Raw genomic sequence first — 57,671 nt, forward strand, 5'->3', positions numbered from 1 at the left:
CGATGTCTACTGGAGGTGCAGCGATGAAGGCGATTACGAAGCAAGCGGTAGCGGCTAGCAGGGTGGGGATCATTACTACGCCGAACCAACCGATATAAATACGGTTGTTGGTGCTGGTGATCCACTCGCAAAACCGATCCCATACGTTGGCGCTTTCGCGACGTTGTAAGGTTGTCGTCATTGTTTTATAAATGCGATTATTTGTGAATGAATTAGGTAGCTTTAACTACCTGTTATACATCTTAAAGAATTTATTGCGTTTTGTAAAGTACTTTGAGAAAGAATTTTCTCTTGGGATTTACGCACCCAAAGTGGAAAATCCTCACCTCACTGAAAAAAGGGAGGTTTTACATAATCAACAGTAGCGATGAGAGCGATATCTACGACGGGCTACCCTACGCAGTTTTCTCATCTAAGTGCGTTGCCCCCAAAATTCTCATACTTCCTCTTGGCATTGAACTTCGGTGATAAATAGAAGAAATCTATTACCGATTAGGTATCAACGATTCTTGACGAATAGTTGATGGTAGGGATGGGCGCAAGCAAAGATAAACAAGTGGGCCCAGTAGTGGGACAAAGGCTAGTATCCAAAACACCTGGGGATTATTCCAGTGGCGACGAGCGATATCATCGCCAAGGATTGTGGGGAATAAAAGACAGAAAAGGCAAAATGCCAAGCTCATGCCATTAATAAAGCGATCACCTTGGAACTGCTGCACAAAATCTCCCCAGTTACCTAAGACAAAGGCATAGGCGAGTAAGCCAACAGTGCTTAAACTCAAAACAATCCCAAAAAAACGAGAATCTAGCAGCTCTAAAAAAGCATCCTTTTGCCCAGAAAATTCTTGATTTGGTTCACGCAAAGCCAAATATGGTAACAGACCAAGCACTCCTGATGCTACTGATGCCAAGGCAAAAGGCCAAAAAGGAATCCGTTGCATTCTGGCATCAATGAACAACAAACCACTGTAAATTAGTAGCCAGATGCCCACTAAAGAAAACAAGGAAAGGATAATTGGATTTATCGTAAACCACTGAAGGGTAAATATATTTTTCAACAGGGTTAGGGTTTCTTGTAAATGCAGGGGCGGTGCTAACAGTAAAATATAAGCGATAAATCCAACCCATAGTAACCACAATGCAACTTTTCTATTCATCATCTGGTGTGCATTTAACATAATTACTAATTTATAATTCGGATTTTTTGCCTCTAAATCCCCCTTTTTGTAGAACGCTGCCCTGAGCTTGCTTAAAAATAGTAGTAAATCTATACGTGATTTTTGTTTCAGTTGAGGATTTAGACCCCAACTGAAACTGTCTTTGAAATTACGAATTAAAAATTGCTTTAATTTGCAGCTGGCTGCTGACTTGGTATTGCTTCTACACCCACTTCTGGTAGAGGTGGACGCACACACAAATAAATCAATGGCCCGAATAGAGGTATCAACGCTATTAACCAGAACATCTGTGGATTTTTCCAACCACGACGCGCCATATCATCCCTTAGCAAAGCTGGAAATAATAGGCAAAGTAGACAGAAGTCTAAACTCATGACATTGATGAAGCGGTTAGTTTGCCACTGTTGCACAAAATTACCCCAATCTCCTCCTGTTAAACCGTATGTAACTAGAAGAACCGTGGCTACCGTCAAGATAACCCCAGTCACACGAGAATCTAGCAGCTTGAGCAAGGCATTCTTTTTACCAACAAACTTATGATTTGGTTCTCTTAGGGCTAAATAGGGTAATAAAGCAAATGCCCCGACTCCAAAAGAGGCAGTAGCAAATAGCCAAGCAGGTATTTTTTGTCCTCTACCATCAATAAATACTACTGCACTGTAGATGAGAGGCCAGATGCCCATGAGGTTGAATAGTGCTACAACTAATGGGTTAACGCCTTGCCACTGGCCAGTAGAAAGATTTTTAATTAACTCGAATGTACCAGGTTGCTCAGGAGGAGCGAGGAAAAAAGCATAGGTAGTGAATCCCAGCCACAGCAAGCCAAAGGCAATTTTTCTAACCATGAAAGAGTTAAAAGGTATTAATTATTGATTTTGCCACTATAAATTCGGCTGATCTACCTGCTATGGTATTGTTCTTTTGTCTAAACCCGTAGCAGGTTGTCTCTATTAGGGATTGAAATAACTGAAAGCTTCTGAGAGGTAATCAGCAGCAGATGCTACTACTGCGATCGCACTTTCATAATCTAGACGCGTTGGCCCCAAAACTCCTACACTTCCTACTGGTATTGAACCTCGGCGATAGGTGGAAGAAATCAAGGTGCAGGTGCGTATCGGTTCTAAAAGATTTTCTGCGCCAATACGAACCGTTACTTTTGACTTACCCATATCCTCAAGCTCTGGTTCCTCAAATATTAATCGCCATAGTTGGTCTTGTTCTTCTTCCAGCAGGTGGATAATTGTTTGTACCTGCTGTAACTGGGAAAATTCTGGCTGACGCAAAACTTCTGACACACCCCGAACCATAATTTGGGTTGCAGTCGGTGCATGAGTGCGACGAGTCAATTCGGCAACTGAATGTTTCAAAAATTCCCCGTAGCGTTGGAATTCCTGATCTAGTTCGCTCCAGTTGAGGTTGGCTAATTCCAACAAGCTTCGCCCCCGCAGGTGGGTATTCAAAAAGTTAGAAACAATTTGTAACTCGCGATCAATTACCTCTGAATCCCGTTGTGTTTCCTCTGGTATTGGGGACAAATCCATCAACTTGGAATGTGTCTCATAACTATCGGTAACTACAATTAACATGATCCGCCCCGCTTCAACTTGCACTAATTGCAGATGTCGCAATAGTGCTGTGGTAGTTTGCGGCATAGTAATCAAGCTAATGCAACCACTCAAGGTTGCTAAAATTTGTGCGGCTCCTTGCAGTAGGGTTTCTAAACTCCAATCTTCCCACTGGAGGCGCTTTTGCAATGCCACCTCTACTTCTCGTCCTAAAGTTTCAGAAGGTGTAATTAGCTGGTCAACATAAATGCGATAGCCTGAATCTGAAGGCACTCGTCCAGCAGAGGCGTGTGGTTGGTAGAGTAATCCCGACTTTTCTAAAACGCCCATCACATTGCGAATTGTGGCTGAACTTACACCCAGGTCGTACTCCTCGACCAAAGCTTTTGAACCAACAGGCTCTGCCGTAGCAATGTAGTGACGTACCGTTGCCCAAAGTATATGCTGTTGTCGATTTGTTAAGTGGACTTCCATAGGGTGTGTAATGCTTGGCGGCAAATTTTAATCAAAGTCTGGAAAAATTTCTGGATTTGATTGAAAACTAAGAATATTAATAATTTATTAAGATAACAAATTATACAATTATATTTTGATCATTAATCTTAAGGTTTACGTACAACATTCTCTGAACGGATCTTTGCAGTAATAGTTGAGAGTTTCAATTTACAACATCCTTTTCTGGTCTATTTTTGCATAATTCTACACTTATAAAAGTATTATTGTATACGTATTTTTGCGGCGATCGCAGCTAAGATTGGGGTCGAAAAGTTTCGTAAATTAAATATTTAGCCACTGGAAAAAGTTGCCAGCTTTCCTGGCTAGCCCCTAAGTTTTTATGTACTGCTATTTTTAGCATAGCAAAAGCCAGATGGAAGAATAACTTCCATCTGAGTAATGCATCTAAACACAAGCTAATACTGGGGAATTGAATGGTCTACTAAGACGGAATAAGCATCAATACCACCGGAAATATTTTGCACATTTGTAAAACCTTGAGCAATTAACCACTGGCACATCTGGGCAGAACGGATGCCGTGGTGGCATAGTACAAGGGTTTCAGCTTGGGGATTGAAGAGGGTAGGGACTTGATCTCCCCATTCGGGAAATTGACTCAAGGGTAGGTTGATAAAGCCTTCAATGCTAGCAATTTCTAATTCTTGTGGTTCGCGTACATCTACTAGCTGAATACTTGCATCACCAGAAGAAAGACGTTGTGCCAGTTCTTGTACACTAATCTGGTTCATGGGTTAACTAAAAGAATTCCCTATAAACAGCCGTAATCCTATTTATGGTGACAGAAAATCTCTGTCTTTGCATGAGTATCCATTCTCAAGAAGGCTGATAGATTCTGGTAGGCTTTCTGCTTAAATGGCTGTAAACCGTCTTTTTAAAGGTTAAATGTGAATAGGCAACGCTCATTTATTGGTTTTATCGTAGCTGGTGCGATCGCACTGCTAGTAATTGCGATCGCTAGTTTTTACTGGTTTTTCGCCAAAAATCCGGCTAACGTCACTGCTTCTACCGGACAGCCTAATGCAGCCATATTCGTGTCGAAACTGTCCCCTGTAATGCTTTCATTGCTGACGAATCCTGATCGGTTGCAGGCGTTGGAGCGTGAAGGAGAACTATCTAAACTCAAAACGAGTTTATTCGCCAAAAGTGGCATAGATTACAAAGAAGACGTTCAACCCTGGTTAGGGGACGAAATTACCTTAGCTATCACCACCTTAGATATTGATCGCGATCGAGAAAACGGACAGCAGCCAGGGTATTTGTTGGCACTAGCAACCAAGCAACCGGAAAAAAGCCGCGAGTTTGTCGAGTTTTTGTTTTCCAAACGGGCGTTAGGTGGAGCAAACTTAGCTGTTGAACAATACAAAGGCGTGAAGCTGATTTATGACAATCAAGAAGTAAGTACAGAAAATAAAATCCAAAATCCAAAATCCAAAATCCAAAATTCTCTAGCTGGTGCTGTTGTTGGTGAAGGCTTTGTGTTGTTTGCCAACGATCCGAAGGTGTTGCGAGACGCCATCAATAATGTCCAAGCGCCCGATCTGAATTTGACTAGCTCCCCTGAATACCAAAAAGCGACAAAACAACTACCCAAAGGGGGTTTAGCTGTAGCTTTCTTAAATCTTCCAATCGTAGCAAAATGGCAAGGTTTAGAATTGGCAGAACAAACATATAACAGCGAAATTATTTCCCTGGTGTTGAACCCTAAAGGTTTGCTAGCAGAAACCAGTTTTTTAACTTCATCGGAAATTGTTTCCCCATCTTCACCACTATCTAAACCTGTAGGAGCATTGCAATATGTTCCAGCGTCGGCAGGTTTGGCAATTTCTGGCTCAAATTTAAGTAATTTGGGTAACAGTGATTTAGCCAAACTCTGGAGACAAGCCACAGCTACTATATATGGTTCTGAGGAAGATGTAGTTTCTCGGTTAGCAAAACCTTTGGCGGATGTTCAAAAACGCTGGGGTATAAACTTTCCAGAGGATATTTTTAGCTGGGTACAAGGAGAATATGCCATAGCATTGTTACCTGGGAAAGAGCAAACAACCCCTCATTGGATTTTTGCGGTGGAAAAATCCGAGAGTGTGGAAAAAGGTATTGCTCGATTAGATGCGATCGCTTCATCCAATGGACTCAGTATTAATCCCCTAACTCTGTCCAAGCAAAAAATCTCTGCTTGGACAGAGTTAACTACGGCTACAAAAAAAAGCGATGTTAAAGAGGGAACATCCTTCAGTATTGAAACAAAAGTACGAGGATTGCATACAACTTTAGGAAATTACGAAATTTTCACCTCTGACTTAGAAACGATGGATGAAATCCTCACAGCCAAGGATAATTCGTTAATTGACAATCCCAATTTCAAAGATAGTATTGCTGCAATTCCCTTACCAAATCAAGGCTATATATATCTTGACTGGACAAAAAGCCAGAATTTGTTAGAGGGTCAAGTACCGATTCTCAAACTAGTGGAAGTTTTAGGGAAACCGTTTTTTAATAGTCTGCGATCGCTTACAGTCAGTAGTTATGGAACTGACACAGGAGCGCTCAAAGGTGGCGTTTTCTTCCAACTCAATAACTCGTGAGATTTTCAGAAAAGCTCAAGTGCAGAAGGTTAAACATTCTTTGACCTTCTGCATTTTCTTGTCCCATGATATTTACGTAGATTTTCTGTAGCATTTGCTATTTGTATTTGTAATCTTTGGATAGGTACTGGCTGCTGGCTTAGAAATTTAGATTCGATGGAGCAGTGAGTATCAAATACATCACAAATAATTTACACAATACTCAGGTAGCGATCGGTAATGGGCAAGGCAATTGGCATTGATTTAGGGACGACTAATTCTGTCGCCGCTTTTAAGTTAGCAGAAGTGGAAGTGGTGACAGCTAACGATAATACGCCTCCAGACAGGAAACTGACGCGATCGCTCGTTGCTTGTGAGCAAAATAAATTTTTGGTAGGAGATCAAGCTTACAACCAACTCAGGGCTAATCCTGAAAATGTGGTTGTTTCCATCAAGCGCCTAATAGGGAGAGGTTTTGGCGATCCAGCCGTACAAAAACAAATGTCGGAATTTGGTTACAAAATTGCTGAACCGAGTCAGGGAACAGACAACGGTATTGCAGTTTGGCTAGGAGGTAAAGAATATCAGCCAGAGGATATTTCTGCTGAAATTCTCAAAAAAGTTGTGCAAAATGCCCAAACTTATCGCCAAGGAATTGGTAAAACAGGCGAAGTTATAGATCAAGCAGTTATTACCGTCCCCGCTTACTTCAACGATAAACAACGCCATGCTACCCGCACAGCTGCACTTAAAGCTGGAATTACTCCTTTAGAATTACTACCGGAACCCACAGCCGCGGCCATATCTTACGGTTTTTCTCCAACTGAGGAAGATTTTAAAACGATTTTAGTCTTTGATTTTGGTGGTGGTACTTTTGATGCTTCGGTGATTCAAGCAGCAGGAACTTCATTTATTGAACTGGGAAAAGCTGGAGATTTATGGTTGGGAGGAGATGACATTGACTCTCGGATCATCAAGTTTGTTAAACAACAATTTGCCCAGCAAGAAAGAATTGCTGATATTGATGGCTTGATTGCCAAAATGCCCCATTATCAACGGGTACGATTTAATGCCGATTTGAAGTTAGCAGTAGAACGCGCCAAAGTTGAACTAAGCACTGCTACAGTATCTTGCATTGCTCCTGCGACTCAATTATTAGATGAATTGGGTATTGCTATTCCCATTGAAGTAGAAATCAACCGCGAGCAATTTGAGGAAATAATTTTTGATTTGGTAGAGCGATCGATTCAAATTTGCCGCCAAGCACTACAAGATGCTGAATATCACTTAGAGATGGTAGATGTAGTGTTATTGGTTGGCGGTTCTTGCCAAATTCCTGTAGTCCAACGCAAAGTTAAAGAAGCTTTTGGAACTGATAAAGTAGTGGTGCATCCCCGTCCGATGTATGCGGTGGCTGAGGGTGCAGCAATTGTCGCAGCTGGACTAACAGAGAAAGTAACAACAGTTTCTCGTGATTATTTTATCAAGCTGGTGGATGGCAACTATCAAGTAATTCAGAGGGGTGATATCTTACCAGTGACTAAATCCCACACTTTTAAAATTGCTGCTGATGGACAACGGTTGATTCACTTTCAATTTTTCAGCCCTGATCAAGTAAGGCAAGATTTGGATGGGATATATGAAGATGACAGTATTGGAGACATTTGGTTGGGTTTAAACCAATCCTATCCATGCGGGACGGAAGTTTTAGTCAACTTGGAGTTAGATGAAAAAAATAATGGTCTAGGGATGACTGCCACATTAAAAAATGACCCTTCCGACAGGGTAAGTTGCACCTTTTCGCGGGGACGCTCAGACGAGAAAATATATAAGGAATTAGAGGAAACGATCGCAGAACTCAATGACCAAAACCTAACTCCTCTCGGTGTGGAAGAAGCGCTGAAGTTAGCGTTACCAGTAGTGCAATTAAGTAACGAAATTATTGATCCAAAGACCGGAGAGGAACGCAGCGATTTACGCGATCGCGCTAGTGCAAACTTGAAAAAATTCCAAGTATCCATGTCTAAGGAACGCCTAGAAGCTGAGTACCTAATCGATAAATGCGATCGCATAGTTAAACTTTGCGGCTCCATAATTCCCCAACCACAGCAGGAACGATTGCAAAAGCTCAGTCAAGAATTGGAAGATGCCATTAACACCAATAACTTCTCCAAGATGGAGTCTAAGAGTGAAGATGCAAGACGAGAACTTGACAATCTACCTGATGAAGTCCATGTTATTCAAGCTTGTTTTTTAGCAATCCGTCAAGCCCACGCGGTTGCACCGACTCAAGCAAATGCCATGTCTGACAAACTTTCTCGGATGCTTGCCGCTATGAAAAGTGATGATGGACAGGAAGCCAATCGCTTGTGGAGTGAATTGCAACCAGATATCCAGCGTTGGCTAAATCAGGAGTTACCCAAGAACAGCATTGTCACAGGACTAACGCGATGAAGATTAAGCTGAACTGTCCTGTGTGTGATTACCAAGAAATTGAAGGTGACACTTGTCCTAACTGTGATACCGACCTTTCTGTAATTCGGATGCTCAAAGAATTACCGCAGGTGGAAAACCCTCTGCGACAATTAAAAATTACCAAATGGCAACTAGGAGTTGCTTTACTCCTGCTCGTTATCGGGATTGGGTTGGGTGTAATAGGTAGTTTTATCTTCCTGCAACCACAGTTACACACATTAACTGTTTCTTCCTCCAATCCAGTTAGTAGCGATCGCCTAAAACTACCAGTTCATGCCCCTGTGACAGCTAAGGAACCGCCAAAACCAATTACCTATACTGTCAAATCGGGAGATCGCCTCAGCGCGATCGCCCAAAAATTTTGTGGTGAGGGAACCTCTTGGCAAGTAATGGTTAAAGCCAATCCCAAACTCAAAGGACGGAAAGACTATATAGATGTAGGGGAAGTGTTAAAAATCCCCAACTGCAAGGAGGGCACTTGACGAGCATCTTTGATAGCTTGAACACCTTAAGTAAAACTTTGCTGGGAGTGGGTATTGTTGATGCTTGGAAGCAAGCACCACAGACTAAAAAAGCCAGCGAAAAAGCAGCACAATTAGCCCAAAACAAACAGCTGCGAGAAGCAGTAATTATTGCAGAAAAAGCTCTCGCTGTCTGGTCTAAAAAACCGGGTTCTTGGGAGCGTTTGATTTGTCAATTGCTGCTGGGTAAGCTGTTAGACAATCTTACTCAGCAACTAAAGCAGTGGCGCTATCAAGTGGCGGAAGTGGATAAACTAGCTGCTAATGCCAAAACCTTTCTCAAGCAAGATAGGGGCGATCCTTTAGAAACGCAAGCACTTGCAAGTGCGATCACCATTTATCAGCGCTGTACCAAAATTATTCACGATGATCGCATATCGCGGGTAATCAAACAGTGCCAAAAAGAATTGCAACGGCGACAGCAGTTTTTGAATTTAGTGACAAAGGCACAGTCTCAGGCAGAAAATCGGTTTTATAAAAATGCGATCGCAGTTTACCGAGAGGCTGAAAAGCTTTATTCTACGGAGTCTCTACGACAGGCGATCGCAGCAAGTGTTGTTCAAGTCCAACAAGAAGAAATTTATGAAGCTGCTTTTGAAAAGGTGCAACAAGCTGAAAGTGAAGGAAGATTACAGGGAGCGATCGCACTTTTAAAAAATGCCCTGGCTAAATTTTCTCGCTCTGACGGACTTGATTTACTCCAAAAGCTACAAAAAACATTTAAAGGAAGAGAACAGTTTCGCCAAGGACTAGCAGCAGAAAAAGCGGGTGATTTTAAAGCGGCTGCATCTCTTTATAAAAATGCTAAATTGCTCTTGCCTAACTCTACAGACTCCCAAATTCGGTTAGCACTTGTGGCAATTAAAACTCAAGAATGGGCAACTGCACTAACTCACCTAGAAGCTATACCTGGAGAACAAGCTGCTTACTTGCGGGGATTTACCTACGCCCAACAAGAAGATTTACAAGTAGCTTATAAAGAATGGCTTGGGTTATCTACTCCTAATATTGCCAAGCAAAGAGAGATTCTCAAAAATCTTTCCCAACGTCAACGCTTGCTAAGGCTACAGAATATTGAGCATTTGGTAGCGGCTGAAAATTGGGAGAAGGCTAAAACAGAAAGTACACAATTTCTCCAAAAATTTGGTTCCGATCCGTTAGTCGAACAAAATCTCAACGAACATATCCAGCCACGTTTAGAAGCAGAACTATGGAAAGGTAAAGACTGGAGAATTATTGCCGATAAAGTTGAAGAAGCTTGGATTTCACAGCCTAATATTACTACATTACATAATTTGGCAGTAGCAAATTATTATCTTGCTCAAATTTACCCGATAAAGCTGGCGAATTTGATATTTTCATTATCAACAGCTTTGGCAAATTTAACTGAAGATCCTAGCCTTCAAGATGTGCCTTGGCTAGAAAATAAACCTGTAGAATTTGCCTCAGTATCTTTAGAATTAAAACGTCGAATAGCAACAGCAATAGATGCTCTAAAAGATACAAATATTCTTGAGTATTTGAATTTGCGCGATCGCTATCGATTAGAAGTAGTATGTCTAAACCTCATGGGTGAGCCGTCAAAGTCGGGAATGAAAATAAAAGATGTATTTATTACACCTGGTTATTATCAGCATTACCTTCCTCAATGGCAAAGGATTTTCGACAATAGGATAGATGCTAACCAAAAAATCTTAAATTCCCTTTATACAAATTGGGGATTGGCTATGGCTGCTTGTTTAGAAGGAGATTATCAAAGAGCAATTCAACTTAAACCTTCAACCACAGATAAGTCTGATATCGCAGCATTTGCTCAGAAATTTGTCGCTTATCATGAAGGTTACTATCAGCTACAGCAACAAAAATGGCGAGAGGCAATTATTCCTCTAAAGCAAGCAAAGCCAGAAATTCAAGCTAGTCAGGATTGGCAACAAGAAATAGACAGACTTTGTGGATTGCAACGTCAAGCAATATCAGAATTTCAAGAGCATTTACAGTTTGCCCAGTTTTGGTATGACCTTTTAAAAAGCCGAGATGCTAGAAGTTATCTAGCTGAGTATAAGGCAGAACAAATACGCGAACAAATTGCTAATGAACAAATTTCATTAGCAATAGCGTTGAGAGAACTACAAAAAATTAAACAAATTGATAATCAAAATCCTATTGTAATCGACTTAATTCAAAGAATTGAATTTAACCAAGAAGTAGAATTAATTGATAATTTATTAAAAAATAGTAAATTTCAAGAAGCTGTCCAATGTGCTAAAGAATCTCAGCATCAACGTATACGTAATATTGTGTCAGACATTTGCATAAAAATATTAGTCAAGGGTTTCCAAAATCGGGATTTAGGATTTGAAGATATTTATCAATTAGGCTATTGGGCTTATGAACTCTGTCCAGATGATCCAAATGTCCAAGAAGTTTACGAATTTAGTCAAGAACTAAAGGATATTAAAAATCTGATGAAGTGCGATAGCTTTGATGAAGCCGTTCATCGTGCCAAATACTCACAACATGACTCTATTCGTTACTATGTCGCTGACTTTTTTATTAAAACCTTGCTTAAAGGTATCCAAAACCGCGATTTATCTTTTGATTTAATTCAGCAATTAGGTCGTTGGGCTTATCAACTTTGTCCAGACGAACCTGCTTTTCAAGAAATTTACCACAGCCTGAAAATTCGTTAATTAAAAAAGTATCTAATGGAATATAATCCTTATAACATTCTGGGTATATCCCCATCAGCATCCAAAGCTGAAATTGCAAAATCTGTAGCAGTGGCAATGAAGCACAAAAAACATCCTGTGGACATCATTGCTAAAGCTCAAAAAAGTTTACTAAAACCAGAAGAACGCATCATAGCCGATTATTTGCGTCCGATACTGCCTACGATTAAGGGCTTCAAATATAGTGATTTATCGCCTTTGCTTCAACAAACACCTAAACTGATATTATTACCAGAATTTGATGGATTAGAGCAAGCGATCGCTAAATCTACTCAAGAAGAACGCCTAGAGCGATCGCCTTTACGTATAACCCTATCAGAGTTATTCACTGAGGGCATTATAGCTTGTAAAGAGGAACGTTACCCCAAAGCGGTAAAATACCTCGAAGGCTACTGCCAAGGCTGTAAAGACCGGAATAGTAAAGATTACATTCAAGCCCAAATGTGCCTGATTAAAGTCTATAAAATAGTTGGACAGTTAGAAAGAGCGATCGCGCTTTGTCAGCTTTTGAGTAACCATACCCACCCGCAAGTACAAACTTGGGCAAATAAAACTTTACCAATGTTATCAAAAGAGGTTTCTCATGTTTAATTTTATTCTCAGTAAAGAGAAGCGCGACTTAACCATACAAAAATTTGGCAACCTCCAAAAGGAAAATGTTTTACTACAACAGTCTTTGCGAGAACAGCAAAGCCAAGCCGCAGCAGATACAGAAGATTTATTCTTAGAAGTGCTAGAAATTGGTGATGCACTAGAAGCCTTGCTAGATTATCTAGAACAGAATCCCGACCCCAGCCCAGAATTTATCCAGCGTTTACCCCAATCTGTAGGAGCGGTTAATCGTAAGTTTCTGAGTGTACTAAAAAAGCGCCAAATTTTACCTATAGAGCTGCAAAGTACACAGCCAGATTTTAATTTATGCCGTGTTGTTGATCGTGAAGTCAGAAATGATATGCCAGACCAAACAATTACTAAAATCGTCCGTCGAGGGTTTTCTTTAGGAGAAAAGACCCTGCGTCCAACAGAAGTAATTACCTCTAAAACATCAGTCGGGGAATAGTAGCTGCTGTTTATATCATGAGATAGCCTAGCAATTATCTGCTTGCTTGAAAAACATTCGATTGTGGCACATTTTAATGTGGCACAACCAACTGAAATTTTACTGGAATTTTTTCAGTAGAATATGTATATATCATTACTAATCTAACAGCCTGTTGGAGGGCTACTATGAAATACTGTCGCCCCCGACTTAACTTTAGCGGCGGTTGGTTGTTGGCTATACTTGCCGCCATCACATCTACCCCTGTAATAGCAGAGACAGCAAATTTTGGTACTTTCACCTTGTCAACAAACTCTAATCCAGCACCAGGAACAGTGCAGGGGTTTACAGGTGGTTCTTACTCATTGTCTGCTATAAGTAACCGCGATCGCGATCAAAAAGCCTGTATCGGTTTTGCCGATCCCAATCCAGATCATATTATGGTTTTGGAAAAGGACTTTCCCCAGATGACAATACAAGTTGATAGCAAAGGCAATGACACCACTTTGCTGATCCAAGGGCCAGACCAAACTACGATTCGTTGCGGCGATGACACTGGTAAAAGTAAAGATGCTAGCGTTAGCGATCGCAATTGGAAAAGTGGCACGTATCGGATTTGGGTGGGTACATTTAATCCTGAGGCCAAGCGCGATTACACTCTAAAAGTGGAACAGGAGTGAAGTGGGGAGTGGGGGATGAAGGGGATGAGGGGGATGAGGGAGCAGGGGAGGCAGGGGGAGAAATAAGCAATGCCCAATTCCCAAGTCCCCATTCCCAATTTTGAGGTATAACGTCTGAGAGGATAATATGGGAGAGTAGCTTGTTGTGCTTTCCGAGGGTGCTATCTCGTGCTATCTATACTGCGTGCTGACTTTCGTATCATATTTGAACGTGACCCAGCTGCTCGTAACTGGTTGGAAGTTTTGTTTTGTTACCCTGGTTTGCAAGCCCTGCTATTCCATAGGCTGGCTCACTGGTTGTACACTGTTGGTCTTCCCTTTTTTCCCCGCCTGATTTCTCACTTGGCTCGGTTTTTGACTGGAATTGAAATCCACCCTGGTGCAGCAATTGGAAAAAGTGTGTTTATTGACCACGGGATGGGTGTAGTAATTGGTGAAACTGCGATCGTGGGAGACTATGCTCTAATTTATCAAGGTGTCACCCTTGGAGGTACTGGTAAAGAATGTGGTAAGCGCCATCCAACTGTGGGTGAAAATGTCGTAGTTGGGGCTGGAGCTAAGGTACTGGGCAATATCCAAATTGGTAATAATGTCCGTATTGGCGCTGGGTCTGTTGTTCTAAGGGATGTCCCTTCAGACTGTACTGTGGTAGGCGTGCCTGGGCGCATTATGTATCGTTCTGGAGTTCGGGTTGCACCTCTTGAACACAATAACTTACCAGATTCAGAAGCCCAAGCAATTCGTGCTTTAGTTGACAGGATTGAGGCGTTGGAAGAACAAATACAAACTCTTCAGCGCAGCAATTCTTCAGAAAAAACTCCTGTTTTAGTGGGTTGTTTAGCCACCAAAGAGGATGAGCTAACCCACGATACTCGCTGGTGCAATCTCAAAGATAAGACTATCCACCAATTTCTAGATGGTGCTGGCATTTAGTTAAACGTCAAGGGTTAAGGGTCAATCTTTTGACTCTTGACCAAATCACGGATTAATCGCTTCGTTAGACCACTCTTGGTGGTCATTACGGCAATAAAGCCATCGATTTTGTGGTTCGCCGCGTAATTCTAAATGGTCTAATTGCATCGGATCGAGTAGCAGTAGACAAAAATTAGGTACTGGCTCAATAGGATCGGGTGCTGGTGGCTCAAAAGCTCCTAATTCTTGGATTCTGGGTTTACCAGGATGGGGCCAAGCAAACTGTAAACGCGCCGCATGACTTAATTCTTGCCACATTGCTATCCGCGCTAGCTGTAAATTCTGGTCAGAATCATCACCGCTTACCAGGGTCAAACAGCCAGTGATTCGGAATTGTTCGCGTGTATTGGGGAAGTACCAGCAAACTTCTGCCCAAGGTTGTTGCTGTATTTGGTCGGCTTTAGCGCTACGAGTATCAGTAATAAATTTTAGCTGGTTTGTATCTTCTAGAAAGCCACGAAAGACTAGGGTACGATTAGCGGGGCGACCGTTCGGCTGCACGGTTGCTAGTTGGAGGTAACGGGCATAAACAAGGCTGCGGTTGCGCTGGAGTGCATGAGCGATCGCGCTTCGCCAAGGAGCAAGAGTCATTATAAAGTTTCGTACCTTAAGTATTAAGTATACTACTGTTAACTAAACAAAAACACAAACTTTCTAATTATATATAAATGGTTACAATTCCAATAATAGATTTAACTGCCTTTAGCAATGGCGACACAATAACTCGACAAAATATTATCAAACAAATCTATCAAGCTTGCCATGAAATTGGCTTCATGTACTTGCAGAATTCAGGAATATCAAAAGACTTAATAAAGCAAGTATTCAGTTACAGTAAATCTTTCTTTAATTTACCCTTAGAAGTTAAGCAAAGGCAAGCTTGGAGCGATGAGTTTAATAATACAGGATACGTCGGTCTTGAGAGAGAACGTCTTGACCCCAACAAACCAGGCGACTTGAAAGAGGCGTTGAATTTAGGCAAGCAAGAGGCTGTCAACATAGATGCTTCTATTTTCGCCTTTTATGATAGTTGCACAAAACTTGCTAACACAGTTTTACAAGCTTATGCTTTGGCGTTGGAATTGCCTGAAGATTTTTTTATCACAAGACACAATCAACAAAATCATACCTTACGATCGCTCCACTATCCCCCATTGCAGACATCACCAAAACCTGGACAGGTGCGTGCTGGTGAGCATTCCGATTATGGCAGTATTACCTTACTTTTCCAAGATGAGGTTGGCGGATTGGAAGTACAGACAGCTTCTGGAAATTGGATTGCTGCACCTGCGATTCCTGATACTGTGGTAGTTAATACTGGCGATTTAATGCAACGGTGGACAAATGATATGTTTTGCTCAACCAAGCATCGAGTAATGATTCCCAGTAATAACAAGGTGAACCAGTCGCGTTATTCTATGGCTTTTTTCTGTCATCCTAATGATGATACAGAAATAGCTTGTCTGGAAAGTTGCCAGAAAGAACAATCGCCTATCTATCCGCCTATGCTGGCGGGAGAATATCTTTTAAGTCGTTTACAAGCAACTTATGGTAATTCGTAATTAAGAAAGACATTTAATATGAAAACCTACGGCTGGATTGTGCTTGGTGGTGGAATTGCGGGTGCTGCACTGGCATACGAATTAGTAAAAACAGGTTTTGCTGTTCTTTTGTTGGAGCAATATGAAACACTACAGAATGCAACTCGTTATAGTTATGGTGGACTTGCTTATTGGTCAGGTAATACACCACTAACTCGTCTATTGTGCGAAGAAGCGATAGCGCGTTACCATATCCTATCTCAAGAGTTGGACGCTGATATCCAATTTCGAGAATTAGATTTATTACTTACTATTTCAGCCGCTACTGAGCCAGAAGCAACGGCTGCATCATATAATCATTTTGCCATCCCACCTCGTTTGCTGAGTGTACAAGAAGCTTGTGAGTTGGAACCGCAGCTAAATCGAGAGGCCATATCTGGTGCTTTAACTGTTAAACACGGTCATATTCACCCAGAAAAAACAGCACAAGCATACATCCAAGCCTTTTTGCGGGCTGGGGGGGAAATGCAGATTACCCAAGTAGTGCAAGTATTGCAAGATGGTGTAAAAACAACTACTGGAACTTTCCACAGTGCGAACGTTGCTATTTGTGCGGGTGGACTCAGCCGCCAGTTACTAAAATCTGCTGGTATTCCCGTCAAACTGTATTTTACCCACGCAGAAATCATTAAAACCCCACCTGTGGATATGCAGTTACGCACCTTAGTTATGCCAGCTAATCTGCAACGATTTCAACTAGAAGCTGAATCTACTCGAGTTGATGAATTGTGGAATCAACCAGGTAATGAGCCAGTACCGCCAATTTTAGATGCGGGTGCGATTCAGTTTCAAGATGGTAGCCTTCGCATCGGTCAAATTAGCCGTGTTCTCACAGATCCTTATGCCAAGGTAAACTCAGAGGCGAGTGAAAAATGGTTGCGAAAAAGTGTCGGTGAGCTTTTACCAGCTTTGGAGAATTTACCAGGAACTTGGCATGATTGCTTAGTGGGATTTACTAGCGATCGCCTATCCTTGATTGGTACTATCCCAAGATTTGATAGCGTTCATCTATTCTCTGGTTTTAGCAATCCTTTGGTGATTATACCACCTTTGGCAAAGCGCTTTGCTAATTTTGCATCTGGCAAGAAAGATGAGATTATTATCCAGCTATCTCTTCATCGCTTACAATAATTTCACAATACTAGCCTTAACAAAGATTAATATTATAAAGTTATTTTTTTATTACAAAAATCATACATTTTGTATAAGAAGTAACTTTTTACTAGTAAACTATCACACTATCATCACACTTTGAAGTTTAATATTGTCAGCTTTCTATTAAGTTGGCTGATAGGTGAAGAGGAAAATTCATAAAAACATGACAAGACAATTTAACAGACGCAAGTTTTTAATCTACGGTTCTTTAACTTTTGGAAGCAGCTTTTTTCTGAAAGCTTGCGCGAATAATTCTCCAACTGCTACAGAGAGTCCAGTTGCACCTCCTGCTGCATCTCCAGCTGCTGCTACTGCTGGTGGCACAATCAAAGTAGGTATTTTGCACTCCCTTAGTGGCACAATGGCTATTAGTGAGAAAAGCGTTGTCGATGCTGAAAAATTAGCAATCAAAGAAATTAACGCTGCTGGTGGTATCTTAGGTAAACAAATTGAAGCAGTTACCGAAGATGGTGCTTCTAACTGGGATACTTTTAGAGAAAAGGCAACTAAGCTAATTGATCAAGATAAAGTCGCTGTAGTTTTTGGTTGTTGGACATCTGCTAGCCGCAAGAATGTTAAGCCAGTATTCGAGAGCAAAAATCACATGCTCTGGTATCCTGTGCAGTATGAAGGTCAAGAGTGTTCTAAAAATATTTTTTACACTGGTGCTGCTCCAAATCAACAAATCGAACCATCTGTTGATTGGCTGTTAAAAAATAAAGGAAAAGAATTCTTTTTAGTTGGCTCTGACTACGTTTTCCCCCGCACTGCTAACACAATTATTAAAGCTCAATTAGAAGCTTTGGGCGGAAAAACAGTTGGTGAAGATTATTTACCTCTTGGCAATACAGAAGTTACACCAATTATCACTAAAATTAAGCAAGCTTTGCCTAATGGAGGTGTCATTTACAATACTCTGAATGGTGATAGCAACGTTGCTTTCTTCAAACAATTGAAAGGTGCTGGATTGACACCAGAAAAATATCCTTCCATGTCTGTCAGTATTGCCGAAGAAGAAGTTAAAGCAATTGGTGTAGAGTATCTCAAAGGTCATTATGCAGCTTGGAATTACTTTCAAACAGTAGACACACCTGCTAACAAAAAATTTGTAGCCGATTTCAAGAAAGAGTATGGTGAAAATCGGGTAACAAATGACCCAATGGAAGCAGCATACATCGCCGTTTATCTGTGGAAGCAAGCAGTAGAAAAAGCTGGTACTACAGACATAGCGAAAGTGAGTGCTGCGGCGTATGGTCAAACTCTAGATGCGCCTGAAGGTAAAGTGACAATGGATGCCAATCATCACATATCCAAAGTTGTGCGGATTGGTCAAGTTAGACAAGATGGTTTATTTGATATTGTCTATGCTACTCCAACAGCAGTTGAGCCAGTTCCTTGGAATCAATTTGTGAAAGAAACTAAGGGATTTGCTTGTGATTGGAATGACCCGGCTAAGGGTGGTAAGTACAAGAAAGTTTAAAGTATTCGTAATTTGTAATTAACGATTACAAACTATCAGAAATAAGTAGGGTGTGTTATGGCTTTAGCCTAACGCACCATCTTAGATAGCGGTGTGTTAAGTTTTCATGTCATGTATATCATTACAAAATGTGTGACTTACACACCTTACGGTAATTCTAATAACAAGAAGCTGATATGTAGGGGAAAAAGTGTTAGCAGGATTTTTAGAAGCTGTATTTAATGGTATTAGTATTGGCGCTGTATTATTAATTGCTGCCTTGGGATTGGCGATTATATTTGGATTGATGGGCGTTATCAATATGGCGCATGGTGAATTGATGATGTTCGGCGCTTATACAACATTTGTTGTGCAAAATGTCTGTAAACAATTAGGTGGAGTATGGTTTGAAGTCTATATATTTTTGGCTTTGATTATCGCTTTTATTTTCACGGGTACTGTGGGATTAATTCTAGAGAAAGGCGTGATTCGTTATCTTTATGGAAGACCATTAGAAACTCTATTGGCAACTTGGGGAGTAAGTTTAATTTTTCAACAGTTTGTTCGCAGTGTAAATTGGGTATTGATAATTGGCATAAGCTTATTTTCTCTGTTGTTTTTTGGAGGTTTATGGATTTTAAATTCTCGCACTGATTTGGGAAGAGTTCGTAACTGGATTGTAGCGGTGATATTTTTACTATCGCTGGGGGTGACAATAGCAACAGGCAATTTATTGAGTCAAACTTATCAGTTAGCAGTGACTCAACCTTGGTTTGGCGCTCAAAATGTGGATGTAACTGCACCTACTTGGTTGCAAGGGGGCATGTCTTTAGGTGGTGTCCAATTACCCTTTGCTAGGTTATTTATTATTGGTTTAACAATAATCTGTGTGGCGGGAATTTATCTATTCTTACAACGTTCTAGCTGGGGTTTAAGAATTCGGGCTGTGACGCAAAACCGCAGTATGAGTGCTTGTCTGGGTATACCAACTGAAAAGGTTGATGCAATTACTTTTGCACTGGGTTCTGGTTTAGCTGGTGTGGCTGGATGTGCCATTAGTTTACTCGGTTCTGTAGGGCCAAATACGGGACAAAACTATATTATTGATACTTTTATGGTGGTTGTGGTTGGGGGTGTGGGTAATTTAGCCGGGACGATTGTGGCGGCGTTGGGTATTGGTACGGCTAATTTTTTAATTGGTTCTGGGACTTTGGCTTTGTTGTTGACTCCTGTTAAGCCTTTGGCTGATTTGTTTACTTTTTTTGCGACGACGAGTATGGCTAAGGTAATGGTGTTTGCGCTAATTATTGTGTTTTTACAGTGGAAGCCTGGGGGGATTTTTCCGCAGAAGGGACGTACTGTTGATGTTTAAAACGAACCGCGAAGACGCAAAGGACGCGAACAAAGAATGAAGAAGAGGGGAGGAAGGTTATTAATTGAGGTGGGGGTGGTGGTTGCGATCGCACTTTTCCTCATTATCATTATGCCATTGTTGCTTACGGAGTTTCGTCTAAATTTGTTGGGGCGATTTTTATCGCTGGCAATTGTGGCTTTGGGTATTGATTTGATTTGGGGGTATACTGGTTTACTAAGTTTGGGGCATGGTATTTTCTTTGGTTTGGGTGGATATGCGATCGCAATGTACCTGAAACTGCAAGTCCCTACTGGAGAATTACCTGATTTCATGGGACTTTATGGGGTTACGGAACTTCCCGCGTTTTGGCAACCTTTTTATTCTTTTCCTTTGACAATAGCTTTTGTGGTACTAATTCCAGGGTTATTGGCAGGATTATTGGGATATTTGGTTTTCCGAAATCGCCTTAAGGGAGTTTATTTTTCTATCTTGACTCAAGCCGGAACTATTGTATTTTTCAACTTTTTTAACGGTCAACAACAGCTTTTCAACGGTACAAATGGACTGATAGATTTTACAACTTTGTTTGGGGCAACGGTCAGTGATGCGAAAACGCAATTTGTTTTCTACACGCTGACGGTAGTGTTTCTTGCAGCCACTTACGGAATTTGTCGGTGGTTGACAACTGGACGCTTTGGCAGATTGTTGATAGCTATTCGTGATGATGAAAGTCGGGTAAGATTTTCTGGCTATGACCCTACAGATTTTAAGGTGCTGGTGTTTGCAGTTTCAGGTGCGATCGCAGGTATAGCAGGAGCATTTTACACCATTCAGAGTGGTTCTGTCTCACCCAGAGCAATGGATATTGCCTTTTCGATTGAAATGGTTATTTGGGTAGCTGTAGGAGGACGCGCTACTTTAATTGGCGCGATTGTCGGAACTTTGTTAGTAAATTATGCCCGCACTTTTTTAAGTGAACAATTTGCTGAAATCTGGCTATTTTTCCAAGGCGCACTATTTTTGATAGTCGTTACAGTGCTTCCTGACGGCATAGTGGGATGGTTGCGTAGTCAGAATATTTCTCTTTTCCACCGTCGTCAACAAATTGCTACATATCCCACCTTGGAAGAAGACCCCGAAGTGCAACATGAACGCGAAAATATTGGAAACTGAAAACGTAACTGTTAGTTTTGACGGTTTTAAGGCGCTAAATCAGCTTACCTTTAGCATGGATGTGGGTGAATTACGAGTAGTAATTGGCCCCAATGGCGCTGGAAAGACAACGTTTCTGGATGTGATTACGGGGAAAGTTCAGCCAACCGTTGGGCGAGTTTTATTCAAAGGAAGAAACCTGCGTTCTTTACCTGAATATAAAATTGCACGATTAGGAATTGGGCGCAAGTTTCAAACACCCCGAATTTACTTAAATTTAACGCCTCGTGAAAATCTAGAAATTACTAGCAACCGCAATAAAAACGTCTTTTCTACTTTGTTTGAACGTTCTCATGCTGCTGAAAAGAATAATATTAAAGGATTATTAGAAACTATCGGTTTAACTGCTAAAGCTGACATTAGAGCAGGTTTACTTTCCCACGGTGAAAAGCAGCGTTTAGAAATTGGGATGTTAGTAGCACAGTCACCTGACTTATTACTCGTTGATGAACCCGTTGCTGGTTTAACAGATGAAGAAACCTACAATATTGGCGAACTACTTTTAGCACTAGCACAAAGTCATTCAATTTTAGTAATTGAACACGATATGGAATTTGTGCGTCAAATTGCCAAGAAAGTAACAGTCTTACATGAAGGTTCGGTGTTGTGTGAAGGAAATTTTGAAGAAGTGCAAAATGACTCTCGTGTAATTGAAGTATATTTGGGAAAACAGGAAGACTAAATTTTTAGCTCTACAAGGCTTAGATATACTATAGTCACAAGCTTAATGTATGAGGAAATATGAAGTTCAATGTAACGGTTGATCGTGATGAAGATGGTGCATGGATTGTAGAGTCCCCCAGTATTCCGGGTTGTGTTAGTCAAGGTCAGACTAAAGAAGAAGCACTAGAGAATATCAAAGATGCGATAGCTGGCTGCCTACAAGTTCGTGCCGAGCGCGGTTTGCCACTTACCATAGAAACTCACCAAGTAGAGGTTGTGGCTTAGTTATGGCGTCTACTCTTCCTGTTCTTAACGGACGTGAAGTTGTTCGTGTATTTGAGTCATTTGGTTGGGAAGTTGCACGTCAAAGTGGAAGCCATATCATCCTGGTTAAGGAAGGAGAGTTAGCCACACTGTCTGTTCCTGAGCATCGTGAAGTAGCAAAAGGAAGTTGCGAAGTTTGATTCGCACTGCTGGGCTTACAGTCAACGAGTTTGTTTCTGCAATTTGATGCGGAGTGCATCCCAGTTTTTATTTTTCAATAAGATTCTATTTGCTTGGTAATTCTGGTCAGTTTGCGCTGTTAAACACCTGCTCTACTGTTAGCACCCAATCAGCAATTACCACTGATTCCATGCAAGTCGCACCTGTAAATACCTTATCCTCATACTGTCCTTCAACCCACTGGCAAATCGTAATTTGTTGCATCTGTGGGTCAACAATCCAATACTCCAATATTTCCCTAGCGGCATACTCCGTCCGCTTGTAGCGATAATCACGAACACGGTTTGCTGTTCCCGGAGAAACAATTTCAATCACTAGCGCAGGCGGCGGCATATCACGGGTGAGGGTGGCACGAGTAGCACCGATAAGGGCAGCATAAGATTCTTCTGTATGAACCATTAAGTCAGGTAAACGACATCTCGCCCGTCGCCCCGCCACTTCAATTTCTGTATCCTTGTGAGCAACTAAATAAAAAGGGAAATGTTTTAGTAGTTCAACGAATAGAAATCTTGCTAGATTGCTATTTTCCTGACTTTCTGGTGGCATCTCGACTAGTTCTCCATCCACCAACTCATAGCGCGTGTCTGTACCATCATCATAGGTAAGATACTCCTCAAAGGTCAGCAGTTTTTGGGGTTTCGTCTGAGTCATTTGCTTTGCTTTCTTACCCTACACAGACTATCATTGTTCAAACGAGTATTACTAAATTAATGTATTTTTTTTAACTATATTTTTCAAGCATTATCAAGTATTACCACTGTTTTTTTCTCTTATTAGAAAAATTATAGTGTTTTTTTAATCTTGGTAAGAAAAAATGGTCAAACGCATAACAGCAACAGTATTACTAATTATAGCAGTCACTTTCTTCGCTCCTCGAGCATTCGCTTTGATACAGCAAACCGGCCCCAACTCGGTTACAATTCAGGGAAAAGATATTGTTGGTAGTACTTTGCCACTAATTGTCGAGCAAAAAGCTCAATTTCCAGAAAATACCTGGGGAAGAGTAATACGGTTAGTTGATTCAAAAGGACAATTTTTTGACCTTGGAATTGATGAACAAGGAAACTTTTTCATTAACACACCTAAAGACACAAAAACTTCACATTCTTTAACAATTTCTCCAAGTGGTCTTGTTACATTCTAAGAAAGAATAACTCTACATACGTTTGATGTTTAACTAGCAAGGTGACAAAAAGCTTTAAACCCTAATTATACAAGCATTTTCACTGAAGACGACATGAAAATAAACACCTCAATTTGAGAGTTTTATTGAGAATGACATTTTAAACTTCTTAGCCATCCCATCTAACTAATTGTAACCATAGATAAACAATGGTATTCATCAGTGTTTATTTATGGTTTAATTTATAATACCCTTTTTAACGAGTATTTGTAGATATTTAAATGTATGTAAAGACGTTGCAATATGGCCTTAACTATTTCCTATTGACCATAAACTAATGCTAAAAATCTCTAACCTTAACGTTTATTACGGCGAAAGCCACATTCTCCGCAATGTAGATTTAAGCGTACCATCTGGGCAAATGATATGCCTGATTGGACGCAATGGCGTAGGTAAATCTACATTACTAAAAACAATAATGGGTTTACTCAAACCCCGCAGTGGTACTATTAACTTAGCTAAAGAATTAATCAACTCGAAATCTCCAGACCAAAGGGCAAAGTTAGGAATTGGTTATGTTCCCCAAGGACGAGAAATTATCCCCCGTTTAACAGTTAAAGAAAATCTGCTGCTGGGGTTGGAAGCCAGACGCAAACCAGTAAAAAAAGCAGAAATTCCAGAGGAAGTTTTTAGCTTATTCCCAGTTTTAAAAACCATGCTTTCGCGGATGGGTGGTGATTTGAGTGGTGGACAGCAGCAACAATTAGCGATCGCGCGTGCTTTAATGGGAGAACCTCAATTACTCGTCTTAGATGAACCCACTGAAGGTATTCAACCCTCCATCATCCTAGAAATTGAAGCCGCAGTCCGTCGGATTGTCGAAACCACAGGCATTTCTGTTTTATTGGTAGAGCAACATTTACACTTTGTTCGTCAGGCTGATTACTATTACGCTATGCAAAAAGGTGGTATTGTCGCCTCCGGTTCCACAGCCGAACTCAGCCAAGATGTGATTCAACGCTTTCTAGCTGTTTAATTTTTGATACTTCTATATCAATAGTGTCGGAAGCAATCAAGTCTGCTGCTTCTTGTAAAAGCTGATTTTGTTCCTTTTGAATTGCTTCTAAACGATAAGATATTTCTGCTAATCGTTGTTGCTTACTTGGTTGAAAATTTTCAGGTGGCAAAGCTGGCAGGTTATCAATTGTCTCAGTAGCTGTCATTCTTTGAACAGCCAAACTGCCAACTTTAGTTAAGGATAAAAAGCTAACTTTAATCAAAGCCTGAAGCAATTTTAACGGGACTTGCAGTATTGACCAACTAGCAGTTTCAATCAAGCGGACGATTGCTTTAATGACACTCCAGATGAGAGCGATCGCAAACAGCAAAGTTACTATACTAATAATTGGGTGATTAGTCGCCCAACCTAGTATTTGAACTAACCTAAATAATATTGGGTGTTGTGTTAGCCAATCACTTACAGAAGATACCATCGCATCTTTAACTGCGCCTGATGTTGTACTTTTAAATTTATCAGCAGTTTGCCAAGTTTGTTCTAAGCTTGTCGTAACTGTATCAATTGCTTTATCAGTCGTTGTAGTTGCTGTTGCCTTCAAAGACTCCCCAACTTGCTGTGCTGAATTACTTAGAGAGTTAACATTTTCACCGACAAAATCTTTCACATTTTGTAAGCGTTGCAAAACTCCGTTAGATAAATGTATGTCTATTTGGGATGCCATAAAATATTTCACCGAGGTTGAAATCTAACCCGCAACCCATCTTTAGGGCGATTAGTGGGAACCACAATTACCTATAAACGTTGGTTGGGTAATATCTCCCAATGATAACTACGTAGAAGATGAGTAGCAACAATCTTTATAACCTAACCTAAAATGTAGAGTGTGTTAGGCGAAGCCGTAACGCACCAATTCGCTTGGTGCGCTACACTTCTCCCTCTCGTTGAACCACGAGATGGTTAACCCAACGCAGACTTTAACTCACTTTCGGCTTGTTGCAACGCTTCTGGTAATTTACTCGCATCCCGTCCGCCTGCTTGGGCTAAGTTCGGTCTTCCACCGCCACCGCCACCGCAGATTTTAGCGATCGCACCTACAAATTTACCAGCTTGCAAACCTTTTTTGTTCACTTCTGAACTAAAAGCTGCAACTATACTAACTTTCCCCTCTTCAGGAACAGAACCCAGGACTACTGCACCGTTACCGATTTTTTGCAGTAAGCGTTCGGCTGCGGTTTTCAATGATTCTGGATCAACGTCTTCTAATTGGGCGACAATAATTTTAGAATCGCCTACCGTTTCGGCTGTTTGCAGTAAGCTGTCAGATTTTGCGATCGCTAACTGTACTTTCAAGGTTTCCAATTCCTTTTGGGTATTTCTCAGTTCGCTTTGCAGACTTGTGATTCTGTCTGGTACTTCTTCGGGTTTGACTTTAAAGCGATCACTTAAATCTTTAACTACTTTATCCCGAAGGTTAAGATAATCCAGTATTGCTGGACCCGAAACAGCTTCAATACGCCGCACCCCAGAAGCCACACCAGCTTCAGAAATAATTTTAAATACGCCAATTTCAGCCGTGTTACTTACATGAGTTCCACCGCATAGTTCCATTGATACGCTAGGGAAGTCAATCACGCGCACTTCCTCGCCGTATTTTTCGCCGAACATCGCAACAGCACCTCTAGCTTTCGCCTCTGCTAAAGGTAATACTTCCACTTTTGCAGCATGTGCTTCAGCAATCCAAGTGTTCACCTGTTCTTCAATTTGTTGCACTTCTTCTGCTGTCAACGCGCGGGGACAGTTGAAGTCAAAGCGCAACCTGTCAAAGGACACTAAGGAACCAGCTTGAGAAATGCTATCATCAACAATTTTTTTCAACGCCGCTTGCAATAGGTGCGTTGCGGTATGGTTAGCTTGGGCGCGACGGCGACAAGCCGGATCAATTTGAGCGGTTACATTATCGCCTACGCGCAGTGTACCGCGTTCGATGCGTCCAAAGTGAACAAAGAAATCAGATTCTTTCTTCACATCTTCTACCCGAACTACGATTCCATCACCAGAGATATAACCGCGATCGCCAATTTGCCCCCCAGATTCACCATAAAATGGCGTTTTGTCAAGGACAATTTGCACCTGTGTCCCTGCTTCTGCTTCCTCTTGGGAAACACCTTCTACCAAAATCGCTTCGACTTTTGCCGTCGCCGCCGATTGGGTATAGCCTAAAAATTCGGTGACTTGGATGTGTTCTGCTAATTTATCGAGGGAACCTTGCACAGTTAAATCGATGGTTTCGTGTGCTGCTTTGGCACGTTCCACCTGCTTTTGCATTTCGGCATCAAATCCCGCTTCATCAACTGTGAGATGATTTTCTTCGGCAACTTCTTGAGTAAGTTCAAGGGGGAATCCGTAGGTGTCATAAAGAGTAAATGCACTTTCACCGCTAATTTGAGTTTCCCCTCGCTGTTTCACCTCTTGGATGATTTCTTCTAGCAGTTTTTCACCTCTATCCAAAGTTCTGAGGAAATTCGATTCTTCCCGTTGCAATTCAGCTTTAATTGCTGCTTCCCGTTGGCGCACATTGGGGTAAGCTGATTCAGAAAGAGCGATTGCAGTTTCGGCAACTTGGGTAGTAAATTCGCCAGAAATCCCAATTAATCGCCCATGACGCACCACGCGCCGAATTAACCGCCGCAGCACATAACCCCGTCCCACGTTGGAAGCGCGAATTTCATCAGCGATCATGTGGACAACAGAACGAACGTGATCGCCAATAACTTTTAGAGAGACTTTGGTTTTTTCATCGCTGCTGTGGTAATCAATGCCAGCAATTTGCGCTGCTGTTTGGATAATTGGAAAAATTAGGTCAGTTTCGTAGTTATTGGGTACTTTTTGGAGGATTTGCGCTATTCTCTCCAAACCCATACCGGTGTCGATGTTCTTGTTTTGCAGTGGCGTTAAATTACCGGAAGCATCCCGGTTATATTGCATGAAGACGAGGTTGTAAAACTCGATGAACCGGGAATCGTCTTCTAAATCTATATTTTCGTCACCGCGTTCTGGGTGGAAGTCGTAATAAATTTCTGAACAAGGGCCACAAGGCCCAGTCGGCCCAGATACCCAAAAGTTATCGTCTTCGCCCAAGCGTTTAATTCTCGCTATCGGCACACCGATTTGATCGCGCCAAATCTCAAAGGCTTCATCATCATCTTTAAAAACGCTGACGACAAGATTTTGCGGGGAAATGCCAAAGACTTGTGTGGAGATTTCCCAACCCCAAGCGATCGCTTGTTCTTTAAAATAATCACCAAAGCTGAAATTGCCCAGCATCTCAAAAAACGTCTGATGCCGTTTGGTACGTCCGACATTTTCGATATCGTTGGTACGGATACACTTTTGTGAAGTAGTAGCCCGCTTAAATTCTGGTGTACGCTGCCCCAAGAATATCGGCTTAAATGGTAGCATCCCCGCGATCGTCAGCAGCACGGTTGGATCTTCTGGCACGAGGGAGGCACTTGGGAGAATTTGGTGATTCCGTTGGGCAAAGAAGTCGAGAAATATGTTGCGAATTTCGTTACCGCTTAAGTACTGGGGATTTGAAGACATAGGTATTTTTAACTTTAGACTTTAGACTTGGGCGTAGCGGCAGTAGATAGGTGTATTTTCATAAATAGCTTTATATATTCTTGCATTTTGTTTCATATTACTGCCAGCGAATTGTGCCAGTCGATGACATACATACAGCTAATGCAATGCTTTTAGACCACTACCTTACCTTAGCAAGATGTGCGACGCTCTAAGCGTACCCCTACGGGGAAGCAAACTACGCGTAGCGTCTCGTAAAGAAGCGTCATAGCCTGTCGTCTCAATCGGGTAGTCTGCGACGAACCATTTTCACTCAGCAATAAACTGATAATTAATATCACCATTAGTCTGGGCACAGCCTGTCTGCAAGCTGAGGATGATCAGCAAGGAGAAAGTCTGTTACATCGTGCCGATCTATGCTACAACTTACGCAAAAAACCTCTCAAACTCTTATTTCTCCGTGTCCTCTGTGGTACCCTTCGGGAAGCCACTTCTCTACGAGACGCTCCGCGAACGTGTCTACGATTTTCCGTTGCTTGTGCGTAAGTCTTGTATGCTTGCTACAGGCAAAAACTGCTGGGCGTAATCGAGTTATTGCCTCGAACTATTTATCATCATGTCCCACATCTAAAAGCTGTTTCTTCTTAAAAGTGGGCATTGGGAAGGATGATGCAGAAGTTTTTTAATTTTTAATTTTTAATTTTTAATTGATTTCTCCCCACTTACTACTCCTAACTCAGCATGGCAATCTTCTACCGAAGTGCGTTGTCGCATGGCATTAACTAAAGTCTCGTAGTTAGACCAATTTTCTTGCAGTAGGGTTTTTGCTTGCAGGGTATGAAACCGCAGTTTCTGCTGATAAACTGATTCAGGAAATCCCAAAATTGTCAAGACTCCTATTAGCTTACTTTTATCATCGCCTCCACCCTCAGCATTATTAAAAACTAGGGTTTCAGCAGCAATACCCGCCATCCAAACAGTGCAGTAGCGGTCTAGCATTTGGGCACTGATTTTACCCACTTCTAGTTGAGATGCTAATTCGCCATCATCAAAGCTAACGCCGCCTTGTCCAGGTTGCCCCTGTTTCCAAGCTTCCCAAGCGCTGAGGGTGTAGCCAGTAACGGGAATACCTAACACGTAAGCAATCAAGAAATGCCCTGCTTCGTGGTGGACGATGCGATCGCGGTGTTCACTTGAAAAACCAGCAATCCAATCTAAAAAGATAGTACCACCCTTGCCTTGCAAGCTAAAACTATCTAACGTAGCTATGCCTAAGATGCTGAAGGTAGCAAGCGCTGGGACTGCGGGCGACAAGTGAATGAATGGCCCCAGTAGGCTGGACATGGTGATTAGAAAGATGGATATTGCAACTAAATTTAGGCTAGTCTTGCTCATTGAGAGTTTTTTGAATGCAGCTTTATCTCTCTTCATTATCAGGCGATCGCACAGGTTTTGTATCAAGGTGGTGGAGCGATCGCCTAATTTTTTCATCTTACACCTAATTAAATTACTAACTTAATAACGGATGTTTTCTCTATCACTAGAATGATGGCTGCTTTTTCAGTCGCAGACATAATGTGACGTTAGTAGGTATAAAACATCCAACAGGAGATGAATGTGGCTGAACAATTCAAAAAGGGCGATCGGGTTGAATGGAACACTTCACAAGGCAAGACGACTGGCAAAGTAGTAAAGAAACTCACTTCACCTACAGATATTAAAGAACACCATATCGCTGCAAGTGAAGATAACCCTGAGTACTTAGTTGAAAGTGATAAGACAGGAAAACAAGCTGCTCACAAGCCTGATGCTTTGAAGAAATTAGAGGAATAATGTTAGGAAAAATTATAGTGGAGAAAGTAAGAAAGGTGGGAAAAGTAGGATGTTTTTTATTCCCTCTTGATTATCAAGTTATTACACGCTATTTTGATAGTTAAGTACAGTTATTGAAAGGAAGTTTTAGGGTATGTAAAAAAGCTGCTGAAATTTTTAGATGAAAAACCTAAAGGTAAATAGGGAACTGGAGTTAAAAAAATATACTTTTTTAACTCCTTTTATAGCGATATTTAAATTTAAATTAAACTCACCTTTAGGGGCATTTTCAACAGTAATCTGCTTTATAAATTTCAATAACATGTGTGTGATATGTAACTTTTAACTGTCAATATTTTGTCAAAACCCTTAATGGTTATGACGAAAATAGCGGAAAACAACAGTTTGCTGATTTTATTGGGTAATGTTAACTCCACGATTGTGCAATCGGTAGCAGATAGCCTTGTCAAATAAAACCCGCTTGAATGATTCATCTAGGCTGATAGTCGTTTCACCACTACCCAAAAACAAATAGCCATCTGGACTTAATTGCTGCTTGATCTTTTTTAGTAAGGCTTTCTTGGTAACAACATCAAAGTAGATTAAAACATTCCGTAAAAAGATAACGTCGAATTGTGGCAGAGATGACCAAGATTGTAAAAGATTCAACTCACGAAAATCAACTATCTGGCGGATTTGTTCCTTTATTTGCCAGTGAGTTTCTAGCTTTTGAAAGTAATGATCGCGAATATTTTTAGGGAGTCCACGATTAATTTCAAGTTGGTTATAATGCCCTTCGCGGGCCCGCGCTAAAACCTTAGTAGAAAAATCAGTTGCAATTAATTTTACAGGCCAATTGAGAAGTGTGGGAAAATGTTCATGAATTAGTATGGCGATGCTATAAGGTTCTTGCCCATTAGAGCAGGCAGCACACCAAATGTTGAGCGATCGCTCACTTTCTCGTTGTTTAATTAACTCTGGTAGCACGTATTTTTTCAGTGCGTCAAAAGGGTGGCTATCACGGAAGAATGAGGTTTCATTAGTGACTAGCGCCTCGATTGTCTGGACGTGAAGACTATTAAATGGGTGAGTTCGCAAGTAAGTAACCAAATCAGGGATAGAAGCGAATCCTGCCGATTCGATAATTGGCTGCAAATGTAACTCTGCTAAATAGGTTTTATCACCAAACAATACAACGGCTGAATGATGATGAACTAACTCCCGAAGATACTCAAAATCAGTAGTACTTACACCCATAATCTGTGTCATTACAGGTCTGAAGGAGGAACTTGATTTAAACGAATTCTGTGCATAATTTCATCTGCGATTTGGTTAAGTGGAAGAATTTTATTAGCAAGTCCGGCATTAACAACAAAACTAGGCATTCCCCAAACCACGCTAGTAGCTTTATCTTGTGCAAGTACCTGTCCACCCGCCTCGCGTATGCACTGACAGCCATGCAACCCATCTTGCCCCATACCCGTAAGGATAACTGCGATCGCTCCAGCACCATAAACTTGTGCCACCGATCGCAACAGCACATCGACTGAAGGACGACAGGAATTTTCGGGGACTGCTTGATGGGTGACAAGTCGAACCTCAGTTTTGTCGCGTTGCACAATTAGATGAAAATCCCCTGGTGCAATCCAGGCATGTCCCGGTTTTAGTATCTGTCCAGAAACCGCTTCATCTACTGGGATTTGACACTTGGAAGCTAATTGTTTAGCTAGGAGTTTCGTAAACATTGGTGGCATGTGTTGCACAATCAAAATCGGCACTGATAAATCTGCTGGAAACTCCCTAAGCACTACACCTAGAGCATTCGGGCCTCCGGTAGAAACCCCAATTGCCACAACCTCCACCTGCCGTATATCGCTACGAACGGGAAAAATAACTGGATGGGTAATTGCGCTGGGTGTGAAAAATGCACCAAATACCTTAATTTTAGGAATTAAATTATCCCGAATATGTTGGTTTGTTGCCTCTACACTTCCTAAATTACTAGGTTTTGTGGCATAGTCTGAAGCACCTAAAGAAAGAGCTTCCAGCGTTGCGATCGCTCCACTGTGTGTGAAGGTACTATACATAATCACTGGTAAGCGTGGATATATTTGTCGGATAGCGGCCAGGGTTTGCAAACCATCCATCTCCGGCATCTCAATATCCAAAATGATCACATCGGGATTAACATGGGAAATCTTGGCAAGGGCAATACGACCGTTAGCCGCGACTCCTACCACCTCCAGTTCTGGATCGCTAGACAAAATTTTACTTACTCGACTCCGCACTACTACGGAGTCATCGACAATTAGTACCCGGATTTTGGGCATTGGGCATTGGGGATTGGGGATTGGGGAGCAGGTGGCAGGTGGCAGGGGGCAGGCAGGGGGACAAGGGGAGTTTTTATGCTTGTTTACGAGTATCAAAGGCTCATTAATGGAGTTCAGAGGCTCATTAACGGAGTTCAAAGGTTCATTAACGGAGTTCAAAGGTTCATTAACGGAGTTCAAAGGTTCATTAACGGAGTTCAAAGGTTCATTAACGGAGTTCAAAGGTTCATTAACGGAGTTCAAAGGTTCATTAACGGAGTTCAAAGGCTCATTAACGGAGTTCAAAGGTTCATTAACGGAGTTCAAAGGCTCATTAATGGAGTTCAAAGGCTCATTAATGAAGTTCAAAGGCTCATTAATGGAGTTCAAAAATATATCTCCCCTTGTCCTCCCTTAATACTTGAACTGGGTAACGACTTTCTGCAAATCTACTGCCATTCGGGATAGTTCTGTTGCTGCCTCTAAAGTATTACTGGTTCCAGTAGTCGTACTTTGAGTATTGAGTGCCACAATTCCAATACTTTTGGCAATATCTGATGTTCCTTTGGCTGCCTCAGCCATATTTCGACCAATTTCATTTGTAGTTGCTGTTTGTTCCTCAATAGCACTGGCGATCGTGCTTTGGAAGTCGTTGATTTGATTGATAATACTAGTAATCTGAGTGATGGCTTGAACGGCGCTTTTTGTATCTGTCTGAATTGCTTCAATTCGCAAGCTAATATCTTCAGTCGCACTTGCCGTTTGTTTGGCTAATTCTTTCACCTCATTTGCGACTACGGCAAATCCTCTACCTGCATCCCCGGCTCTAGCCGCCTCAATCGTAGCATTGAGTGCTAGCAGGTTTGTTTGCCCTGCGATCGCGGTAATGACTTTAATAACTTTGCCAATTTCGATGCTGCTTTGACCGAGTTTGTTAATTGTCTGGTTCGTGCGTTCAGCTGTTTTAACTGCCTCAGTCGTCACCTTTGCTCCTTCAGTAACGGTCTTGGCAATTTCTCGAATGCTAGCATTCATCTCTTCGACGGCAGTCACAACTGTATTAGTATTCTGACTTACCTCTTCAGCAGAGGCAGAGGCAGAAGTGGCCTGTTCGGCTGTTTGTTCAGCGTTCTCACTCATTTCTTTACTGACTGCGGTCAGTTGTTCTGCGGAGGACGCAACTGCTGTTGCCACCTCTGTCATCTGTCTGATTGAGGACTTTAGGCTGCTAATCATCTGATTTGCATTATCCGTGAGCTGTTTAAACTCTCCTGCATTGCTTGCTTCGATTTGCTTGGACAAATTTCCTTGAGCGACGGCAAGGCTAACCTCATTAATACCTTTTATTTGCTCTTTTAAATTTGTAGACATCTGATTCAAGTTGCCCTCCGATTCTTTCCAACTCCCACTTGCTCCTTTGACAACGGCTTGAGAACCAAGTTTTCCTTCGATACCAATCTCGGATGCCAAGCGATTAACTTCGTTAGCAAAGTTTTGATTTAAACTCACCAATTCATTAAAAACTGAGGTGATTTCACCCAGTTCATTATTCTCATCAGCTAAACGGACGGTAAAATCACCGTTTTTTGCCGCCTTAAGTGCTATTAGTAACGCTTGCAATTGCACTTTTATTACACTGTCATCGGTCGGTTGCGAATCTGCACTATCTACCGAGGGAGATTTTGAGTTGGCTGTTTTTCCAGCCCTATTTGTAGTCATTGCAAAGCGCTCCTGAATTATTCGATAATCTGATTTCTTAAATTAACATCTAGAATTTTCTCGGCGTCTAGAACTAACAGAAATCCCTCTGGAAGCGGGTAAGCTCCTGCTAGCATCTGACGCATTCTACCTTTTAACGTTGCGGGTGGGGGTTGAAAGGTGTTTTGTTCAAACTCTAAAACATCTCCCACATAATCGACCTTTAGACTGACTACTTCATGCTCAGAACACACAATGATATTAAATCCCTGCGGTTCATCTACAAAACTTGTAGTTGATTGTGTCTGCGGTTCGCTCATTTCTAATCGACGCTGCAAATCGATGACAGTAATAATTTGTCCACGTAAATTAATCAACCCATAGATATCTGGTGGTGCTAAAGGTACACGAGTCGTTGCTTGTGGACTAATCACTTCTTGAACGTGTTGCACGTCAATACCAAAGTAAGCTCCTTTGAGGAAAAATGTGCAAATTTGTTGTTCAGCCATGAGTCGCTAATTGCAGCAAATGAGGGTTAGCAATCCGAATTACAGTCTCAATGTCAAGAATTTCTGTGATTTGTCCTTGAATTACAGCACAGAAAAGCACTCCAGGTCTACTAGGAATACCTTTAATGGTTAGTGGTTCTTCCACAATATCAAGAATGCGATCGACCACTAGCCCAACGCTGAGTTCTGAGTATGGAGAGACAATAATTATCTGGAGCGTTTCTGCAACTGTCGCCAAAGTCTCATCATTAAGGCGATCGCGATCGCAAAATATCTTGTGAAGATCAATCAGTGGCAGAATTTGACCGTAAGACTGGAAAACATCTTGATTACCCACTTTCTCGACAGCACAAGCAAGAATATCTTCGAGCCGAAACGCGATCGCCAGTGGAATGCCCATGCGTGCGCCTTGGGGGCCCTCAAATAGTAAAATTGTTTGGCGATCGCCTGCTTGCTCTTGGCTATTTACAGCATTTTCGCTCAATAACTGCTTTTGTTTGGCGATTATACCAGTGTGCTTTGCTAGAGCAACAACATCAATAATTAATCCTACTGTGCCATCTCCTAAAACGGTGGCTCCTGCAAATAGGGATAGGGCCTTTAACTGTCTTCCCAAAGGTTTAACTACAATGTCTTGAATGTCTTCGATTGTGTCTACGACTAGCCCAAAGTGATAGTTATCAACTTGCACAATTACCAAACTGAGTGTTTCTAAGTTGCTGACACAATCCTGTTGCAACACTTCGTTGAGATAAATCAAGGGTATAAGATTACCCCGCAAGCGATACACAGGCACATCGTATAATATCTCAATACTATTGAGTGCTTCTAGGCGTACTAGTTCTAGTAAACTCGTTTGGGGAATGGCATAGCGATTGCTCCCACTGCTGATAATCAATGCTGGAATAATTGCCAATGTCAACGGAATCTTGATTTTGAAAGTCGTTCCTTGTCCCTGTTGGCTGTAAATTTCAACCGTTCCGTTAATCTTCTCAATATTACTCTTGACAATATCCATCCCAACCCCTCGCCCGGAAAGGTAAGTCACCTGTTCAGCAGTGGAGAAGCCGGATAAAAAAATTAAGTTTATCGCTTCTGACTCGCTCATGGTTGCAGCCTGCACAGCGTTTACTAAACCAAGTTGCTGCGCTCGCCCTTTGAGCCGTTCTAAATCCAGACCGCGACCATCATCGCCAATTTCAATATTGACTTTGCCGCTTTCGTGAAAGGCTCTAAGAAATAGCCGTCCTAAGCTTGGTTTTCCACAAGCAACGCGCTCGGCTGGTAATTCAATCCCATGATCGATGCAGTTGCGTAGTAAGTGCGTCAAGGGGTCTTTAATTGTTTCAATAATACTTTTGTCTAGTTCAGTCTCTGCTCCCTCCATCTCCACTTCAACTTCTTTACCGGAAGCGATCGCCAAATCACGGGTAACGCGAGGGAACTTTTGCCAGATGGAACTAATTGGTTGCAGCCGAGTTTTCATCACCTCTTCCTGCAACTGGGCTGTAAGTAGGCTCAGGTGCTGGCACGTAGCAGCAAAACCATTATCCTTAAATTTTGTACTAAATCTGATTATCTGGTTACGGGCTAAAACGAGTTCACCTACTAGGTTCATCATCTGATCTAGCAGATTAACATTGACTCGGATATAAGCAGATTCTGATGTTGTCGTTGATATTTCTGTGAGTTCGTTATTGAGAGCTTCTACAGACTCACTAGCTGCTGTATCTTTTTGTGGCGTTTGTATATTAACAGGCAATTGAGAGGGTTTTGGAGTCTGTTTAGTTTCTGACAATCGGGTTAATGACCCGATCAGTGCGGAATAATCGCGTAGGCGCAGCCCGTCGTAGACATCGCAATCATGCTTTGTAGCTTGAATTTGAGACAGGATTTGCCGAATGGCGTCAACTGTTTGTAGTAAAGTACTAATAATGTCAGGGGTGATTGCTAGCTGGCGATCGCGCAAACACGAGAGCAAATTCTCTCCAGCATGAGCAAGTGATTCTAAATTAGGAAACGGTAAAAAGCCGCAATTTCCTTTAAGCGTATGGAGTGAGCGATAAATCCGAATTAATGCTTCTCCATTCGCAGATGTTTTTTCTAGCTCAATAATATCGCCTTCAATTTGATTCAAGTTCTCATAGCTTTCAACAAGAAATGCTTCTATATCATCGTCAATTTCATTTAACTCCATTGGTTAATAAAGTAAAGTTTTACATATCCTACTTTAATACTAATTTAATATTCAACCTCAGCAATCTCTATCTAAAGAAAGATGTTTGTCTTGTCTCAGGCTGAAGACATTATATTTGCCTTAATGATATAGTTAAAATATAGGCAATCTTATCGTTGCTATTCAACTCAAAGTTTCAAGAAGGGTTGTCGTCAAGACAGACAATCTTACAAGTGAAAATAATGCAATGTGCGTTCCGCCCCGCTTCTCTACGAGACACTGCGCGAATGCTAACGTCAGTTTATCGAATCCTAACAACCTTGGTGCTACTCAAACGATATCAAGCAGCTATACCTCAAAATGTATCTTAATGGCATCAACCTGAGAGAAATCCACCGTCTAACTTATATTCACCATACAACAATTTTGCATTGGCAAGGGATAGCAAAGCTGGAATTAGATCGGATTTCAAATACTTAACAAATTTTTAAAATTTTCCATTATTAAAAATTTTAGCTCCACAACATAACATTATAGTTTCAGCGAGTTTGATAATTTTTCCAAAACTATCATTCTTGATAATTGTAAAATTATATTTATTTATTATTTAATCTATTTATTTTAATTAATAATGTAGGCTAACTAGCTTAAATGAAGAATTGTTAAGCTAAAGCACAAAAGGGCAAAACTGATGGCAATGGTTTTGATTATCGATGATGCAGCTTTTTCTCGCAGAATGATCCGTAAGTTTCTGCAAATCGATGGTTATGAAATTATCGAAGCAACTAATGGGCGTGAGGGATTAGAAATGGTTTATAACCATAACCCAAATTGTGTATTAGTGGATCTTCTAATGCCAGATATGAATGGCTTTGAATTTCTGAAAGCTATGCAAGATAAAGAATTAAAAATTCCCACCATTATCATTTCTGCGGATATCCAAGATGGGGCACGCAATCAAAGTTATGACTTGGGCGCAGTTAACTTTATTAATAAACCGCCAAAAGAAGATGAATTGCGAAAGGCAGTCCAGGAAGTTCTTAATACCAAGGAATAAGTTTTCATGAATGTGACAGTAGAAGAACTGGATGCCCTGCAAGAGTTAATTAATATTGGCGTTGGTCGAGCAGCAAGTCTACTTAATGAAATGGTAGACTCTCACATTCGTCTGAAAATTCCGGTTGTTAAAGTGTTAACTGCTAATGAAGCATATCAAGAATTAACAAAACGATTTCATGATGAGGCTTTGGCATCTGTAAAACTAGGCTTTACAGGCTCTTTCTATGGCACTGCTAGCTTAATTTTTCCAACTGACAGCGCCTCAACATTGGTTGCAGTGCTTATAGGTGAAGAGCCAGGGTCGCCTGACTTAGATGCGGTTAAAATTGGTACCCTAAGCGAAATTGGTAACATTGTCATAAATGGGGTAATGGGTTCACTCACTAATGTGCTAAAGCGGCATGTGAACTACACATTGCCTGTTTATTTAGAAGATACGCTGGAAAATTTATTGTTATCTGCATATGAGAGCGAGTCAAAAATCTTACTAGCACAAGCCAGTTTCACAATTGAACGCTTAGAAATTATCGGAGATATTATTTTAATTTTTCTGGTGGGCACTTTTGATGCGCTCATCACTGCAATGAAGGACGAAATGGGAATAATCCAATAATATAATATTAGCAAAAATAGGTAAAAAAAGTCTTAAAAAACTTTGAGAATACAATGAATATAATTGAACAAGCTCAGGAAAAATTTAGCCTTTTAGATAAAATTCCTTTAGGAGCTTTTGTTCTACAGTCAGATTATATTGTTATCTTCTGGAACTCCTGCTTAGAGGAATGGACAAAAATTCCGAGAAGTAAGATGTTGGGAAACTCTATTCATAAATATTTTCCTCATCTAAATCAACCTCGTTACGCTAACCGTTTGTACGAAATTTTTCAAGGCGGGCCTCCGACAATTTTTTCTTCTCAACTCCATAAATATATCATTCCAATACCTATATCCAAAGATAAATACCGCATCCAACACACAACTGTTACTGCTGTATCTGCATTGGATGGAGATAGATTTTATGCTCTGTTTTCAATTGAAGATTTAACGGATTTAACATTCCGAGTTCAGGAATATAAAAATTTACGCGATCAGGCTCTAGCAATAGCAGAAGAACGGCAACAGGCGAAAGAAGCTGCTGAGACAGCAAACCGCATCAAAGATGAATTTTTAGCAATTGTCTCTCATGAACTTCGTTCCCCTCTTAATCCAATTTTGGGCTGGGCAAAGCTACTGAAAAATCGCTCATTAAACGAAGCTACTACTGTGCGTGCCCTTGAGACAATCGAACGAAATGCTGAATTACAAGCTCAGTTGATTGAAGATTTGTTGGATATTTCTCGCATTCTCCAGGGCAAGCTAGCACTTAATTTAGAAACGGTTAATCTTATTTTTACTATTGAAGCTGCCTTAGAGACAGTGCAATTGGCAGCAGAAGCAAAGTCTATTAAAATTAATCTTCATTTGGATAGAGAAATTGGACAGGTGAAGGGTGATAGCAATCGTATTCAACAAATTATTTGGAATCTGTTCTCTAACGCTGTTAAATTCACACCATCTGGTGGACAAGTCGAAGTCTACTTAGAACAGATTAATTCTGAGGTACAACTGAGAGTTAGTGACACGGGTAAAGGTATTAGTCGTGACTTTCTGCCATACGTATTTGAGTATTTCCGTCAGGCAGATACTACTACAACCCGAAGTTTTGGTGGATTAGGACTTGGTTTGGCAATTGTGCGCCAACTTGTCGAGTTACATGGCGGTACAGTTAGAGCAGAGAGCTTAGGAGAAGGACTTGGTGCGACGTTTACAGTTTGCCTACCCGTGTTTCAACATCTGGAATTAGCAAGGGAAGATCACAATCTATCAAACGGCTCCTATCCATCGTGTATGCTTTATGCTCCACTAGAAGGGATATGTTTATTAGTTGTAGATGATAATGCTGATACCCGTGAGTTTCTGGCCTTTCTATTAGAACAGCAGGGAGCAATCGTGACGCTCGCCGCATCTGCCACTGAAGCACTGGCTGCAATTATGGAGTCAAAGCCAGATTTGCTGTTAAGCGATTTAGGTATGCCAGATGTTGACGGTTACACTTTGATCAGAAAGTTACGAGCAATGCCCGCCAATTTAGGCGGACAAATTCCCGCGATCGCTCTAAGTGCTTACGCCGCAGAAACGACGCAAAAACAGATTTTTACAGCCGGATTTCAACTCCATATCGCTAAACCAGCTGATCCCGCCAAACTGGTAGCTGCGATCGCAGCCCTTGTTAAAAATTGAAGCCTGTAAGGAAGGCGATTAAACAATAGTGCATTTATTAAGAATTACTTTCAGCCCATTCTGTACTTGCTCAAGTTCTTGGCGCTTTTGGTAAATCCATATCTTTTCAGCCTCACGTTGTTCTAGAGTTTCGTTGTGAGCCTTTTCCTGCTGTTCTAGGAGATTTTCGTAAAGTGCGATCGCTTGTGCGATTACTCGACTGGCTGATTCAACTCGTTTTTCAAAGACTGAGCCAACAATTTCATCTAACTTATCCGATAATTTATCCATTGATTCATCAAATTTCTGAAATCCTAGTTCAAAAACTTTCCCTTTTATTTGGTCTTTTAGTCCATCAAAATCTAGCATTCCAAAACCAAACGAACCAGCAATTGTAGCAGCTACACTTGCAACAATTACGGCAATAAATCCAAGTCCTGTAAATACTATTAATCCAGCCGCTAAAGCGCCACCTATTCCAATACCACCACCAATTCCTCCCATCCCCATAAAGTCATCATTTATACCGTCTATAGACAGTTTAAGCTGTTCGCTAAAATTTGTTTGGATATTCTGGTCTAGGCTATTAAACTCGCCTTGAATGGCATCTAGTTCATAAGCAATACTAGTGTCTAAGTACTTAATATTTTCTTGTAAAATTACCTCCTTAAGTTTCTTATTTCCCCATTCATCTATTTCTTTTGACAAGTCTCTGATAAATTGATTTGTATAATCTCTAATCAGTTTGTCTTGGCTAAAAACAGGACTGTGTTCAGAATTCCAATATTGACTCTTTTGAGCTATGCGATCGCCTAATCCTTCACGCCACTCATCCCAAGATTCAGCAATTTGCTCAAATACTAGGTCTATCAGTTGATCTGACAATAGATGGATTCTGACATCGCGCCCACTGGCTTCTCCTATTTTTTCTAAAACTTTCTGCTTTTCTGATTCAGAAATTTGAATTTTTCCATCTAAAGTATCCTCTGATTGATGTAGCCCATCTAAACCTTTTTCGATAACTCTATTTATTTGACTAATAGAGTGCTTAATTTTTACTATTCCACTATCAAAGGCCAAAAACTTCTCAATAGACTGGGTAAAATTTTGGAAGGCTTTCAAATAGTCATCTTCAGTTCCCTGCAAAATTGCATCCAGTGCAGCTTGAGCAGAAATAAAATGAACGCGGTTTTCACCTGCAACTATAGGCTTTTGACCTTGTACAATTCTTTCGATCCTCTGTTGCACTTGCTCACGTCCCTTTTCGCTACGCACTAAATCTATAAAATTTCCTACTACAAAAAGATTGTTAGCAGGTTCATTTTTATTACCATGATTTAGTTGAGTTCTCACATCCTGGAGTAAGTCGCATTCTACCTGAGTTAGAGGACGTAAGGCATTAGTTAGGAATATCACTGCATCCGTATCCTTCAGCAGTTTTTGAGTAATGGCGGTGCGTTCAGGGTGTTCGTTTAATCCTGGAGAATCTACAATTTCTACACCACTACTACATAACTCTAAATCAGGATGCTCAAAAACAATTTCATCAATTTCATTATGTGCTAGTTCATCACTCAGACATCCAAGTGCTGCATCTTCTGAAATTGTTGCCTTTATTTGATATTGCTCAAAAGGAATTTCTTCTTCTCGTCCATCTTTATAACGACAGACTACCCGCTTTTCGATTCCATATTTTAAAACTGTTACCATACCACTACAAGGAATCTCTCTCACAGGTTGAATTTCTTCACCTAATAAGGCATTAAGTAAGGTTGATTTTCCTTGACTAAACTCGCCTAAAACTGCTAACCTAAATCGCTGGGATTTTACTTTTTGAGATATTTCCTCTATCTCCTCTATCAAAGTGTGAGGCAAGAAGCCACGATTAGTACAGTCTTGAATTATCTGAAATAATTGATAACAACAATTGTCTAATTGTTTGCGATATTCTTGGAACTTTTTCAATTCTCCATAAGATATATTTCTATGCGGCTTAGTTATTTTGTGTTCTGGTTTAGCAGGTAGAGCGGCTAACATATCACTTGCAGCCTTAACAAATATAATATCCAGTTCTTGAAAGCGAGCAGGGTTGAGTAAAAAATGTACTTCATCTAAAGCAATAGGCTCCACATTTGTTTGATGAGTAAAACCAGCCTCTAAAACTACTAAATGTTGTGGTTTAATGCCTAAGTGCTTGGCGACTATCTCCAGATACTTTTTCTCGCAGGTGTCAATTTCGCTATCTGCTGCTGACATTTCATAGCCAAAGCTAATCAACAAAAGCTTTTCTGACTCTGAAAGTGGAGCCGCCAAGGATAGTAAGTTATTAATTTGCTTATAAACTTGATTTTCTTTGACTCCCTTAATCATCAAATGTGTCAACTTACGCACATCACTTTCTGGATTACTAAATCGATAAAGGGTTGTTAGTAAACGTTGCTTTTCTGACTCTGCGACTGTGCCATCTACAAATATCACTCCCAGCAGCACTGTGACTAAATTTGCCAGAAATATCACAGGTGGTGTGAGATTCTTTTGAGTCAGTTTTTGTCCGGTAATCTGCGACAATAGCTCAACAGTCTTAAAGCTAACCAGCGAAATATCCATAAAAATTGTGAGCTAATAGATTATCCGTGTTTAGTATGCCCAGATTTAGACAGGATTAATATACCGAATAAATACGGTTATCTTTGCTTTTTTATACCAGTTAGGCTTAAGAAAATTAGCCTTTAGCAACCTATAAATATGCTGTTCCAATTTTCTCCTGCAATTCAAGCTGCTATTGATGCTGGTAAATATCTACAGGTCTTCAGCGATGGAGTACCCTTAAGCATGGCTAGAGATGCAGCTAACGGGCAGTTTATTGCCCATGCTATTGGTGCTACAGTCAACAACAGCCCTTTATCTCCACTGGTAGCAGCTTCTAATCTAATGACGAGTGGGGCGCAGATGTATCAAACTCAGCAAGGCTTTACAGCAGTACTGAATGGATTGCAAACTATACAGACTAGCTTGGGTGTGCTACAAGCAACTACAGCCTTGATTGGGGTGGGAACAGTAGCAGGTGTAGCACTGACAGCAGTGAACCTGCACCAAACACTTAAACTCAGAAAAGAAGTAGAGCAAATGAGGCTGGAAGTCAAAAACGGTTTTATTGACTTGAAACAAGCCTTAAAAGGCCAAGGAGTAGAAATTAGACAAATAATCGAACAAGTAGCCCAAGATATCAAATTTGAACAACATCGCATAGCTTTAGTGAGGGCGTATGGAGTGTTTATCCAGGCGATGAACCGCTTCCGTTCAGCGATGCAATTGCAAGATTTCAGCCGGAGAAACGCCGAGATTGATGGTGTGAGGGGAATGTTATTTACGGCTTTAGCAGATTACAGCAATCCGCATCTACTAGAAGAAACTTGTGCAGCTGGTCAACTACGCAGACTTGAATGTGCTTGGGCAATTGAACAGGTGATTGTTGCAACTTATCAAGTGCAGAATGAGGTTTCAGCAGTGAGCGATCGCTTGTCTCATCTCCAAGATAAAATCTGTCAAGATGCTCTCACTGTGATTAATCGCTGTGAATCACATGATGAGCTTGATTTTCTCTTTCCCGAAATTATCCGCATTAAAAATCATGATTTAGCAGTATTGGATTCGTGGCAAAATCATGTTGATTGGATACAATCGCTTCCTTCATCAGATTTAAAGCTTTTAAGTAGCGCTGATTTTAATAGTCCAGAGACTCACTACTCTACAATCAATGTAGCAGAACCGCCAGAACAATTAGTATATGAGAGTTTAGCCGAAAAATCTCATTTCTATTCGCTTCGTGACCAGTTGCTATTTATATTCGAGCCTAACTTACGTCGAGAGTACGAATTTTATATTAGTGAACAAGCTGTAATTACTGGTTATAAAACATTAGTTACATCTAATTTACAACAAGCACCAGACCTAACTGTTGCTAATCTTTATTATTACTTTAAGATCAGAGATGAATCGAAAGATGAGACAGAGGTAGTTTTAGCTAACTAAAACAGCTACAGCAATTCTTGAAATAAGTATTGTTGTAAAGTCCGCCTATGCGGACTTTTTTGTATAGCTGCGACCGACTTCCAGTCGCCTGGTGCAAGATATAAGCCTCTGCTTACTCTGCCTCAAGAGCTTGTCCCAATTCATCCCACTGTTTTGCAACGCCAATTATTCTTGCAGACGAGCAATTACACAGTGCAGAACTTTAATTTCATTAACAATTCGATCCAGTTCTGTGGAGAGTGGAGTTTGTTCTCGAACGGCTTGTAATGTGGGAGTTAAAGTGTTGGAATTGGTAGCAATTTCTGATAACCGAGCAGTATGTAGCTGTTCAATTTGGTAGTGAATTGCTTCAAGATAGCTATCCAGCGCTGGTAATGGTTGAGGCATCTGTCCCTGTCCAAGGGCATCTGCTAAGTTTTCCAAAACTTGGACAATGGTATCAGCAAGTCGCTTTACTTCAGGAAATTGGTATTCACCGCTAAATTCCCGCAGATGTTCTGCCAAAGTTGTTACCGAACTGAAAAAGCCACGAATGTATATCATCAGCGTCATTACAGGTTCGATTTCTCCCTGAATATGACGAGGTTCGCTGAATAATCGTTGAGCTGCGGCGTTGGCGTTGGCGTTCTCTAATGCTGCTTGGTGGCGTAGCATGTTGATAGAATCAGCAAACGCATTATGTTCTGGATGGAGATAGTTAGCTATTACTTGTTGAAAGTAAGCAAGATTAGCTCGAATTGTCTTTTCCAGTTGTGCAGGAAGTTGCTGTCGTTCCCAACGGGGGAAAAGCAAATAGCTACCAAGCAGTGCTAAAACACCCCCAGCCAAGCTATCGAAGATCCGCAATATTCCAACCTTCCAGCCACCTGAACTAATAATGTTGAGTAGCAATATGATGGCGGGAGTCAGCAGTATGATAAATAAGCTGTAGCTTAACGATCGCACCGACATCGCAACAAACACCAGCAGCAGAAAACAAACTGCGATGGCGAATGAATTCTTAACTAGTAAAACCAGAGCAATACCGATAATTGCACCCAAAATAGTGCCAACGACTCTTTGTACTGTTGTCTGTGACGTTCCACCAAAGTTAGGTTTAAGTGCAACTAAAGCTGTTAGCGTTATCCAGTAGCCTCTAGGTAGTTGGAATAGCGAGGCAAGTAATTCAGCAAGGGTTGTTATTAGTGCGAGGCGCAACGCATGACGAAAGAGGACTGAATCAAAAGTGAAATTATTTCGCAGTGTATCAATAATTGTAGAACGCTCTGGTTGGGCTGGCGGGGAAATATCTCGCTGGGCAATGCTGTTGCGCTGTTTTCCCTGGCTTAAATCTGTAACAATCTCTGCATCAGTATGAATTTGCTCTACTAGTTTTGTCAGACTGGCTGTAATTTTCCCAAGGTTGAGGAGATCGGAATATTCATCTGTCTGAGCATTGATGGTTTGATTGAGGATTTGAGAACGCAGAACTTGCCTTTGGTGTTCTAATGCTTCAAGACTCCGATTGAGATCCCCTAAGTGAGGTGAGTTTTTTCCTTTGGCGATCGCTTGTGATAACATTTGCAGAGCAATTGCCGACTGTTCTAGCACTTGCTGAATTTCTTGCTGTAACCGAGAAAATAGTTGATGTTCGGATGCGATCGCTAATAGTTCGCTCAATGCTATAACAGAATTGACAATTTGATTTATATCCTCAATTAATACGAGTAACTGATTTCCTCGTAAGTTAGCTCCTCTTTCCCTAGTCCAGATAGTTGTCCAGACGCTACGGGCAGATGTCAAGTTTTGAATGACTGTATCCTGAGCTTGCAAAAATCGCTGTTCCCACTGCTGATTTTTTGGATTTAATGCTCTCTGGCTTGCCAAGTCCACAAAATTGCTCAATGAGAGATAACAGTTAGCGACTGTCTGTATTGCAGGTACATCAGGACGCACCGCCCAAAATCCCAATGACAAGACAGTTGTCCATGTTCCACCAGCTAGACATAGCCCACACTCTTGAATAAGAGTAGACAAATTAGAAAATGAAGCGAATCTAGCCAGCGAAATCACAAACATAATCGAAGTAATCAAGCTGACAGATGCAGCCACGTTGCCATAGAGGCTAGCTAAACCTGTGATAAATATCACCAAGAACGTGGTCGGGATCGCTAACCAGAGATGACTGCTAACCAGACTTGCGATTAGGAACATTAGAGTTACCCCAATGGTAGCTGCGATCATAGCGATCGCTCGCTGACGGTAGGCTCCGTCAACATTTACCATTCCAACAAACCAAGCCGCCATAGTGGCGATCGCACTTTCAGCAGCATGATCTGTAATGATTCCAATTCCAATCGGGACACCCAGTATAAAAAGGCTACGCAATCCAGAGGCAATGGCGGGCTTACCTGGCTGGAGTTGAAACTGCTGCAAGAACCAACCCAGAGGACGTTTATCTGTAAATGACATTATGAGACTGGCGACTATAACAAAGCGCGATCGCTTCTTACAGCATTTTAGCCATTCTTGAAATAACTATTTTTTTTCTGTAAGGAAGGCGATTAAATAATGGCGCATTTACTGGCAATGGTTTCCAGCCCATTCTGTACCTGCTCAAGTTCTTGGCGCTTTTCGTAAATCCACATCTTGGGAGCCGAAAATTGAAAGTCATTTCCTTAAGCGTAAGTCTTCGCTAAACAAAGTAATTTATTCCTTAATCAGGACGAAGGATGAAGGGCTTGCTGACGAGCTTTATTTCCGACTTCAGGAAGGAGAGCAGTCCTTTACTGAACTAGCTCAACAATTTTCTCAAGGACCAGAAGCAAAAAGCGGAGGTTGGTGTGGACCAGTCGAACTCGGTAAAATCTCTTCAAAGCTAGCACAAATGTTGTATGGCAGTAAACCAGGTCAACTATGGCGTCCTACTCGTTTAGGAGAATGGCTGGTGATTGTGAGACTAGAGATACTTATCCCAGCTTTACTAGATGAATCAATGCGCCAGCGACTGCTAGATGAACTCTTTGAAGCCTGGTTAGAAGAAAAACTAGTTGAACTGACCAATGGTGGCTGGATCTCCCTGGATTGACTAATAGGTAGCGGGTAGTGTTTTAAATTTGTTCAAGCTGTAAATTTTTTGCTTACTCGTCTCCAAGAAAGTATTTGATGAACAAGTAAGCTTTTTCTACCTACAAAAAGTTTTTGGACAAGCTGTACATCTGATTTCACGAACAACAACTCCTTCAGCTTTCTCCCAGCGATAAACTGTATATTATCCAAATTCCTTGCCAAAGCCTGACTACACACAACACCCACCCAAACCAACCCACCAAACTCTCAGAATTCTTCCGTCAATCTCCCCTGGCTGAACTCACCGAAGAATTCTGACGTTTGGAATGATTCGATCTCAGCTAGAAGTATTAGGCACTCCAATTGGAGCTTATGATTTACAAATTGCCGCGATGCCTACGCACTGACAAATAAATTAACGCTTGTTACCCATGACACCAGAGAATTTAAGCGGATTAATAACTTGCTGATTGAAGATTAGGAGATAGATAATTTACAAATGAGTGGCTAGAAAACATTATCTCACAACTTCCCACGGTCGCTCTCTTGCATTACCTTCGAATATAAAATCACTCAAATACTACTGTTCTATTACCATATACTAATACACGATTTTGCAAGTGCGATCGCACCGATCTTGCTAATACAACTCTCTCCAAATCCTTGCCTTTTCTCACCAAATCATCAACTTCATCACGGTGGCTAACTCGCACCACATCCTGTTCAATAATTGGGCCTGCATCTAAATCAGCAGTGGCGTAATGAGCCGTTGCACCAATAATTTTTACCCCACGTTCAAAAGCTCGGTGATAAGGATTTGCACCGATAAAAGCTGGTAAAAACGAATGATGTATATTAATAATTTGTGGAAATTGACTAATAAAATCTGCACTGACAATCTGCATATATTTCGCCAATACAACTAAATCTATTTTGTACTTGCGTAATAATTCTAATTGTTGGGTTTCTTGTTCTGCTTTATTATCTTTATTGATGAGGATGTGCTGAAAGTCAATATTAAATTGCTCTGCAACTACCTTTAAATTAGAATGGTTACTAATAATTAAAGGAATTTCAGCCACAAATTCTTTAGCACGTTGTCGCCAAATTAAGTCAAATAGACAATGATCTTGCCGACTTACCCAAATAGCAATGCGTGGTACTGTATCAGAAAAATGTATTTCCCACTTAGCGCCTAAAGGTTGTGCGATCGCATTAAATGCAGGGGCAATAAACTCTCGCGGCAAATTGAATCCCTCTAACTGCCATTCAATGCGGGTAAGGAATAACCCAGCAGCAAAATCTGTATGCTGATCTGCATGGATAATATTACCACCATTAGAATAGATGAAATTGGCAAATTTTGCCACCAGTCCCCGTTGATCGGGGCAAGAAATCAGCAATGTTGCTGTCGGATTTGTCATAATAATATCGCCAGATTTTTTAATTAATTATTTGCTGTTTGTCGGAGTCGGTTTAGGAACAGTAAGTGGAGGAAGTTTCTGACTATTATCTACAGGTTGTTTCCACTCTGATAGTTCCCGATTCACGGCATTTGCAAAATCTGTAGATACCAACAGCACATTTATATTTCCATCGGGTTTAGCAGTCGGATCAGCTTGAGCATACAAAAAACGCCCGTTAAAGTTAGATTTACCCAAAATCAACTGATGGCTTTGTCGGTTTTTCAGGGTGATATTGATGGTTGCTTGGGGTTGATCTAGGGCGAATTCTTTAAGGTCTTTTGCTGGAGTTGATAGAGTACGCTCGCTATTACCTTTGACTAACAAATCCATTAAATAAGAAACAATAGCATCATTTGCTGGGCCCGATATCGGAGATTTGATTAACCACTTGGGGTTACTACTAGATTCAGGATTCCGTTCCAGATTCAGAGTGAGTTTTCTTGTAGTGACTGTTAAAGACTGCACATCATCTTCCCCAAAAGAGAAAATTTTCTGCTTTTGCTCTTTGGTTTCTTCTCGCACAGTTGCACCCCGAATTTCATAGAAGTAAACAAAACCACCTAAACCCAGCGTTAGCAGTATCAAAATTAAAGTCGTTTTCGGCAATTTCATTTTTTAGTCATTTGTCATTTGTCATTGGGACTGAGGGAGAATTATTAACTCCTTTTTTACCGTCGTTTCCACCAAATAATAACTGCGATCGCAAACCCAATTAAAGGTAAAAGCAACAAAGATGACAGTATTAAAACATTCCCTTGTGTGGTTGTCAGGGTTATCCGACGGTTTTTCGGTTCTTTGGGGCGAATAGAAAGGGGTTGCTGATCCTGTTGACTCAGCCAAGTAACTGAGTTGAGGAATACATCTCCATTTAATTGCTGTTGAAACAAGCCATCGGTGGTGAACTCGGAATTTCCTAAAACCACTAACCGGGACTCAGTGGGTGTTTGAGATGAGGGAGCAGAGGGAGTAGGGGAGGCAGGGGGAGCAGGGGAGGCAGAGGGAGCAGGGGAGGCAGGGGGAGCAGAGGGAGTGGGGGAAGCCTTACTTTGAGTGGTTGGTGATGGTAGGGGTGAAGGTGTAGGTTGGGGAGTGGAAGCAGATTTGGGTGTTTGTTTTCTGCTTAAGGCAACGCCCAAAGTTAGAGGCCCTTTGAGGTCTTTATCTGCATTAAACTCCAATTTTTCGCTTTGGAGGTCGCTTTCTGCCCAACTGTTGGGGTAGGCTTTGGTTCGCAGCAAAGGAGTAGCTTCAACACCAGGTACAGAGGTAATTTCCAGTGGTCGGGCAATCGGATAAAAAGAATTACCGTTACCGAAATCTTTGGTAATCGGATGCTGTCCGTATTCTGTCACTAAGGGCGCAGCAGGGCCAAGTCCCACGACGCTTCCGCCAGAGACATCGACTGCTAAACGATTATCCAGACGAACCCCCCACTCTTGCAGCAAGCTGTTAAGTTTGGGATCGGTATTAGGATCAATCATCAGCAGTAAGTTACCACCGCGATTAAGATATTCTTGCAAAGCTTTGACTTCACCCTCAAACAGCCCTCGTTTGGGGCCAGCTACTATCACTACAGCCGCATCTTCAGGAACTTTGGAAGTTTCTCCTAAATTCAGGGGTGATGTTGTAAAACTTTTATCGCCTAATGCCTGAACTGCTTGTGATATTGCACCTTTAGCAGGTGAAAGTTGGCGTTCGCCATGACCTTGGAGTAAGTAAGCTTTGGCTGTGGTTGAATTTGTTAGTTGTTGCAGGCGACTAGTTAATCTGATTTCTGACAAGCGCTCATTTTCATTTACCGTCTGTACTAATTGCCGTTTATCTCCAGATTCTAAATAAACTTCCCCATAATCTTTGACGCCAAACTTTTCTGCAAGTCCTGGCCTAGCTTGGGGGTCGATGTACTCATATTTAAATTTTGAGCTTTGGTGCTGATAATTTTCTAGTAATTCTCGGTCTTGGGGATTTTGGTTAACATCAAACACCCACACTTTAACTGGCTGTGGTAGAACCCTCACCAGTTCCCGTGACTGGGGTGCAAGGGTAAACAATTGAGCCTCTGTTAAGTCTGCCCGTAAGTGATAGCGAGTTCCCAAAAAGTTAATCAATCCTAAAATTGTCAACACTGCCAGAGTTGCCACCAAGGCATTAGTCCCAGCCTGGGTAGAACGACGCTTCCACCAGTTAGTCTCATAGCTTTGCCATATTATCCCCAACCCACTAATGACAATTCCTGTAATCAGAAATACTAATGGAATTAATCCCCACTGTTCAGAGACTAACCCAACTGTTAAGCCAACAGCAATTAGGAACGGGCCCAACCAAAATAGATATTTCCACAGTTTCTTTTTTGCAACTATCTTCATCTTATTTGTCATTTGTCATTGGTCATTGGTCATTTGTCTACAAATAGTGACAATTTAAAATGTATGGACGAAAATTGAGTGACTAAAAATAAGTAGATAACTGAATAAATGGCAACAAAACGTTTCCAAGAATTACAGCTTTATCAATTATCAGAACAGTTGGCAGATGACATTTGGAAAATTGTTGAGGGATGGAATTTTTTTGCAAAAGATACGATTGGTAAACAGATTGTACGTTCGGCAGATAGTATCGGTGCCAATATAGCAGAAGGTGTAGGAAGAGGTAGTTTTCAAGATAATAGACGTTTTATTAAAATAGCGAGAGGCTCTTTGAATGTAGACGCCCGGAGGGCGGCTTCCCGTAGGCTAACTCAACATTGGTTAAGACGGGCTTATACTCGTAACCTTTTAACTACCGAACAGATAAATGCAATCAGAACAATCATTAACAAACTAGCGCCCAAGTTAAACTCCTACCTAAACTCAATTGGCAATGTACCAGATGACCAAGGACAAATGACAAATCACCAATGACAAATGACTATTGCCTTTGAAAGCGCAGTGCATCAATTGATTGAGCTGTGAGAAAAATACCCAAAAAAATGTAACTGGCGAATAAAATTAAGGCGCTGGTATCAAAAATGCCTTGAATTAAGGTGTTGTAATGTTTCAGTAACGACAGATAACCTAATGCTTCGCCCACGGGGCCAGGGACAATTTTGGCGATTAAATCAATCAATAACAATAATAAAATTACTGCAAAGGTGAAAACGGCAGACAGAATTGTACTGTCTGTTAATGAAGAAATAAACATTCCTAAAGATAAAATTGCTGCTGCTAGCAAGATTAATCCAAAATGACCCAGCAAGGGAATTGAGAGCGCCATTGGTGGATTTGATCCACTGATTGCGATCGCTTCAAACACTAGCATGGGTACAACCATCGCGGTAAAAAATGTTAGTACACCTAATAACTTACCTAAAGCTACCGCCCAATTGGTAATTGGTGACGTGGCTAATAACTCTAAAGTGCCGCGCTTACGTTCTTCGGCATAGAGTCCCATCGAGAGAATTGGCAGGATAAACAACAATAGCCAACCCATGCGATCCAAGAATGCCCGGATAAATTCGTAGGGGACATCTATCGGCGGTACTGGCACTCCTAATTGTTGCCCTTGTGCATCTATTGCCGCGACTCCCACCAAAATGCCATCTGGCCCTAGCAAAATCATCACGAAGAATAACCCTGCGATGAACCAAAATATGCCTGCGATCGCATAAGCCAAAGGTGATACAAAATAACTCTGTAGCTCTCGGCGATAAATGGCAATAATATTACTCAGGACTACACCCATTTACGCTGCCTCTCCTTCGTTGTCTGCTGCTAAGTCTACCTCAGTATCGAAATTTTTCTCTTCTGTGGTCAGTTGCAAGAACACATCTTCTAAGGTAGCGTTAACTCGCTTCAGTTCATGTAAACCGAATCCTGCCCGCACTAATGTTGTGGCAATATCGCGTCCTGGTTCTTTTCCCGGTTGCGATATTACCCGCAGGTAAGCGCGATTTGCCTGCGTTTGATGGCCTCCGGCTGTCGGAATTGATTCTATTAGACTCACACCTGCGACTTTTTGCAATACCTGTTTCGCTAGGGCAGCTTCTCCTTCTATTTCCAATTCATACCCTGAGCCACCTGTCAACTGAGTCATCAAGTTTTCTGGTGTATTAGTTGCCACAACTTTACCGCGATTGATGATGGCGACGCGGCTACAAGTCATGCTCACTTCTGGCAGAATGTGTGTGGAAAGAATAATTGTATGAGTACCAGCGAGGCTTTTAATTAAATTCCGCACCTCAATTATTTGTCGGGGATCGAGTCCAACGGTAGGTTCATCCAAAATGATCGCTGGTGGATCGTGGACGATCGCTTGAGCAATTCCTACTCTTTGGCGGTATCCTTTAGAGAGTTTGCGAATAATCACCCGTCGCTTATCTTCTAAGTTGCAGCGTTTGATAGCGGCTGTTACCTTGTTGGGGCGATCGCCTGCTGATACTCCCTTAATTCGGGCGACAAAATGTAAAAATCCCTCCACCGTCATGTCTGGATATAACGGTGGTGTTTCGGGTAAATAACCAATGCGTTGGCGTACAGCCAGGGAATTTTCATGGACATCATAGCCAGCAATCCGGGCATTTCCATTGGTTGCCGGTAAATAACCAGCCAGAATCCGCATGGTTGTAGTTTTACCAGCGCCATTGGGGCCCAACAACCCTAAAATTTCCCCAGGTTCGACGCTAAAAGTGACATCAGTAATCGCTGGGGTGGAACCGTATATTTTACTTAAATGTTCAACTTCGATCATCGGTATAGTGGCGATCGCAATTTATAGAATACCCAACAATCTTAGATCACGATATTGGGTATGGGGGATTGGCACTAAGATTCGCTGATAATGGGTAAAGTTCCTGAAAAACTTAACCACCAAGCAAGCTTTCTTACAAAGGTTGGGGGAAAAATTAAAGCCTTTCTCCTTGTAAGGCTTTGTCAGAGTGAAACTGTCACACTCTACCGACATTCCACCCAGAACTGAACTTCAGGGCAGATAGCTGAAGTCCACTCAAGTGAACTGAATTGATCATTTAGTCTACTTGAGTGGACTTTAGCTATGAGACTCGGAATTCATTCCGAGGCGGGATAGAAACGCAGTGCGAAATTTATTTAAGCGAAACAATTGCATTGTTAGTCAAAATAATCGCATTGTCAGTCAAAACAATCGCATTGTTAGTCGAAACAATCGCATTGTTAGTCGAAACAATCGCATTGTTAGTCGAAACAATGGCATTGTCAGTCAAAACAATGGCATTGTTAGCCGAAACAATGCCATTGCAACTCTAAAAGACTTGTGTGTACCTGACTTTTCACGTTATGTAGGAAAGCTAACGATTAACCTAACCCCCTAACCCCCTTCCCGACGCGGGAAGGGGGGAAATTCAAAGTCTCTCCTTTTAGGAGAGAGACTTTGAGAGAGTTTTTTCAAATACTGTGAAAAGTCAGCTTAATAATAGCTGCCTGATTTACGATGTTCTAAAGCAGTGACACCTTCATTTTCCAACACTTCACCGTGATCGATGACGGCATAAATTAACCATCTATCGCCGCATTCAAGCTGATTTTGCACCGTACATTCTAAATAGGCTAATGCCTCATTCAAAATCAAACAACCATTAAAAGCAGTTTTCGTGTCAAGGTTTGCAAAAGGATTATCTCCTAAAGTGCTATGACGAGAAAAATAGCGTCGCACATTTCTTCCTTCTTTGAGGATATTCAGCACAAATTTATCACCAGGATGATGCATTAAATCTGCATTTTGCTCATTAGCGATCGCAATCATAATTCCTGGCGGGTTAAAAGTTGCCTGCGATACCCAAGAAGTTAAAACCCCTTTGTGAGTTTCTTCATCACGAGTTGTCACAACACACAGAGAACCAATGATCCGCCCCACAGCTTGTTCAGTACGATCTACATGGGCTTCTGTCACAACCTGGCGGGAAGAACGCAGTTTTTTGGTTTTCTTCAAGTTTTGGGCAAAGAAAGCACCTGCTTCTTGACACTGCTGAAGAATCTCAGGAGTCGGACTGAAACGCACCCGAATTGTTTCAAATCCTAGTTGATAATTAGCATCTTTGAGCTTGCTTTCGATTAAATCTATTGCCTCGCCACTCCAACCATAAGAACCAAACACCCCTGCTAACTTAGTTTTAGCCGCCACTGAGAGAACTATTCCTAAAGCAGTTTGAATTTGAGTAGGTGCATGTCCGCCTAAAGTAGGTGAACCGATAATCAAGCCATGGCAAGTTTCTACAATGCGGTTAATCTCGGCAGAATCGGCTAGTTCACAGTTGATTGATTCTACATTAACTCCATTTTGGATCAAACCTTGAGCGATCGCATTCGCCAGAATTGCTGTATTTCCATAAGCAGAAGCATAAAGCAAAGCAACACTTAACTCTTGAGATTTTTGCCCTTGACACCATTGACGGTAATCATAAGTAAAGCGGCTGAGGCTGTAACGCACAACTGGCCCGTGTGCTGGGGCGTAACATCTGGCTCCCAAAACTGACAATTTATCTAAAGCTACTTCAACTTGTTTGGCTTGGGGTGCATGGAGACATTCAAAATAGTAACGACGTTCCGCATCTAATCCCTTCCAATCTTCATCAAACAAGGTATCTTCGCAAATATGAGCGCCAAAAAGTTTGTCTGTGTAGAGTATTTTTGTAGCGGAATCATAAGTACAAAGTCCATCCGCCCAACGGGGAGTTGGTACAGTGATAAATGATAAATGATGTTCTTGTCCTAAATCTAGAGTATCCCCCGATCGCACCACTTGAATACGTGACTCCAATTCGGGAAAGGCGGTTTTGAGAGCATTGGCGGCGGGGCGAGAACAAATTAGAGTAGCTTGAGGAACTTGAGAGAGCAATACTTGCAGAGTTGCGCTGCGGTTTGGGTTGACATGACCGAGAACAATGTAATCTAGGGTAGTGAAATCTAAATGTTGTGCAAGTTGCTGAAGGTAAATTTCGGTAAAAGATTCGCCAGGAGGGTCAATTAAAGCCTTTTTATCAGCTTGAATCAGATAAGAATTCGCTGTAGTTCCCCGTTGGCGGGAATACTCCACCTCAAATTTTAATCTGTCCCAAGTCCGCGATCGTAGTATCAGAGTATTTTTACCAATTTCAACAACTTGTACATCTCTGCTATGGTTGGGCGTTAATGTGGCAGCAGACATAATAACCTCTGTTAATAATGGGGAATTGGGCATTGGGCATTGAGAATTGGGCATTGGGCATTGGTTATTATCCTTGTCTCCCTCATCTCCCCACTCCCCACTCCCTATTTTTAATGACCATTGTTTTGTATTAATTCAGACTTGGCTCGGCTTCTATAGCGTTTAGATACTTCTTGTTCGGGATCGATACCTTCAAAGGTAGGGGGTAGCCAAACTCGGAGGAACAATAGTACTCCCAGGACTAATAAAAAGGCACAAGTTGCTAAAACTTGACTCCAACTTGTTTCTAGAACACCTTTAACAATGACTTCTCGCAAGGCGGAAACGATGGAAACTTCAACAGCTACCCCAATAGATACTCGATGTTCCTGTAGATAAATAATCAGCAGTCGGAATAGCTCAACTAAGATAAGTAAAAAGAGAATATCGGCAGTAACAGCATGAAAATCTAAAGGTGGAAGCAAGGAAAGAAACATATCTCTCACCTGAAGCACCATGAAGCTAAATAAACCGATACACAAAGAAATTACAATTATATCTTGGATAAATTCCAAGGTTCGCACAACGCGCCCACGATTGATTTCGTACATGCTAATCGGGGTATTTTCAACAGATTTATACATAGTTGTTGGGAGTAGGGAAGTGGGAGAATGCGGGCAGGGAATAGAGGAGCTTAATGACAAATCACTATTTAGTAATGATTACCAATTTTGCGGTGATGGGCAGCAGTAAGTGCATGTAGGTTGGCAACTCTTCCAGTTTGGACTGTGCTATAAATTACCCAATGATCTCCACAATCCATGCGGCTAGTAATTTCACATTCCATGTAAGCCAAAGCTTCAGCTAAAACGGGCGATTCATTTTTCGCTGGATATGTTTTCACTCCAGCAAAGCGGTCTGCACCAGGAGCAAAACGTTTCAGAAAATGTTTCATTAATCCTTGATATTTGCCTTCTTCTAAAACGTTTAAGACAAAGCGATCGCCAACGTGCATCAAAGATTCAATTGCCCGATCTTTGGATACTGCGATCGCTACTCCTAAAGGCTCAAGACTCGCTTGTGTCACCCAAGAAGCAAACATTGCACTCTGAACTTCTCCTTTTTTGGCGGTGATAATATACAATCCTGTGCTAATCCGCCCTAAAGCTTTCTCTAGCTCGGTATTGATAGATTTAATTTGTTTAATGGTGCGATCGCGGGTCAACCATTGACCCATATCTGTCCCCGCTTCATCACAAAGTTGTTCCGTTGCTTGAGTAGGAATTTCCTTAATTAAAATAGGAGGAAAAGCTTCAGTTAATCCCAGTTCTTGAAACTTATTACGTAAAGGATAAACAGGTTCATCTTCTCCACCTCCTGACTCTAATAAACCAATCGCTTGCTTCTTGTGAACAGCAGCTAAAATTGTACTTAAAGCAGCTTGAGCCATCACCGAAGATTGGGCTGGCATTGCAATTACCAAACCAGAGGCTTGTGCAACTAATTCTCGAACTTCTTGAGGCTCGGCACTATTGAGGTCTACTAATTCTACTGCCACCCCTGTTTTCGCGCATCCATGTGCTATAGAACGGACTAAATGCTCGCTATGCCCATAATCTTCAACATAAAGTAGAGCCACTAATGTCTCTGTTTTTGCTTGTTCTAAACTCCAGTTTTGATAGCGTCCGAGCCATTCGGAGATATAGTGTTGTAATAAAGGGCCATGTCCCGTGGCAACTGTTCTTATATCTAACTTTTCAATCCGCTTTAAAGCTGCCAAAACAGATCGGGCATTGGGGCCCATGAGGCAATCATAGTAATAGTGAAAATCTTCCTCTATTAAAGTAATATTTTCATCATAGGTGTGGTCATCACAGTAGTGCATCCCAAACACATCGCAAGTGTAGAGAGTGCAAGTTTTGTGGTCATAAGTCAATATTGTGTCAGGCCAGTGTAAGTTAGGTGCAGAGATAAATTCTAATTCGTGTCCGTTACCTAAATCTAATCGCTCTCCACTTTTCACCTGCATTGATTTAAAAGGCTGGTGAACCATATTTTCTAAAAATTGAATAGCCACCTTTGCACCAACAACAGTAATGCAGGGAGCTAATTGCAAAATATCTTTGACTAAGCCACTGTGGTCTGGTTCCGTATGGCTGATAATTAAGTAATCTATCTTAGCCGGATCAATTAATCCCGCCACTACCTCAAGATATAATTCCTCAAATTTGCGGTGAGATGTGTCAACTAAAGCAACTTTTTCTC

At 41.3% G+C, this 57,671-nt stretch carries 51 protein-coding genes and 2 pseudogenes (1 of these 53 running past the window's edge); 28 read left to right on the forward strand and 25 right to left on the reverse strand.

Annotated features, from left to right (window positions below; all coding sequences use genetic code 11):
- From LC608_RS28520 to LC608_RS28540, 5 genes and pseudogenes are all read right to left on the reverse strand, one after another.
- A pseudogene (locus LC608_RS28520) lies at window positions 1–181 on the reverse strand (photosystem II q(b) protein); the annotation flags it as partial.
- Between the two features lie 304 nt (window positions 182–485).
- Window positions 486–1,157 carry a hypothetical protein gene (locus LC608_RS28525; RefSeq protein WP_229556849.1) on the reverse strand — a complete coding sequence of 224 codons (672 nt, stop codon included), beginning with the start codon at window positions 1,155–1,157 and terminating at the stop codon, window positions 486–488.
- A 188-nt stretch (window positions 1,158–1,345) separates the two neighbouring features.
- The gene (locus LC608_RS28530) at window positions 1,346–2,023 is read right to left on the reverse strand and encodes a DUF2834 domain-containing protein (protein WP_229556791.1); all 678 of its coding nucleotides are present in this window, start codon (window positions 2,021–2,023) and stop codon (window positions 1,346–1,348) included.
- A gap of 105 nt (window positions 2,024–2,128) precedes the next feature.
- A complete protein-coding gene (gene hrcA / locus LC608_RS28535) occupies window positions 2,129–3,217 on the reverse strand; it encodes a heat-inducible transcriptional repressor HrcA (protein ID WP_229556792.1) in 1,089 nt (362 codons plus the stop codon).
- 437 nt (window positions 3,218–3,654) lie between these two features.
- Window positions 3,655–3,987: a rhodanese-like domain-containing protein gene (locus LC608_RS28540; protein ID WP_229556793.1), complete on the reverse strand. Its 333-nt coding sequence runs from the start codon at window positions 3,985–3,987 to the stop codon at window positions 3,655–3,657.
- Window positions 3,988–4,143: 156 nt separating this feature from the next.
- Here LC608_RS28540 and LC608_RS28545 point away from each other — a divergent pair, with 156 nt between their 5' ends.
- From LC608_RS28545 to cysE, 8 genes are all read left to right on the forward strand, one after another.
- Window positions 4,144–5,841, forward strand: a complete 1,698-nt coding sequence (locus tag LC608_RS28545) for a DUF3352 domain-containing protein (protein WP_229556794.1) — start codon at window positions 4,144–4,146, stop codon at window positions 5,839–5,841.
- Between the two features lie 219 nt (window positions 5,842–6,060).
- A complete protein-coding gene (locus LC608_RS28550) occupies window positions 6,061–8,274 on the forward strand; it encodes an Hsp70 family protein (RefSeq protein WP_229556795.1) in 2,214 nt (737 codons plus the stop codon).
- Window positions 8,271–8,777 (forward strand): LysM peptidoglycan-binding domain-containing protein, encoded by a 507-nt coding sequence (locus tag LC608_RS28555; protein ID WP_229556796.1) that lies wholly within the window; start codon window positions 8,271–8,273, stop codon window positions 8,775–8,777. The genes LC608_RS28550 and LC608_RS28555 overlap by 4 nt, the downstream gene beginning before the upstream one ends.
- Window positions 8,774–11,506, forward strand: coding sequence for a peptidase M, neutral zinc metallopeptidase site (locus LC608_RS28560; protein ID WP_229556797.1), 2,733 nt, complete (start codon window positions 8,774–8,776; stop codon window positions 11,504–11,506). The genes LC608_RS28555 and LC608_RS28560 overlap by 4 nt, the downstream gene beginning before the upstream one ends.
- A 15-nt stretch (window positions 11,507–11,521) precedes the next feature.
- Complete coding sequence (locus LC608_RS28565; protein ID WP_229556798.1) at window positions 11,522–12,136, forward strand: molecular chaperone DnaJ; 615 nt, start codon at window positions 11,522–11,524, stop codon at window positions 12,134–12,136.
- Window positions 12,129–12,605, forward strand: a complete 477-nt coding sequence (locus LC608_RS28570; RefSeq protein WP_229556799.1) for a nucleotide exchange factor GrpE — start codon at window positions 12,129–12,131, stop codon at window positions 12,603–12,605. The genes LC608_RS28565 and LC608_RS28570 overlap by 8 nt, the downstream gene beginning before the upstream one ends.
- A 167-nt stretch (window positions 12,606–12,772) precedes the next feature.
- Window positions 12,773–13,264: a hypothetical protein gene (locus LC608_RS28575; protein WP_229556800.1), complete on the forward strand. Its 492-nt coding sequence runs from the start codon at window positions 12,773–12,775 to the stop codon at window positions 13,262–13,264.
- A gap of 168 nt (window positions 13,265–13,432) precedes the next feature.
- On the forward strand, window positions 13,433–14,197 hold the full coding sequence (gene cysE / locus LC608_RS28580; protein ID WP_229556801.1) for a serine O-acetyltransferase: 765 nt from the start codon (window positions 13,433–13,435) through the stop codon (window positions 14,195–14,197).
- Between the two features lie 45 nt (window positions 14,198–14,242).
- On the opposite strand, the gene LC608_RS28585 is transcribed toward cysE, so the two are convergent.
- Window positions 14,243–14,827, reverse strand: coding sequence for an Npun_F5749 family FMN-dependent PPOX-type flavoprotein (locus LC608_RS28585; protein ID WP_229556802.1), 585 nt, complete (start codon window positions 14,825–14,827; stop codon window positions 14,243–14,245).
- A 77-nt stretch (window positions 14,828–14,904) separates the two neighbouring features.
- Here LC608_RS28585 and LC608_RS28590 point away from each other — a divergent pair, with 77 nt between their 5' ends.
- From LC608_RS28590 to LC608_RS28625, 8 genes are all read left to right on the forward strand, one after another.
- A complete protein-coding gene (locus tag LC608_RS28590; RefSeq protein WP_229556803.1) occupies window positions 14,905–15,798 on the forward strand; it encodes an isopenicillin N synthase family oxygenase in 894 nt (297 codons plus the stop codon).
- Window positions 15,799–15,816: 18 nt separating this feature from the next.
- On the forward strand, window positions 15,817–16,968 hold the full coding sequence (locus tag LC608_RS28595; protein WP_229556804.1) for an FAD-binding oxidoreductase: 1,152 nt from the start codon (window positions 15,817–15,819) through the stop codon (window positions 16,966–16,968).
- Between the two features lie 187 nt (window positions 16,969–17,155).
- On the forward strand, window positions 17,156–18,472 hold the full coding sequence (gene urtA / locus LC608_RS28600) for an urea ABC transporter substrate-binding protein (RefSeq protein ID WP_229556805.1): 1,317 nt from the start codon (window positions 17,156–17,158) through the stop codon (window positions 18,470–18,472).
- 190 nt (window positions 18,473–18,662) lie between these two features.
- The gene (locus tag LC608_RS28605; protein WP_229556806.1) at window positions 18,663–19,823 is read left to right on the forward strand and encodes a branched-chain amino acid ABC transporter permease; all 1,161 of its coding nucleotides are present in this window, start codon (window positions 18,663–18,665) and stop codon (window positions 19,821–19,823) included.
- A gap of 36 nt (window positions 19,824–19,859) precedes the next feature.
- The gene (gene urtC / locus LC608_RS28610) at window positions 19,860–20,978 is read left to right on the forward strand and encodes an urea ABC transporter permease subunit UrtC (RefSeq protein WP_229556807.1); all 1,119 of its coding nucleotides are present in this window, start codon (window positions 19,860–19,862) and stop codon (window positions 20,976–20,978) included.
- On the forward strand, window positions 20,953–21,699 hold the full coding sequence (gene urtD, locus LC608_RS28615; protein ID WP_229556808.1) for an urea ABC transporter ATP-binding protein UrtD: 747 nt from the start codon (window positions 20,953–20,955) through the stop codon (window positions 21,697–21,699). Before urtC ends, urtD begins: the two co-directional genes overlap by 26 nt.
- A 59-nt stretch (window positions 21,700–21,758) precedes the next feature.
- Entirely contained in the window at window positions 21,759–21,965 is a 207-nt protein-coding gene (locus LC608_RS28620) for a type II toxin-antitoxin system HicB family antitoxin (protein ID WP_229556809.1), read from the forward strand.
- 2 nt (window positions 21,966–21,967) lie between these two features.
- Window positions 21,968–22,144 carry a type II toxin-antitoxin system HicA family toxin gene (locus tag LC608_RS28625; RefSeq protein ID WP_229556810.1) on the forward strand — a complete coding sequence of 59 codons (177 nt, stop codon included), beginning with the start codon at window positions 21,968–21,970 and terminating at the stop codon, window positions 22,142–22,144.
- 106 nt (window positions 22,145–22,250) lie between these two features.
- On the opposite strand, the gene LC608_RS28630 is transcribed toward LC608_RS28625, so the two are convergent.
- A complete protein-coding gene (locus LC608_RS28630) occupies window positions 22,251–22,835 on the reverse strand; it encodes a Uma2 family endonuclease (RefSeq protein ID WP_229556811.1) in 585 nt (194 codons plus the stop codon).
- 163 nt (window positions 22,836–22,998) lie between these two features.
- On the opposite strand from LC608_RS28630, the gene LC608_RS28635 reads away from it, so the two are divergent.
- The gene (locus LC608_RS28635) at window positions 22,999–23,328 is read left to right on the forward strand and encodes a hypothetical protein (RefSeq protein ID WP_229556812.1); all 330 of its coding nucleotides are present in this window, start codon (window positions 22,999–23,001) and stop codon (window positions 23,326–23,328) included.
- Between the two features lie 316 nt (window positions 23,329–23,644).
- Window positions 23,645–24,343, forward strand: coding sequence for an urea ABC transporter ATP-binding subunit UrtE (gene urtE / locus LC608_RS28640; RefSeq protein ID WP_229556813.1), 699 nt, complete (start codon window positions 23,645–23,647; stop codon window positions 24,341–24,343).
- Here urtE and LC608_RS28645 read toward each other — a convergent pair.
- The 3 genes from LC608_RS28645 to LC608_RS28660 all read right to left on the reverse strand — a co-directional run bounded on the left by LC608_RS28645 (window position 24,306) and on the right by LC608_RS28660 (window position 29,299).
- Window positions 24,306–25,046, reverse strand: coding sequence for a hypothetical protein (locus LC608_RS28645; RefSeq protein WP_229556814.1), 741 nt, complete (start codon window positions 25,044–25,046; stop codon window positions 24,306–24,308). The genes urtE and LC608_RS28645 overlap by 38 nt on opposite strands.
- Before the next feature lie 236 nt (window positions 25,047–25,282).
- On the reverse strand, window positions 25,283–27,925 hold the full coding sequence (alaS, locus tag LC608_RS28650; RefSeq protein WP_229556815.1) for an alanine--tRNA ligase: 2,643 nt from the start codon (window positions 27,923–27,925) through the stop codon (window positions 25,283–25,285).
- A 675-nt stretch (window positions 27,926–28,600) separates the two neighbouring features.
- Window positions 28,601–29,299, reverse strand: a complete 699-nt coding sequence (locus tag LC608_RS28660) for an ATP-dependent Zn protease (RefSeq protein ID WP_229556850.1) — start codon at window positions 29,297–29,299, stop codon at window positions 28,601–28,603.
- Window positions 29,300–29,521: 222 nt separating this feature from the next.
- Here LC608_RS28660 and LC608_RS28665 point away from each other — a divergent pair, with 222 nt between their 5' ends.
- The gene (locus tag LC608_RS28665) at window positions 29,522–29,737 is read left to right on the forward strand and encodes a DUF2945 domain-containing protein (protein ID WP_229556816.1); all 216 of its coding nucleotides are present in this window, start codon (window positions 29,522–29,524) and stop codon (window positions 29,735–29,737) included.
- Between the two features lie 393 nt (window positions 29,738–30,130).
- On the opposite strand, the gene LC608_RS28670 is transcribed toward LC608_RS28665, so the two are convergent.
- On the reverse strand, window positions 30,131–30,985 hold the full coding sequence (locus LC608_RS28670) for a protein-glutamate O-methyltransferase CheR (RefSeq protein WP_229556817.1): 855 nt from the start codon (window positions 30,983–30,985) through the stop codon (window positions 30,131–30,133).
- A complete protein-coding gene (locus tag LC608_RS28675) occupies window positions 30,985–32,046 on the reverse strand; it encodes a chemotaxis response regulator protein-glutamate methylesterase (protein ID WP_229556818.1) in 1,062 nt (353 codons plus the stop codon). The genes LC608_RS28670 and LC608_RS28675 overlap by 1 nt, the downstream gene beginning before the upstream one ends.
- On the opposite strand from LC608_RS28675, the gene LC608_RS28680 reads away from it, so the two are divergent.
- Window positions 32,039–32,443, forward strand: coding sequence for a hypothetical protein (locus tag LC608_RS28680; RefSeq protein ID WP_229556819.1), 405 nt, complete (start codon window positions 32,039–32,041; stop codon window positions 32,441–32,443). The two genes, LC608_RS28675 and LC608_RS28680, sit on opposite strands and share 8 nt — an antisense overlap.
- Here the strand turns inward: LC608_RS28680 and LC608_RS28685 are convergent.
- Genes LC608_RS28685 through LC608_RS28695 form a run of 3 tightly spaced genes read right to left on the reverse strand, consistent with a single transcriptional unit; the run spans window position 32,440 to window position 36,429 of the window.
- A complete protein-coding gene (locus LC608_RS28685) occupies window positions 32,440–33,744 on the reverse strand; it encodes a methyl-accepting chemotaxis protein (protein WP_229556820.1) in 1,305 nt (434 codons plus the stop codon). The genes LC608_RS28680 and LC608_RS28685 overlap by 4 nt on opposite strands.
- 17 nt (window positions 33,745–33,761) lie before the next feature.
- A complete protein-coding gene (locus tag LC608_RS28690) occupies window positions 33,762–34,232 on the reverse strand; it encodes a chemotaxis protein CheW (protein ID WP_229556821.1) in 471 nt (156 codons plus the stop codon).
- Entirely contained in the window at window positions 34,225–36,429 is a 2,205-nt protein-coding gene (locus tag LC608_RS28695) for a chemotaxis protein CheA (RefSeq protein ID WP_229556822.1), read from the reverse strand. The genes LC608_RS28690 and LC608_RS28695 overlap by 8 nt, the downstream gene beginning before the upstream one ends.
- Window positions 36,430–37,099: 670 nt before the next feature.
- Between LC608_RS28695 and LC608_RS28700 the strand changes: the two genes are divergently transcribed.
- The 3 genes from LC608_RS28700 to LC608_RS28710 are packed head-to-tail and all read left to right on the forward strand — an operon-like array spanning window position 37,100 to window position 39,747.
- Window positions 37,100–37,465 carry a response regulator gene (locus LC608_RS28700; protein ID WP_229556823.1) on the forward strand — a complete coding sequence of 122 codons (366 nt, stop codon included), beginning with the start codon at window positions 37,100–37,102 and terminating at the stop codon, window positions 37,463–37,465.
- Window positions 37,466–37,471: 6 nt separating this feature from the next.
- Window positions 37,472–38,080 (forward strand): chemotaxis protein CheX, encoded by a 609-nt coding sequence (locus LC608_RS28705; protein WP_229556824.1) that lies wholly within the window; start codon window positions 37,472–37,474, stop codon window positions 38,078–38,080.
- Window positions 38,081–38,133: 53 nt separating this feature from the next.
- Complete coding sequence (locus tag LC608_RS28710; RefSeq protein ID WP_229556825.1) at window positions 38,134–39,747, forward strand: ATP-binding protein; 1,614 nt, start codon at window positions 38,134–38,136, stop codon at window positions 39,745–39,747.
- 18 nt (window positions 39,748–39,765) lie between these two features.
- On the opposite strand, the gene LC608_RS28715 is transcribed toward LC608_RS28710, so the two are convergent.
- Entirely contained in the window at window positions 39,766–42,333 is a 2,568-nt protein-coding gene (locus tag LC608_RS28715; RefSeq protein ID WP_229556826.1) for a dynamin family protein, read from the reverse strand.
- A gap of 138 nt (window positions 42,334–42,471) precedes the next feature.
- On the opposite strand from LC608_RS28715, the gene LC608_RS28720 reads away from it, so the two are divergent.
- The gene (locus LC608_RS28720) at window positions 42,472–43,758 is read left to right on the forward strand and encodes a hypothetical protein (protein WP_229556827.1); all 1,287 of its coding nucleotides are present in this window, start codon (window positions 42,472–42,474) and stop codon (window positions 43,756–43,758) included.
- 165 nt (window positions 43,759–43,923) lie between these two features.
- Here the strand turns inward: LC608_RS28720 and LC608_RS28725 are convergent, their stop codons facing one another.
- Window positions 43,924–46,209 carry an FUSC family protein gene (locus tag LC608_RS28725; RefSeq protein ID WP_229556828.1) on the reverse strand — a complete coding sequence of 762 codons (2,286 nt, stop codon included), beginning with the start codon at window positions 46,207–46,209 and terminating at the stop codon, window positions 43,924–43,926.
- A gap of 247 nt (window positions 46,210–46,456) precedes the next feature.
- Here LC608_RS28725 and LC608_RS28730 point away from each other — a divergent pair, with 247 nt between their 5' ends.
- Both LC608_RS28730 and LC608_RS37700 read left to right on the forward strand, forming a co-directional pair.
- Window positions 46,457–46,825 carry a peptidyl-prolyl cis-trans isomerase gene (locus tag LC608_RS28730; protein ID WP_229556851.1) on the forward strand — a complete coding sequence of 123 codons (369 nt, stop codon included), beginning with the start codon at window positions 46,457–46,459 and terminating at the stop codon, window positions 46,823–46,825.
- 301 nt (window positions 46,826–47,126) lie between these two features.
- Window positions 47,127–47,287, forward strand: a pseudogene (locus LC608_RS37700) (type II toxin-antitoxin system VapC family toxin); the annotation flags it as partial.
- Between the two features lie 88 nt (window positions 47,288–47,375).
- Here LC608_RS37700 and purU read toward each other — a convergent pair.
- From purU to LC608_RS28750, 3 genes are read right to left on the reverse strand one after another with little or no spacing between them, the layout of a single operon-like run.
- Window positions 47,376–48,230, reverse strand: a complete 855-nt coding sequence (gene purU / locus LC608_RS28740; protein WP_229556829.1) for a formyltetrahydrofolate deformylase — start codon at window positions 48,228–48,230, stop codon at window positions 47,376–47,378.
- A gap of 27 nt (window positions 48,231–48,257) precedes the next feature.
- Entirely contained in the window at window positions 48,258–48,884 is a 627-nt protein-coding gene (locus tag LC608_RS28745) for a DUF4340 domain-containing protein (protein ID WP_229556830.1), read from the reverse strand.
- 56 nt (window positions 48,885–48,940) lie between these two features.
- Window positions 48,941–50,638 (reverse strand): Gldg family protein, encoded by a 1,698-nt coding sequence (locus tag LC608_RS28750; protein ID WP_229556831.1) that lies wholly within the window; start codon window positions 50,636–50,638, stop codon window positions 48,941–48,943.
- Between the two features lie 108 nt (window positions 50,639–50,746).
- Between LC608_RS28750 and LC608_RS28755 the strand changes: the two genes are divergently transcribed.
- Window positions 50,747–51,172 carry a four helix bundle protein gene (locus LC608_RS28755; RefSeq protein WP_229556832.1) on the forward strand — a complete coding sequence of 142 codons (426 nt, stop codon included), beginning with the start codon at window positions 50,747–50,749 and terminating at the stop codon, window positions 51,170–51,172.
- Window positions 51,173–51,179: 7 nt separating this feature from the next.
- On the opposite strand, the gene LC608_RS28760 is transcribed toward LC608_RS28755, so the two are convergent.
- Entirely contained in the window at window positions 51,180–51,992 is an 813-nt protein-coding gene (locus LC608_RS28760) for an ABC transporter permease (RefSeq protein WP_229556833.1), read from the reverse strand.
- Window positions 51,993–52,997 carry an ABC transporter ATP-binding protein gene (locus LC608_RS28765; RefSeq protein WP_229556834.1) on the reverse strand — a complete coding sequence of 335 codons (1,005 nt, stop codon included), beginning with the start codon at window positions 52,995–52,997 and terminating at the stop codon, window positions 51,993–51,995.
- A 343-nt stretch (window positions 52,998–53,340) separates the two neighbouring features.
- On the opposite strand from LC608_RS28765, the gene LC608_RS37705 reads away from it, so the two are divergent.
- The gene (locus LC608_RS37705; RefSeq protein ID WP_374108470.1) at window positions 53,341–53,595 is read left to right on the forward strand and encodes a hypothetical protein; all 255 of its coding nucleotides are present in this window, start codon (window positions 53,341–53,343) and stop codon (window positions 53,593–53,595) included.
- A 95-nt stretch (window positions 53,596–53,690) separates the two neighbouring features.
- Here LC608_RS37705 and LC608_RS28775 read toward each other — a convergent pair whose 3' ends face one another.
- The 3 genes from LC608_RS28775 to LC608_RS28785 form a co-directional block, all read right to left on the reverse strand.
- Entirely contained in the window at window positions 53,691–55,427 is a 1,737-nt protein-coding gene (locus LC608_RS28775; protein WP_229556836.1) for a diflavin flavoprotein, read from the reverse strand.
- A gap of 110 nt (window positions 55,428–55,537) precedes the next feature.
- The gene (locus LC608_RS28780; RefSeq protein ID WP_229556837.1) at window positions 55,538–56,050 is read right to left on the reverse strand and encodes a phosphate-starvation-inducible PsiE family protein; all 513 of its coding nucleotides are present in this window, start codon (window positions 56,048–56,050) and stop codon (window positions 55,538–55,540) included.
- A 68-nt stretch (window positions 56,051–56,118) separates the two neighbouring features.
- On the reverse strand, window positions 56,119–57,671 hold the 3' portion of the coding sequence (locus LC608_RS28785; protein ID WP_229556838.1) for a diflavin flavoprotein. Its footprint extends 178 nt past the window's final position; only the last 1,553 of its 1,731 coding nucleotides appear in the window; its start codon lies off the right edge, out of view — the gene reads right to left on this strand; the stop codon is at window positions 56,119–56,121.

It is taken from the genome of Nostoc sp. XA010 (genome assembly GCF_020829625.1).
Classification (GTDB): domain Bacteria; phylum Cyanobacteriota; class Cyanobacteriia; order Cyanobacteriales; family Nostocaceae; genus Nostoc.

Bases quoted from the DNA above. Each gene is read 5' to 3' on its own strand.
- LC608_RS28750 (WP_229556831.1), bottom strand. From the start codon at position 50,638: ATGAAGATAGTTGCAAAAAAGAAACTGTGGAAATATCTATTTTGGTTG.
- LC608_RS28630 (WP_229556811.1), bottom strand. From the start codon at position 22,835: ATGACTCAGACGAAACCCCAAAAACTGCTGACCTTTGAGGAGTATCTT.
- LC608_RS28715 (WP_229556826.1), bottom strand. From the start codon at position 42,333: ATGGATATTTCGCTGGTTAGCTTTAAGACTGTTGAGCTATTGTCGCAG.
- LC608_RS28725 (WP_229556828.1), bottom strand. From the start codon at position 46,209: ATGTCATTTACAGATAAACGTCCTCTGGGTTGGTTCTTGCAGCAGTTT.
- LC608_RS28745 (WP_229556830.1), bottom strand. From the start codon at position 48,884: ATGAAATTGCCGAAAACGACTTTAATTTTGATACTGCTAACGCTGGGT.
- LC608_RS28720 (WP_229556827.1), top strand. From the start codon at position 42,472: ATGCTGTTCCAATTTTCTCCTGCAATTCAAGCTGCTATTGATGCTGGT.
- LC608_RS28705 (WP_229556824.1), top strand. From the start codon at position 37,472: ATGAATGTGACAGTAGAAGAACTGGATGCCCTGCAAGAGTTAATTAAT.
- LC608_RS28780 (WP_229556837.1), bottom strand. From the start codon at position 56,050: ATGTATAAATCTGTTGAAAATACCCCGATTAGCATGTACGAAATCAAT.
- LC608_RS28530 (WP_229556791.1), bottom strand. From the start codon at position 2,023: ATGGTTAGAAAAATTGCCTTTGGCTTGCTGTGGCTGGGATTCACTACC.
- purU (WP_229556829.1), bottom strand. From the start codon at position 48,230: ATGACAAATCCGACAGCAACATTGCTGATTTCTTGCCCCGATCAACGG.
- LC608_RS28540 (WP_229556793.1), bottom strand. From the start codon at position 3,987: ATGAACCAGATTAGTGTACAAGAACTGGCACAACGTCTTTCTTCTGGT.
- LC608_RS28590 (WP_229556803.1), top strand. From the start codon at position 14,905: ATGGTTACAATTCCAATAATAGATTTAACTGCCTTTAGCAATGGCGAC.
- LC608_RS28635 (WP_229556812.1), top strand. From the start codon at position 22,999: ATGGTCAAACGCATAACAGCAACAGTATTACTAATTATAGCAGTCACT.
- LC608_RS28550 (WP_229556795.1), top strand. From the start codon at position 6,061: ATGGGCAAGGCAATTGGCATTGATTTAGGGACGACTAATTCTGTCGCC.
- LC608_RS28575 (WP_229556800.1), top strand. From the start codon at position 12,773: ATGAAATACTGTCGCCCCCGACTTAACTTTAGCGGCGGTTGGTTGTTG.
- LC608_RS28620 (WP_229556809.1), top strand. From the start codon at position 21,759: ATGAAGTTCAATGTAACGGTTGATCGTGATGAAGATGGTGCATGGATT.
- LC608_RS28525 (WP_229556849.1), bottom strand. From the start codon at position 1,157: ATGAATAGAAAAGTTGCATTGTGGTTACTATGGGTTGGATTTATCGCT.
- LC608_RS28670 (WP_229556817.1), bottom strand. From the start codon at position 30,985: ATGACACAGATTATGGGTGTAAGTACTACTGATTTTGAGTATCTTCGG.
- LC608_RS28690 (WP_229556821.1), bottom strand. From the start codon at position 34,232: ATGGCTGAACAACAAATTTGCACATTTTTCCTCAAAGGAGCTTACTTT.
- LC608_RS28595 (WP_229556804.1), top strand. From the start codon at position 15,817: ATGAAAACCTACGGCTGGATTGTGCTTGGTGGTGGAATTGCGGGTGCT.
- LC608_RS28625 (WP_229556810.1), top strand. From the start codon at position 21,968: ATGGCGTCTACTCTTCCTGTTCTTAACGGACGTGAAGTTGTTCGTGTA.
- LC608_RS28765 (WP_229556834.1), bottom strand. From the start codon at position 52,997: ATGATCGAAGTTGAACATTTAAGTAAAATATACGGTTCCACCCCAGCG.
- LC608_RS28555 (WP_229556796.1), top strand. From the start codon at position 8,271: ATGAAGATTAAGCTGAACTGTCCTGTGTGTGATTACCAAGAAATTGAA.
- LC608_RS28685 (WP_229556820.1), bottom strand. From the start codon at position 33,744: ATGACTACAAATAGGGCTGGAAAAACAGCCAACTCAAAATCTCCCTCG.
- LC608_RS28565 (WP_229556798.1), top strand. From the start codon at position 11,522: ATGGAATATAATCCTTATAACATTCTGGGTATATCCCCATCAGCATCC.
- hrcA (WP_229556792.1), bottom strand. From the start codon at position 3,217: ATGGAAGTCCACTTAACAAATCGACAACAGCATATACTTTGGGCAACG.
- LC608_RS28710 (WP_229556825.1), top strand. From the start codon at position 38,134: ATGAATATAATTGAACAAGCTCAGGAAAAATTTAGCCTTTTAGATAAA.
- LC608_RS28695 (WP_229556822.1), bottom strand. From the start codon at position 36,429: ATGGAGTTAAATGAAATTGACGATGATATAGAAGCATTTCTTGTTGAA.
- LC608_RS28585 (WP_229556802.1), bottom strand. From the start codon at position 14,827: ATGACTCTTGCTCCTTGGCGAAGCGCGATCGCTCATGCACTCCAGCGC.
- LC608_RS28645 (WP_229556814.1), bottom strand. From the start codon at position 25,046: ATGGCATCCCAAATAGACATACATTTATCTAACGGAGTTTTGCAACGC.
- urtE (WP_229556813.1), top strand. From the start codon at position 23,645: ATGCTAAAAATCTCTAACCTTAACGTTTATTACGGCGAAAGCCACATT.
- LC608_RS28675 (WP_229556818.1), bottom strand. From the start codon at position 32,046: ATGCCCAAAATCCGGGTACTAATTGTCGATGACTCCGTAGTAGTGCGG.
- urtD (WP_229556808.1), top strand. From the start codon at position 20,953: ATGAACGCGAAAATATTGGAAACTGAAAACGTAACTGTTAGTTTTGAC.
- LC608_RS28760 (WP_229556833.1), bottom strand. From the start codon at position 51,992: ATGGGTGTAGTCCTGAGTAATATTATTGCCATTTATCGCCGAGAGCTA.
- alaS (WP_229556815.1), bottom strand. From the start codon at position 27,925: ATGTCTTCAAATCCCCAGTACTTAAGCGGTAACGAAATTCGCAACATA.
- urtA (WP_229556805.1), top strand. From the start codon at position 17,156: ATGACAAGACAATTTAACAGACGCAAGTTTTTAATCTACGGTTCTTTA.
- LC608_RS28775 (WP_229556836.1), bottom strand. From the start codon at position 55,427: ATGTCTGCTGCCACATTAACGCCCAACCATAGCAGAGATGTACAAGTT.
- LC608_RS28700 (WP_229556823.1), top strand. From the start codon at position 37,100: ATGGCAATGGTTTTGATTATCGATGATGCAGCTTTTTCTCGCAGAATG.
- LC608_RS28570 (WP_229556799.1), top strand. From the start codon at position 12,129: ATGTTTAATTTTATTCTCAGTAAAGAGAAGCGCGACTTAACCATACAA.
- LC608_RS28660 (WP_229556850.1), bottom strand. From the start codon at position 29,299: ATGAGCAAGACTAGCCTAAATTTAGTTGCAATATCCATCTTTCTAATC.
- LC608_RS28755 (WP_229556832.1), top strand. From the start codon at position 50,747: ATGGCAACAAAACGTTTCCAAGAATTACAGCTTTATCAATTATCAGAA.
- urtC (WP_229556807.1), top strand. From the start codon at position 19,860: ATGAAGAAGAGGGGAGGAAGGTTATTAATTGAGGTGGGGGTGGTGGTT.